The 48,478-nt window shown below is 65.8% G+C and carries 51 protein-coding genes and 1 tRNA gene; 44 read left to right on the top strand and 8 right to left on the bottom strand.

What is annotated here, in order from left to right:
- Positions 1–209: 209 nt before the first annotated feature.
- The 6 genes from P1IM2_RS05350 to fghA are packed head-to-tail and all read left to right on the top strand — an operon-like array spanning position 210 to position 4,400.
- Positions 210–1,322, top strand: coding sequence for an S-(hydroxymethyl)glutathione dehydrogenase/class III alcohol dehydrogenase (locus P1IM2_RS05350; RefSeq protein WP_186401713.1), 1,113 nt, complete (start codon positions 210–212; stop codon positions 1,320–1,322).
- A gap of 18 nt (positions 1,323–1,340) precedes the next feature.
- Positions 1,341–1,727: a VOC family protein gene (locus tag P1IM2_RS05345; RefSeq protein ID WP_003052594.1), complete on the top strand. Its 387-nt coding sequence runs from the start codon at positions 1,341–1,343 to the stop codon at positions 1,725–1,727.
- 1 nt (position 1,728) lies between these two features.
- Entirely contained in the window at positions 1,729–2,601 is an 873-nt protein-coding gene (gene purU / locus P1IM2_RS05340; RefSeq protein ID WP_186401712.1) for a formyltetrahydrofolate deformylase, read from the top strand.
- A gap of 55 nt (positions 2,602–2,656) precedes the next feature.
- Positions 2,657–3,037 carry a VOC family protein gene (locus P1IM2_RS05335; protein ID WP_003052600.1) on the top strand — a complete coding sequence of 127 codons (381 nt, stop codon included), beginning with the start codon at positions 2,657–2,659 and terminating at the stop codon, positions 3,035–3,037.
- A gap of 14 nt (positions 3,038–3,051) precedes the next feature.
- Positions 3,052–3,555, top strand: a complete 504-nt coding sequence (locus tag P1IM2_RS05330; protein WP_062900860.1) for a prolyl-tRNA synthetase associated domain-containing protein — start codon at positions 3,052–3,054, stop codon at positions 3,553–3,555.
- Entirely contained in the window at positions 3,552–4,400 is an 849-nt protein-coding gene (gene fghA / locus P1IM2_RS05325) for an S-formylglutathione hydrolase (RefSeq protein WP_186401711.1), read from the top strand. The genes P1IM2_RS05330 and fghA overlap by 4 nt, the downstream gene beginning before the upstream one ends.
- 31 nt (positions 4,401–4,431) lie before the next feature.
- On the opposite strand, the gene P1IM2_RS05320 is transcribed toward fghA, so the two are convergent.
- The 5 genes from P1IM2_RS05320 to P1IM2_RS05300 all read right to left on the bottom strand — a co-directional run bounded on the left by P1IM2_RS05320 (position 4,432) and on the right by P1IM2_RS05300 (position 9,286).
- Positions 4,432–5,409, bottom strand: coding sequence for a quinone oxidoreductase family protein (locus P1IM2_RS05320; RefSeq protein ID WP_186401710.1), 978 nt, complete (start codon positions 5,407–5,409; stop codon positions 4,432–4,434).
- Between the two features lie 64 nt (positions 5,410–5,473).
- A complete protein-coding gene (locus tag P1IM2_RS05315; protein ID WP_186401709.1) occupies positions 5,474–7,303 on the bottom strand; it encodes a DEAD/DEAH box helicase in 1,830 nt (609 codons plus the stop codon).
- A 148-nt stretch (positions 7,304–7,451) separates the two neighbouring features.
- On the bottom strand, positions 7,452–8,624 hold the full coding sequence (locus P1IM2_RS05310; protein ID WP_186401708.1) for an NAD(P)/FAD-dependent oxidoreductase: 1,173 nt from the start codon (positions 8,622–8,624) through the stop codon (positions 7,452–7,454).
- A 9-nt stretch (positions 8,625–8,633) separates the two neighbouring features.
- The gene (locus P1IM2_RS05305; protein ID WP_003052619.1) at positions 8,634–8,813 is read right to left on the bottom strand and encodes a hypothetical protein; all 180 of its coding nucleotides are present in this window, start codon (positions 8,811–8,813) and stop codon (positions 8,634–8,636) included.
- Entirely contained in the window at positions 8,810–9,286 is a 477-nt protein-coding gene (locus P1IM2_RS05300; protein WP_186401707.1) for a GreA/GreB family elongation factor, read from the bottom strand. Before P1IM2_RS05300 ends, P1IM2_RS05305 begins: the two co-directional genes overlap by 4 nt.
- A gap of 150 nt (positions 9,287–9,436) precedes the next feature.
- Between P1IM2_RS05300 and P1IM2_RS05295 the strand changes: the two genes are divergently transcribed.
- Genes P1IM2_RS05295 through P1IM2_RS05255 form a run of 9 tightly spaced genes read left to right on the top strand, consistent with a single transcriptional unit; the run spans position 9,437 to position 14,872 of the window.
- Positions 9,437–9,733 (top strand): DUF2282 domain-containing protein, encoded by a 297-nt coding sequence (locus tag P1IM2_RS05295; protein ID WP_186401706.1) that lies wholly within the window; start codon positions 9,437–9,439, stop codon positions 9,731–9,733.
- Between the two features lie 9 nt (positions 9,734–9,742).
- Positions 9,743–10,618, top strand: coding sequence for a DUF692 domain-containing protein (locus P1IM2_RS05290; protein ID WP_260833921.1), 876 nt, complete (start codon positions 9,743–9,745; stop codon positions 10,616–10,618).
- Positions 10,611–11,327, top strand: coding sequence for a DNA-binding domain-containing protein (locus tag P1IM2_RS05285; RefSeq protein WP_003052640.1), 717 nt, complete (start codon positions 10,611–10,613; stop codon positions 11,325–11,327). The genes P1IM2_RS05290 and P1IM2_RS05285 overlap by 8 nt, the downstream gene beginning before the upstream one ends.
- 1 nt (position 11,328) lies before the next feature.
- A complete protein-coding gene (locus P1IM2_RS05280; protein WP_186401705.1) occupies positions 11,329–11,787 on the top strand; it encodes a DoxX family protein in 459 nt (152 codons plus the stop codon).
- Entirely contained in the window at positions 11,784–12,305 is a 522-nt protein-coding gene (locus P1IM2_RS05275) for a sigma-70 family RNA polymerase sigma factor (protein ID WP_003052645.1), read from the top strand. The genes P1IM2_RS05280 and P1IM2_RS05275 overlap by 4 nt, the downstream gene beginning before the upstream one ends.
- Position 12,306: 1 nt before the next feature.
- The gene (locus P1IM2_RS05270) at positions 12,307–12,957 is read left to right on the top strand and encodes an NrsF family protein (RefSeq protein ID WP_058812418.1); all 651 of its coding nucleotides are present in this window, start codon (positions 12,307–12,309) and stop codon (positions 12,955–12,957) included.
- Positions 12,958–13,012: 55 nt separating this feature from the next.
- Entirely contained in the window at positions 13,013–13,774 is a 762-nt protein-coding gene (locus P1IM2_RS05265) for a head GIN domain-containing protein (protein ID WP_186401704.1), read from the top strand.
- 43 nt (positions 13,775–13,817) lie between these two features.
- Complete coding sequence (locus P1IM2_RS05260; protein WP_062767092.1) at positions 13,818–14,528, top strand: head GIN domain-containing protein; 711 nt, start codon at positions 13,818–13,820, stop codon at positions 14,526–14,528.
- A gap of 32 nt (positions 14,529–14,560) precedes the next feature.
- Entirely contained in the window at positions 14,561–14,872 is a 312-nt protein-coding gene (locus P1IM2_RS05255; protein WP_058812415.1) for a YdeI/OmpD-associated family protein, read from the top strand.
- Positions 14,873–14,924: 52 nt separating this feature from the next.
- On the opposite strand, the gene P1IM2_RS05250 is transcribed toward P1IM2_RS05255, so the two are convergent.
- Together P1IM2_RS05250 and P1IM2_RS05245 are read right to left on the bottom strand one after the other, a co-directional pair.
- A complete protein-coding gene (locus P1IM2_RS05250) occupies positions 14,925–15,362 on the bottom strand; it encodes a VOC family protein (protein ID WP_186401703.1) in 438 nt (145 codons plus the stop codon).
- A 13-nt stretch (positions 15,363–15,375) separates the two neighbouring features.
- Positions 15,376–16,179 carry an aspartate dehydrogenase gene (locus P1IM2_RS05245; protein WP_186401702.1) on the bottom strand — a complete coding sequence of 268 codons (804 nt, stop codon included), beginning with the start codon at positions 16,177–16,179 and terminating at the stop codon, positions 15,376–15,378.
- 184 nt (positions 16,180–16,363) lie between these two features.
- Here P1IM2_RS05245 and P1IM2_RS05240 point away from each other — a divergent pair, with 184 nt between their 5' ends.
- From P1IM2_RS05240 to dmpG, 14 genes are all read left to right on the top strand, one after another.
- Positions 16,364–17,191, top strand: a complete 828-nt coding sequence (locus P1IM2_RS05240) for a sulfite exporter TauE/SafE family protein (RefSeq protein WP_186401701.1) — start codon at positions 16,364–16,366, stop codon at positions 17,189–17,191.
- A gap of 116 nt (positions 17,192–17,307) precedes the next feature.
- Entirely contained in the window at positions 17,308–18,222 is a 915-nt protein-coding gene (locus tag P1IM2_RS05235) for a fumarylacetoacetate hydrolase family protein (protein ID WP_254535823.1), read from the top strand.
- A complete protein-coding gene (locus P1IM2_RS05230) occupies positions 18,219–19,271 on the top strand; it encodes an ABC transporter substrate-binding protein (RefSeq protein WP_186401699.1) in 1,053 nt (350 codons plus the stop codon). Before P1IM2_RS05235 ends, P1IM2_RS05230 begins: the two co-directional genes overlap by 4 nt.
- Entirely contained in the window at positions 19,268–19,825 is a 558-nt protein-coding gene (locus P1IM2_RS05225; RefSeq protein ID WP_186401698.1) for a VOC family protein, read from the top strand. The genes P1IM2_RS05230 and P1IM2_RS05225 overlap by 4 nt, the downstream gene beginning before the upstream one ends.
- A complete protein-coding gene (locus P1IM2_RS05220) occupies positions 19,822–20,574 on the top strand; it encodes an ABC transporter permease (RefSeq protein ID WP_186401697.1) in 753 nt (250 codons plus the stop codon). The genes P1IM2_RS05225 and P1IM2_RS05220 overlap by 4 nt, the downstream gene beginning before the upstream one ends.
- The gene (locus P1IM2_RS05215) at positions 20,571–21,320 is read left to right on the top strand and encodes an ABC transporter ATP-binding protein (protein WP_254535824.1); all 750 of its coding nucleotides are present in this window, start codon (positions 20,571–20,573) and stop codon (positions 21,318–21,320) included. Before P1IM2_RS05220 ends, P1IM2_RS05215 begins: the two co-directional genes overlap by 4 nt.
- Complete coding sequence (locus tag P1IM2_RS05210; protein WP_186401696.1) at positions 21,320–22,147, top strand: alpha/beta fold hydrolase; 828 nt, start codon at positions 21,320–21,322, stop codon at positions 22,145–22,147. The genes P1IM2_RS05215 and P1IM2_RS05210 overlap by 1 nt, the downstream gene beginning before the upstream one ends.
- Positions 22,144–23,616 carry a 2-hydroxymuconic semialdehyde dehydrogenase gene (locus P1IM2_RS05205; RefSeq protein ID WP_186401695.1) on the top strand — a complete coding sequence of 491 codons (1,473 nt, stop codon included), beginning with the start codon at positions 22,144–22,146 and terminating at the stop codon, positions 23,614–23,616. The genes P1IM2_RS05210 and P1IM2_RS05205 overlap by 4 nt, the downstream gene beginning before the upstream one ends.
- A gap of 9 nt (positions 23,617–23,625) precedes the next feature.
- A complete protein-coding gene (locus P1IM2_RS05200) occupies positions 23,626–24,405 on the top strand; it encodes a 2-keto-4-pentenoate hydratase (RefSeq protein WP_186401694.1) in 780 nt (259 codons plus the stop codon).
- The gene (locus tag P1IM2_RS05195) at positions 24,402–24,848 is read left to right on the top strand and encodes a RidA family protein (protein ID WP_186401693.1); all 447 of its coding nucleotides are present in this window, start codon (positions 24,402–24,404) and stop codon (positions 24,846–24,848) included. The genes P1IM2_RS05200 and P1IM2_RS05195 overlap by 4 nt, the downstream gene beginning before the upstream one ends.
- 4 nt (positions 24,849–24,852) lie before the next feature.
- Complete coding sequence (locus P1IM2_RS05190) at positions 24,853–25,377, top strand: 3-hydroxyanthranilate 3,4-dioxygenase (protein WP_186401692.1); 525 nt, start codon at positions 24,853–24,855, stop codon at positions 25,375–25,377.
- A complete protein-coding gene (locus P1IM2_RS05185) occupies positions 25,374–26,159 on the top strand; it encodes a 2-keto-4-pentenoate hydratase (RefSeq protein WP_186401691.1) in 786 nt (261 codons plus the stop codon). Before P1IM2_RS05190 ends, P1IM2_RS05185 begins: the two co-directional genes overlap by 4 nt.
- Complete coding sequence (locus P1IM2_RS05180; RefSeq protein WP_186401690.1) at positions 26,156–27,097, top strand: acetaldehyde dehydrogenase (acetylating); 942 nt, start codon at positions 26,156–26,158, stop codon at positions 27,095–27,097. The genes P1IM2_RS05185 and P1IM2_RS05180 overlap by 4 nt, the downstream gene beginning before the upstream one ends.
- Complete coding sequence (gene dmpG, locus P1IM2_RS05175) at positions 27,094–28,116, top strand: 4-hydroxy-2-oxovalerate aldolase (RefSeq protein ID WP_186401689.1); 1,023 nt, start codon at positions 27,094–27,096, stop codon at positions 28,114–28,116. The genes P1IM2_RS05180 and dmpG overlap by 4 nt, the downstream gene beginning before the upstream one ends.
- Positions 28,117–28,144: 28 nt before the next feature.
- On the opposite strand, the gene P1IM2_RS05170 is transcribed toward dmpG, so the two are convergent.
- Entirely contained in the window at positions 28,145–28,993 is an 849-nt protein-coding gene (locus tag P1IM2_RS05170) for a methyltransferase domain-containing protein (RefSeq protein WP_186401688.1), read from the bottom strand.
- A 43-nt stretch (positions 28,994–29,036) separates the two neighbouring features.
- Between P1IM2_RS05170 and P1IM2_RS05165 the strand changes: the two genes are divergently transcribed.
- The 15 genes from P1IM2_RS05165 (at position 29,037) to P1IM2_RS05095 (ending at position 48,158) form a co-directional block, all read left to right on the top strand.
- Positions 29,037–29,891 carry a ComF family protein gene (locus P1IM2_RS05165; protein WP_254535826.1) on the top strand — a complete coding sequence of 285 codons (855 nt, stop codon included), beginning with the start codon at positions 29,037–29,039 and terminating at the stop codon, positions 29,889–29,891.
- Positions 29,892–29,909: 18 nt separating this feature from the next.
- Positions 29,910–30,170, top strand: a complete 261-nt coding sequence (grxC, locus tag P1IM2_RS05160) for a glutaredoxin 3 (protein ID WP_062767121.1) — start codon at positions 29,910–29,912, stop codon at positions 30,168–30,170.
- 3 nt (positions 30,171–30,173) lie between these two features.
- Positions 30,174–30,641, top strand: a complete 468-nt coding sequence (locus tag P1IM2_RS05155; RefSeq protein WP_186401687.1) for a DUF1178 family protein — start codon at positions 30,174–30,176, stop codon at positions 30,639–30,641.
- A 48-nt stretch (positions 30,642–30,689) separates the two neighbouring features.
- A tRNA-Arg gene (locus P1IM2_RS05150) sits at positions 30,690–30,766 on the top strand.
- Between the two features lie 477 nt (positions 30,767–31,243).
- Positions 31,244–34,282: a TonB-dependent receptor gene (locus P1IM2_RS05145; RefSeq protein ID WP_217373223.1), complete on the top strand. Its 3,039-nt coding sequence runs from the start codon at positions 31,244–31,246 to the stop codon at positions 34,280–34,282.
- A 44-nt stretch (positions 34,283–34,326) separates the two neighbouring features.
- Positions 34,327–36,540: a polysaccharide lyase 6 family protein gene (locus P1IM2_RS05140; protein ID WP_186401686.1), complete on the top strand. Its 2,214-nt coding sequence runs from the start codon at positions 34,327–34,329 to the stop codon at positions 36,538–36,540.
- Positions 36,537–38,711, top strand: coding sequence for a heparinase II/III family protein (locus P1IM2_RS05135; RefSeq protein WP_186401685.1), 2,175 nt, complete (start codon positions 36,537–36,539; stop codon positions 38,709–38,711). The genes P1IM2_RS05140 and P1IM2_RS05135 overlap by 4 nt, the downstream gene beginning before the upstream one ends.
- Positions 38,708–39,982 carry an MFS transporter gene (locus P1IM2_RS05130; RefSeq protein WP_186401684.1) on the top strand — a complete coding sequence of 425 codons (1,275 nt, stop codon included), beginning with the start codon at positions 38,708–38,710 and terminating at the stop codon, positions 39,980–39,982. The genes P1IM2_RS05135 and P1IM2_RS05130 overlap by 4 nt, the downstream gene beginning before the upstream one ends.
- Before the next feature lie 13 nt (positions 39,983–39,995).
- Entirely contained in the window at positions 39,996–40,748 is a 753-nt protein-coding gene (locus P1IM2_RS05125) for an SDR family NAD(P)-dependent oxidoreductase (protein ID WP_062901874.1), read from the top strand.
- 31 nt (positions 40,749–40,779) lie between these two features.
- Positions 40,780–41,619: a rhamnogalacturonan acetylesterase gene (locus P1IM2_RS05120; protein ID WP_186401683.1), complete on the top strand. Its 840-nt coding sequence runs from the start codon at positions 40,780–40,782 to the stop codon at positions 41,617–41,619.
- 126 nt (positions 41,620–41,745) lie between these two features.
- Entirely contained in the window at positions 41,746–44,604 is a 2,859-nt protein-coding gene (locus tag P1IM2_RS05115; protein WP_186401682.1) for a TonB-dependent receptor, read from the top strand.
- A 37-nt stretch (positions 44,605–44,641) separates the two neighbouring features.
- The gene (locus tag P1IM2_RS05110; RefSeq protein WP_186401681.1) at positions 44,642–45,508 is read left to right on the top strand and encodes an alpha/beta hydrolase; all 867 of its coding nucleotides are present in this window, start codon (positions 44,642–44,644) and stop codon (positions 45,506–45,508) included.
- 82 nt (positions 45,509–45,590) lie between these two features.
- A complete protein-coding gene (locus P1IM2_RS05105; RefSeq protein ID WP_062767146.1) occupies positions 45,591–46,337 on the top strand; it encodes a FadR/GntR family transcriptional regulator in 747 nt (248 codons plus the stop codon).
- 157 nt (positions 46,338–46,494) lie between these two features.
- Positions 46,495–47,139, top strand: coding sequence for a 2-keto-4-pentenoate hydratase (locus P1IM2_RS05100; RefSeq protein WP_186401680.1), 645 nt, complete (start codon positions 46,495–46,497; stop codon positions 47,137–47,139).
- Positions 47,139–48,158 carry a sugar kinase gene (locus P1IM2_RS05095; RefSeq protein WP_186401679.1) on the top strand — a complete coding sequence of 340 codons (1,020 nt, stop codon included), beginning with the start codon at positions 47,139–47,141 and terminating at the stop codon, positions 48,156–48,158. The genes P1IM2_RS05100 and P1IM2_RS05095 overlap by 1 nt, the downstream gene beginning before the upstream one ends.
- Positions 48,159–48,478: the final 320 nt, after the last annotated feature.

The raw sequence follows: 48,478 nt of genomic DNA, 5'->3' as shown, positions 1-48,478 counted from the left end.
CGCCTCGTCGACGCAGGAAAACCCCCAAAGCTCATCATCGTCGCCATCATCCGAAAACTCGTCGTCGCGCTCAACGCCATCATCCGAGATGAGCAGCCTTGGAAAGCTTGAAGACGGTTGCTCCCCACGGCTTCGCAGCAGGGAGGATCTGCAGTATCTTGCATTGCCGGGCGCTTTGCCTGATTGGAGCGGCGAGAAGGAGACCTGCCATGAAGACCCGCGCCGCCGTCGCATTCGAAGCGAAGAAGCCGCTCGAAATCGTCGAACTCGATTTGGAAGGCCCGAAGGCGGGCGAGGTGCTGGTCGAGATCATGGCGACGGGCATCTGCCACACCGATGCCTATACGCTCGACGGCTTCGACAGCGAGGGCATCTTCCCGAGCGTACTGGGACATGAGGGTGCGGGCGTGGTGCGTGAGGTCGGCGCGGGCGTGACGAGCGTGAAGCCCGGCGACCATGTCATCCCGCTCTACACCCCCGAATGCCGTCAGTGCAAAAGCTGCCTTTCGGGCAAGACCAACCTCTGCACCGCGATCCGCGCCACGCAGGGCAAGGGGCTGATGCCCGACGGCACGACGCGGTTCTCGTACAAGGGCCAGCCGATCTTCCATTATATGGGCTGCTCGACCTTCTCGAACTTCACCGTGCTGCCCGAGATCGCGGTTGCGAAGATCCGCGAGGACGCGCCGTTCCAGTCGAGCTGCTACATCGGCTGCGGCGTGACCACCGGCGTCGGCGCGGTGATCAACACCGCGAAGGTGCAGGTCGGCGACAATGTCGTCGTCTTCGGGCTCGGCGGCATCGGCCTCAACGTCATCCAGGGCGCGCGGCTGGCCGGTGCGAACAAGATCATCGGTGTCGACATCAACCTCGATCGCGAAGAATGGGGCCGCAAGTTCGGCATGACCGATTTCCTCAATTCGAAGGGCATGAGCCGCGAGGATGTCGTCGCGGCGATCGTCGCGATGACCGACGGCGGCGCCGATTACACCTTCGATGCCACCGGCAATACCGAGGTGATGCGCATCGCCTTGGAAGCCTGCCACCGCGGCTGGGGTACCTCGATCATCATCGGCGTCGCCGAGGCGGGCAAGGAGATTTCCACGCGGCCGTTCCAGCTCGTCACCGGCCGCAACTGGCGCGGCACGGCCTTCGGCGGCGCCAAGGGCCGCACCGACGTGCCCAAGATCGTCGACATGTATATGCAGGGCAAGATCGAGATCGACCCGATGATCACCCACGTCATGGGGCTGGAAGAGATCAACAAGGGCTTCGACCTGATGCATGCGGGGGAGAGCATCCGCAGCGTTGTCGTGTATTGACGCGGAAGGACGCGCAGCATGTTCAGCCATGTCACGCTCGGCGCCAACGATATTGCGGCGACCAAGCGCTTTTACGATGCGGCGCTTGGTGCGCTCGGCATCCCCGTCGGCCGCGTCGATGAGCGTGGCCGGTTGATCTACGCGCATGACGGCGGACGGCTCGTCATCACCAAGCCGGTGAATGGCGAAGCGGCGGCGTGCGGAAACGGCCATACGCTCGGCCTGCTCGCGGCCTCGCCCGAGGCGGTCGATGCGTGGCACGCCGCGGGCCTTGCCAATGGCGGGACGAGCGCCGAGGACCCGCCGGGCATTCGCAACGCGACCGAAGGCCGGGTGCTGTATCTGGCCTATCTGCGCGATCCGGCGGGCAACAAGCTGTGCGCATTCCACAAGATTTCGGGCTGACATGACGACCGAACGTCCGGCCGCTTTCGTCCTGACCTTCAGCTGCGTCGATGCGGTGGGCATCGTCGCGGCGGTGACGGGGCTGCTTGCCGAAACCGACGGCTTCATCCTCGACAGCCAGCAATATGCCGACCTCGATTCGGGGCGCTTCTTCATGCGCGTCGAATTTCGCGGCGCAGGTCCGCGCTTTCCGCAGACGCTGGACGCGGTGCGCGCGGCCTTCGCGCCGATCGTCGAGCGGTTCGCTATGGAAGCGCGGATCAGCGACGCGGGGGCCAAGCCGCGCTTCGTGATTGCCGTGTCGCAGGGCAGCCATTGCCTCAACGACCTGTTGCACCGCTGGTCGACGGGCAATCTGGCGATCGACATCGTCGGCGTGGTGTCGAACCACGACCATTTGCGCCGCCTGACCGAATGGCACGGGGTGCCGTTCCACTACCTGCCCGTCAGCGCCGCGAACCGCGCCGAACAGGAAGCCGCGATGCTGGACGTCATGGCACGCGGCGGCGCCGATTATCTGGTGCTCGCACGCTATATGCAGGTGCTTTCGGCCGATCTGTCGGCGAAGCTCGTGGGGCGCTGCATCAACATCCATCACAGTTTCCTGCCCGGCTTCAAGGGCGCCAAGCCCTATCATCGCGCGCACGAACGCGGGGTGAAGCTGATCGGCGCGACGGCGCATTTCGTGACGAGCGACCTCGACGAAGGCCCGATCATCGAGCAGGCGGTCGAGCGTGTCGACCACCGTGACGGGATCGACGACCTGATCCGTATCGGCCGCGATGTCGAGGCGCAGGTGCTCGCGCGCGCGGTGCGCTGGGTCGCCGAACAGCGGGTGCTGATCGACGGACGCAAGACGGTGGTCTTCCGTTAGTCACGCGAACAGGATAAGTCCGGATTCGCAACCAAATCAGGAGGAGCCAAGGGCGATGTACAGTCACAATATGGTCGGATCGAACGACCTCGACGCATCGAAGAAATTCTACGACGCGACCTTTCAGGCGATCGGCGGCAAGCCGGGCATCGTCGATGACAAGGGGCGCCTTATCTACATGCACAATGGCGGACTGTTCCTGGTGACGGCACCGATCGACGGCCAGCCAGCGACTGCGGGCAATGGCTGCACCATCGGTTTCGCGATGGAAGGGCCCGAGCAGGCGAAGGCGTGGCATGACGCCGGCGTCGCCGCGGGCGGCACTTCGATCGAAGACCCGCCGGGCGTGCGCGAAGGCGGCTTCGGCAGCCTGTACCTCGCCTATCTGCGCGATCCGTCGGGCAACAAGCTGTGCGCGCTGCACCGCGTCGTCTGACTTTCTGAGGGCTTATGCGCGGTGAGGCGGGATTGCTGGCGGATCTGGATGCGCTCGCCATCCCCTTCACCGCGCACGAGCATGTCGCGGTGTTCACTGTCGCCGAAAGCGACACGGTGAATGCCGCGATTCCCGGCGCGCACACCAAAAATCTGTTTCTGAAGGACACGGGCGGGGCCTTCTGGCTCGTCACCGTGCCGGGCGAAGCGCGCGTCGACCTGAAAGCGCTGCCCGCCGCGATCGGATGCAAGCGCGTGAGCTTCGGCAAGGCCGACGACATGCAGCGGCTGCTCGGCATCGCCCCGGGATCGGTGACGCCGCTTGCCGCGATCAACGCCGCACCGGGAACCATCACGGTTGTGCTCGATGCCGGGCTTGCGGCTGCGGAGCGCGTCAACGTCCATCCCCTGCGCAACACCGGAACCATCGGCCTTGCGGGCGCAACGATCCTCGACCTCTTGCGTCATTGGGGGCATGAGCCGTTGATCGCTTCCATACCCGTGCAGGACAATCCATGACCCTCGAAACGTTATCGACCAACCGCAGCCATGGCGGCACGCAGGGCGTCTATCGCCATGCCAGCGACACCACCGGCACCGACATGACCTTTGCGGTGTTCGTTCCCGATCATGCGCCGGGCGCGAAGCTGCCGGTGCTGTGGTATCTGTCGGGGCTGACCTGCACCCATGCCAATGTGATGGAAAAGGGCGAATATCGCGCCGCCTGCGCGCAGCATGGCATCATCTTCATCGCTCCCGACACGAGTCCGCGCGGTGAGGGCGTGCCCGACGATCCGGAGGGCGCATGGGATTTCGGACTCGGCGCCGGCTTCTATGTGGATGCGACCGAGGCGCCATGGGCAAAGAATTACCGCATGCGCTCCTATATCGAGGATGAGCTCCCGTCGGTGGTGCTGCGCAATTTCCCGATGGCCGACATGACGCGGCAGGGGATCAGCGGTCATTCGATGGGTGGCCATGGCGCGCTGACGGTGGCGCTGCGCACGCCCGACCGCTTCCGCTCGGTCTCGGCCTTTTCGCCGATCGTCGCGCCGCTGCAATGCCCGTGGGGCGAAAAGGCGCTGTCGAACTATCTCGGTGCCGACCGCGAGCCGTGGAGTCACTATGACGCCTGCGCGCTGATCGAAGGCGGCGCGCGCGTTGCCGACTTGCTCGTCGATCAGGGAGAGGCGGACAGCTTCCTGGAAGATCAGCTCAAGACGCATCTGCTGGTCGAGGCGTGCGAGAAGGCGGGGCAGAAAGCCGAAATCCGCATGCAGCCGGGCTATGACCACAGCTATTATTTCATCTCGACCTTCATGGCCGAGCATATCGGCTGGCACGCCGAACGGTTGAAGGTTTAGTCGCTCCCCTCCCGCCCGCAAGCGGCAAAGATCAGGGCATCAACAGCGTCGACCCCGTGGTCCGGCCCGCTTCCAGATCTTCGTGTGCGCGAGCCGCGTCGCGGAGCGGGTAGCGCTGACCGATGGTGACCGCGACCGCGCCGCTTTCGAGCATCTCGAACACGCGCGCGGCGCCGGCGGCGCGTTCGCCGGGATCGAGATAATAGTCGAACAAGGTCGGGCGCGTGACGAACTGCGATCCGTGCTGCGCCAGGATGCCGAGATTGACGCCGGTCACCGGCCCGCCGGCATTGCCGTAGCTGACGATCAGCCCGCGCCGCGCGGTGGCCTTGAGCGAGGTCGCCCAGGTCGCCATGCCGATGCCGTCGAAAGTGACGGGAACGCCTTGGCCGTCGGTGATTTCGCGGACGTGCGCGGCGACATCTTCGTCCCGGTAGCGGATAACATGGTCGGCGCCGGCGTGGCGCGCGGCCTGTTCCTTGGCTGCGGTGCTGACGGTGCCGATCACGGTGGCGCCGACGGCTTTCAGCCATTGGACGAGGATCAGACCGACACCGCCGGCGGCGGCGTGGACGAGCACCGGCCAGCCTGCCTCGACCCTGGCGCAGCGTTCGACGAGCGCCTCGACCGTGCAGGCCTTGAGCAGCGCGGCGGCGGCGGTCTCGTCGTCGACCGCCGCGGGCAGCTTGAACAGCGCGGCTGCGGGGACGAGCCGCGCGGTCGCATAGGCCGTGCGGCGGGGGCCGAAGGTCGCGACGCGGTCGCCGGGCTTCAGCCCGTGGACGTCGGCACCGATCGCCACGATCTCGCCCGCCGCCTCGAGCCCCAGACCGCCAGGAAGGTCGACCGGGTAGGTGCCGTCGCGATGATAGGCGTCGATATAATTGAGCCCGACCGCGGTCTGGCGGACCAGCACCTCGCCCGGGCCGGGCGCGCCGAGCGTGACGCTGCGCCACTGGATGACGTCGGGACCGCCCTGCTTCTCGATAAAGGCTTCAACCGCTTCCATGCGTCCTCTCCTGCTGCTCGCCCGATTTGGGGCGGCGGCGGAGAGGGCGCAAGGGCTCTACGCCTTAATATTTCCCGGTCTTGCGCGGGTTGCGCTGGCCGTAGGGTTTGGGCTTGTAACGGTCGGTGCCGCCGCCGGGGGCGCCGGGGCCGCGCGGTTTGCGCGGACCGTCGCCGCGGGGGCCGTCGTGGCGCGGGCCAGCGTCGCGGCGCCCACCCTTATGGGGGCGCGTGTCGCGGCGCGGCGGATAGGTGCTGCCTTCGGGCGCCGGGGTGATGGCGACGCCGCTATCGTCTTCGCCATCCTTGTTCGCGGTGCGCGAAACGGCTTCGGCGAAGCGATCGGCGATCGCGAGCGGGATGTTGAACAGCGTTTCGCTGGGGCCGATGCGGATCGCGCCGATTTCGTGCTTGGTCACATGGCCGCGGCGACAGAGCAGCGGCAGGATCCAGCGCGGATCGGCGTTCTGGCGGCGGCCGATGTTGAGCCGGAACCAGACGCTGTCGTCGAACTGTTCGCGGTCCGCCCCACGATCGGCGCGCTCGAGACGCTCACCGCGCTCGGGGCGCTCGCCGCGCGGGCGCGGGCCGTTATCGATCAGATCCTCGGGCGGCGGCATCGTCGCACGGTGCGCGCGGACGAGCGCGGCGGCGATGTCTTCGGCGCTGCGCTCGGCGAGCAGGCGCTGGCCGAGTTCGATGTCATCAGCCTCATGTTCGACCGGCGCGAGCAGCGCCTCGATCAGCCGTTCCTTGTCGCGCGCGCGCACGTCGGTCGCCGTCGGCGCGTTCATCCACTGCGCGTCGATCTTCGCACCGCGCAGCATACCGTCGACGCGGCGGCGGCGCGGATAGGGGACGATGAGCACGGCGGTGCCCTTTTTCCCCGCGCGACCGGTGCGGCCCGAGCGGTGCTGAAGCGTTTCGGCATCGCGCGGGATTTCAACGTGAATGACGAGGCTGAGGCTCGGCAGGTCGATACCGCGCGCGGCGACGTCGGTCGCGACGCAGACGCGTGCGCGGCGGTCGCGCAGCGCCTGCAGCGCGTGGTTGCGTTCGGACTGGCTGTGCTCGCCCGACAGCGCCACCGCCGCGAAGCCGCGTTCGAGGAGGCTGGCGTGGAGGCGGCGGACATTGTCGCGCGTGGCGCAGAACAGCATTGCCGTGTCGGCCTCGTGCAACCGCAGCAAATTGACGACCGCGCCCTCGATATCGGCGGGGGCGACGGTGACGACCTGATAGGCGATGTCGCCGTGGCCGCGATCTTCGCCGACGGTCGAGATGCGCAGCGCGTCGCGTTGATAATGTTTGGCAAGCTGGGCGATCGGCTTGGGGATCGTCGCCGAAAAGAGCAAAGTGCGGCGCGTTTCGGGGGTCGCGTCGAGGATTTCCTCAAGGTCTTCGCGAAAGCCCATGTCGAGCATTTCGTCGGCCTCGTCAAGCACGGCGACGCGCAGCGATTCGAGGTCGAGCGCGCCGCGTTCGAGATGGTCGCGCAGGCGGCCGGGGGTACCGACGACGATGTGCACGCCCTGGCTGAGCATCCGGCGCTCGCGGCTTGCATCCATGCCGCCGACACAGGTCGCGATGCGCGCGCCGGCCTTCGCGTAGAGCCAGCTCAGTTCGCGGCTGACCTGCAGCGCGAGTTCGCGTGTCGGGGCGATGATCAGCGCCAGCGGCGCGGCCGCGAACGGCAGGCGCCCATCCTCCAGCAATTCGCCCGCCATGGCGAGGCCGAAGGCGACGGTCTTGCCCGATCCGGTCTGCGCCGAGACGAGCAGGTCGCGGCCGACAGCTTCGGCTTCGACGACGTGGGTCTGGACGGGGGTTAGTCCTTCATAGCCGCGCGCGGCAAGGGCGTCCGCAAGGACGGGCGAGAGATTTTCAAAAGGCATTTTATTCTTCTTATCCTGTGCAGCAAAGGCGCCGCTGTTTGGTCCTCGCTGCCCAGTCTGCGTCCCGGGGTCTGTCGCCCGCGATCGAAACACTGGTCATGGATGCCGAAACCCGTTCGGCATGACGAAGAAATATCTGGGTTTTTTCCTAAAGAGCCTGACCCGCCGCGTATCCGCTGGCCCAGGCCCATTGAAAATTATAGCCGCCCAGCCACCCGGTGACGTCCACGGCTTCGCCGACCGCATACAGTCCCGGCACGCTTTTGGCCATCATTGTTTGCGATGAGAGATTTGCGGTCGAAATGCCGCCCACCGTCACTTCGGCCTTGGCGAAGCCTTCGGTGCCGTTCGGACGGAAGGTCCAGCGCGCCAGCCGCGCCTCGGCATCGGCGAGCTTGCGGTCGGTCTGCGCGCCGAGCTCGCCGGGCAGCCCCAGCCGCTCGGCGAGTGTCTGCGCCAGCCGATCGGGCAAGGGCAGCGTTGCGGCGAGCGTGGCGCGTGGACGCGCGCGCTTTGCGTCGATCAGCCAGCCGGGTGCGGCGGCGGGCAGGAAATCGATCGTTACCGGATCGCCGGGACGCCAATAGCTGCTGATCTGGAGGATCGCCGGACCCGATAGACCCTTGTGGGTGAACAGCGCCGCTTCGCGGAACGCCGCCTTGCCGGCGTGTGCTTCGACCGGGGTTGCAACCCCCGACAGGTCGCGGAACAGCACATCGTCACCGCCGAGCGTCAGCGGGACAAGCGCGGGGCGCGGCTCGACGATTTTCAGGCCGAACTGGCGCGCCAGATCGTAAGCAAAGCCGGTCGCACCCATCTTCGGGATCGATGGGCCGCCGGTAGCGATGACGAGGTTGGACGCGCGGACAGGCCGGTCGCCGAATGCGACGGAGAAGATGCCATCCGCATGCGTGACCGCGCGCACCGGCTGGCCGCAGCGGATATCGACGTCGCCCTTTGCACATTCCTCGAGCATCATCGCCACGATCTGTTTCGCCGACCCATCGCAGAACAGCTGGCCGAGCGTCTTTTCGTGATGTGCAATGCCATAGGCATCGACCAGCGCGATAAAATCGGCGGGCGTGTAGCGCGCGAGCGCCGATTTGGCGAAATGCGGATTCGCCGAAATATAGCGGTCGGGCGCGGTGTGGATATTGGTGAAATTGCAGCGGCCGCCGCCCGAGATCAGGATTTTCTTGCCCACCTGCTCGGCATGGTCGAGCAAGAGGACGCGGCGACCCCTTTGCCCCGCGACCGCGGCGCACATCAGCCCGGCCGCGCCGGCACCCAGCACGATGGCATCATAATCGGTGGCGGTCATGCGGGGTGGTCAGCGCAGCTTTGCGATCGACAGGCCGTCGGCCTTGGCGCGGATTTTTACCGACTCTTCGCTCCGCGTCAGGGCCTTGGCGATGGCTTTGAGCGCCATGCCCTTTTTCGCCAGCGTGTGGAGCTTGTCGATTTCGGCGGCGGTCCACGGCTGCTTGTGGCGTTCGAACTTGTCCTTCATGCCATTTCCTCCGCATCGGGCGCGGCGGCAAGGACGGTGATGGCATCCTCGCGGCCCTGGAATTCGACGTTCTCGCCGACCTCGGCGCCCATCAGGGCGCGGCCGAGCGGCGCGGTGAAGGCGATCCGCCCTGCCGCCGGATCGGCTTCGTCATGCCCGACGATCGTCACGGCGCGCTCGGTACCCGCGAGCCGATAGCGTACCGCGCTGCCGACCCCGACGATCCCGTCCGCGGGCGCGACCTGCACCTCCGCGGTCGCGTGGCGCGTGGCGACATAGCGCTGGCGGCGTTGCAATTTCTTGCGCGCATCGTCGGTTTCCGCCGCCGCGATGGCGGCTTCGATCTGCGCGAGTTCTTCGCCGAGCAGACGATGTCCGCGCGGGGTCACCAGATTGGCGCCCGGCGGGATCGGCCATTCGAAGACCGGTTCCATATGTTCGTCATCGCTTTCGCGGCGGAACGCTACGCTCACGTTTCTCTCTCGGTATCGGGGAGGGGAAAGGCTCCTTTGCCGCGCGAAGGTGGCGACAAGATGGCGCGCTGTAACCTTGCCGGGCGGCGCGGCGAATTTCCCTTCGATGCCATCCCCCCGCATCCCCCTTTGTTGTGAATGGAGTGAAGAATGAGCAATGCCTTGAAACTGTCGCTGGCCGCCTCGGCCGTTCTAGCCATGGCCGCCGGCGCGATGGCGCCGGGAACCGCCGCCGCGGCCGGAGCGACCGAAAAATGCTTCGGCGTCGCGCTGAAGGGCAAGAATGATTGCGCCGCCGGCCCGGGCACGAGCTGCGCCGGTACCTCGACCGTCAATTATCAGGGCAATGCCTGGAAGTCGGTTCCGGCGGGCACCTGCGTCAAGATGGGCGGCACGCTGACCGCGCATGAGGGCGATGCCAAGCCGGTGCCGCAAAAGAAGAGCTGAGCCCCCGCCGTGTCCGCCTCCACTACCCCCCGGCTACCCCGACGCGCCGGCATAGGACTGAAATCTCAGCATTATGCCGCGCTTCTGGCCGCGGTGGAGGCGGGCACGGCACCCGCCTGGGCCGAAATCCACCCCCAGAATTATTTCGGCCCGGGCGGGCCCCCGCATCGCTGGCTGACCGCGGTCGCCGAGCATATGCCGCTCAGCTTTCATTCGGTCGGCCTGTCGCTGGGGTCGTCGGGGGGCGTCGATCGCGGCGAGATCGATGCGTTGGCGGCGCTGTGCGCGCGCTATGTGCCTGCCATGGTGTCGGACCATCTGAGCTGGAGCAACGGCCCCGGTGACAAATTTCCCGACCTGTTGCCGATGCCCTATACCAGCGCCGCGCTCGCGCATTTAGCGGGCGAAGTGGCGCGCGTGCAGGACCGGCTCGGCCGCACGATCCTGATCGAAAATCCGTCGTGCTATCTTGCCTTTGCGGCAAGCAATTGGTGCGAGGTCGATTTCCTGCACGAATTGTGTCGCCGGACCGGCTGCGGCCTGTTGCTCGACATCAATAACATTCTCGTTTCCGCCCATAATCTGGATCGCGACCCCGAAGCCTGGCTTGACGCCTTCGACCCGCGGCTGGTCGGCGAAATTCATGTGGCGGGCCATGCGGTAAAGCCCGATGGCGACGGCGGCACGATCGCCATCGACGATCATGGATCGCCGGTCGGCGCGGCCTGCTGGACTTTGCTCGACCGCTTTCTGCACCGGGCAGGGCCGACGCCGGTGCTCGTCGAATGGGACAGCGACGTTCCGGATTATGCGGTGCTACACGCCGAAGCCGTGCGCGCCGACACGCTCATCGCGGCCTGTTCACCCGTCACCGCCGATGCTTGAGCGCGATCAGGCCGCCATCACCGCGGCGATCAACGGCGGGCCCGACCATTTGCCCGACTGGCTGTTCGCGGGCGATCCGGCGCAGATCCTGCGCGGGCTGCGCGTCCATGCCAATACGATCTCGCACGCGCGGCTCGTCGCGCTGGAGGAGACGTTTCCGCTATGCCGCGATCTGCTGGGCGCCGAAACATTCAACCGGCTGTCGCGGCATTATGTCGAAACAAACGGCGCGCGGCGTCGGGCGTTGGCCGATATCGGCGCCGGCTTTGCCGACTGGCTGCGCGTAAAAGCACCGCCGCCCGCGCAGGACCTCGCCCGGATCGAATGGGCGTGGCTCGAATGTTATCACGCCGCGGACGCGCCCGCGCTGACCTTGGCCGAACTGGCGGGGCAGAGCGAGGCGGCGCTGCTGTCGCTGGCGGTCCGGCGGCATCCCGCCGCGCGGATCGTCCGCCTGTCGAGCGATGCAGCGGCGGCGCTCGACCCCGCGCTCGCGGCGGCACGGCTCGTGCTCCTCGCCCGGCCCGATGCGGAGGTGCGCGTTCACGCGCTTGCCCCTGCCGAAGCCGCGGCGCTGGCGCTGGCCGATGATTTCGGCCCGCTGCGTAACCTGATCGCGCTTCTTGCCGAAAAGCATCCGGGCGGCGGCGCGGCGATCGCGTCGCTGATCGCCACCGGGGCGCTCGAAACGGCGCAGGAAGAAGGATAGCATGAAGCAGATTGTCGCATTTTACGATCGCGGCGTGGCGATCGTTTCGGGCCGGCTCGCCGAAAGTGTCGCCCTGCTGTTGCTGCGCGTCGCGCTGGGCGGCGTCTTCTGGCGATCGGGGCAGACGAAGGTGATCGAAGGGAGCTTCCTTACCATCGATCCCAACACTTATGATCTGTTCCGCAACGAATTTTCCGGCCTGCCGCTCGACGCATCGATCGGGGTGCCGCTGACGACCTGGGCCGAGCATATCTTCCCTGCGCTGTTGATCATCGGCCTTGCCACCCGCTTTTCGGCGGGCGCGCTGCTGGTGATGACGCTCGTCATCCAGATATTCGTCTTTCCAGACGCGTGGTGGCCGGTCCATTCGCTGTGGACCGCGATGGCCGCGATCCTGATCGTGCGCGGCGGCGGCCTGTTTTCCCTCGACGCCTTGCTTGTTAGGATGCGCGGGAAATGAGCCTCGACGAACCTTCGCTCGCGCGCCTGATGGCCGCTTCGCAGCGGGGGGATCGTGCGGCCTATCGCGCGCTGCTCGGCGATTGCCGGACATGGCTCGCGCGCTATTTCGCGCGGCGGATCGCGCCGCATCAGGTCGACGATCTGATTCAGGAAACTTTGGTGTCGATGCATCGCAAGCTGGCGACCTGGGACAGCGATCGCGCCTTTCTGCCGTGGCTCGCCGCCATCGCGCGCTATCGCTGGATCGACATGCTGCGCCGCCAGCGTGACGAGGCCGAGCTCGGCGACAATGACGCCGCCGTGGGCGCCGAGGACGAAGCGGTGCATGCGCGGCTCAGCCTCGATCATCTGCTCGCGCTGTTGCCGCCGAAACAGGCGCAGGCGATCACGCTGGTCAAGATCGAGGGCGCGTCGATCGCCGAGGCATCGCGGATTTGCGGGCAGAGCGAATCGCTGGTGAAGGTGAATATTCATCGCGGCTTGAAAAAGCTCAGCCAATATATTGAAAGCGAATGACATGACGGACGTATCGATCGACGATCTGATCGACGGCCTGGCCGATGATCTGAAGCCGATCCGGCCGCGCCGGCTGCTGCGCGGCGGGGCCTGGACCGCGGCGGCGTGGCTGATCGGCGGCGGCACCCTGCTGTGGCTGCTGGGGATGCGGCACGATCTGGCTCATGGTGCCTCTATGGCGCCGATGCCGATGTTCGCCTTCTGGCTGATCGTCGCGCTGGGACTGGCCGCAACCTGGAGCGCCTTGCGCATGGGGCTGCCCGGAGTCGGGCGCGACTATAGCGGGTGGCGCTGGGCCGGGCTCGCGGCGCTCGCGCTGCCGCTGACGGCGCTCGTCGTCGGGCTGGGCGATACCCATGCGGCGATGCACGGGATGGACCCGCACGGCGGGATGCGCTGCACGCTCGACGGACTGGTTGCCGGGCTCGGGGTCGGAGCCGCGCTGTTCGCGTGGTTGAAGGGCGGTGCCCCGACCTCGCTCGAACGCGCCGGCTGGGTTGTCGGGGTCGCGGCAGGTGCGGCGGGTGCGGCGGTGCTCGCGCTTCATTGTTCGTCGGACAATATGGTCCATATCGCGCTGTGGCACGGGCTTGTCGTCATCCTGTCGGCGATTGCCGGGCGCCTGATCCTGCCGCCGCTGCTGCGCTGGTAGGACGGACTGGACAGTGTGTCCCCTCTGTGTTAGGCGACTAATACAGAGGAGATTGATGATGCGAAACCGGTTGATTGGCGTTTTGCCGCTGGCGCTTGTGATGGCGACCGCGGCCTGTGGCGGATCTTTCACGATCGACAGCGACAAGGACAGCAAGTCGGGTGCCCGCGATGCGGGACCGGTTACCACCCGCGGCTTCGCGCTGAACGGCTTCACCGGCGTCAAGGTCACCGGCCCCGACGATGTCACGATTCGCCAGGGCGACGCCTTCGCCATCACGGCCAAGGGGCCGCAAGGCGAGCTCGACCAGCTCGAGATCGTGACCGACGGCTCGACATTGTCGATCGGCCGCAAGCGCGACGGCTTCAGCTTCGGCGGGCGCGACCATGAGGGTGTCGAGATCAGCATCACCATGCCGAGACTGTCGATGCTGCGCCTGACCGGATCGGGTTCGATCGACGCCGACAGGGTCGATGGCGACGCGCTGGAGGCGACGGTGACCGGATCGGGCGACCTCAAGGTCGCGAAGATGACCGGACAGAGCGCTAAAATCGCGATCTCGGGGTCTGGCGACGTCGATATCGGCGGCGGTACGGTCAATTCGGGCGCGATCAGCGTGACCGGATCGGGCGACGTCGATGCCAAGGGGCTTGCGGCGCAGACGCTCGACGTGTCGGTCGCGGGATCGGGCAATGTCGAAGGACAGGCGAGCGGCACCGCGTCGATCAATATCCTGGGGTCGGGCGATGTGACGCTGACCGGTGGCGCGACCTGCACCTCGCGCGAAATGGGATCGGGAACCGCAACCTGCAAATGATCGCGCGCTGGTGCCGCCGCCGCGAACCGGTTAAGGCAGCGGCATGACCAGCATCATGCGATGGGCCGCGATCGCGGCGACCGCCCTCTTGTCCGCTGCGTCGGCGCACGCCGCCGAAAAGCGCTTCGGCCTCACCAGTTTCGCGGCGATCGAAGTCGGCGCCGATGTCGATGTCGAGGTGGTGACACGCGCGCCGGTGAGCGCCGTGGCAACGGGATCGCAGGATGCGCTCGACCGGCTGACCGTCGAAAATCGCGACGGACGGCTGGTGATCGGGATGCGCCAGTTCGCGGGTGACGACCGCCGCGGCAGTTCGCCGGGCGCGGTGCTGCTCCGCATCAACGCCGCGACGCTGCAATCGGCAACGCTGGTCGGTGCGGGGTCGCTTCACATCGACGGGATGAAGGGCCAGCGCGTCGCACTCGGACTGCGCGGTCCGGGCAAGCTGAGCGTCGACGCGGTCGATACCGACCGGTTGGCGGTCGCGATGATCGGCAACGGCACGCTGACGCTCGCCGGCAAGGCGAAGCAGGCGCAGATGACGCTATCGGGTTCGGGAGTCGTCGATGCCGGCAAGCTGGCGGTCGACGGACTGATTTCGGACAGCGAAGGGACGGGCGACCATATCTTCAACGCGGTCAAATCGGCCGCGATCACCACGCGCGGCAGCGGCAAGACCGTGGTGCTGGGGCGCCCCGTCTGCACCGTGCGCAACGTCGGCACCGGCACGGTGGCGTGCGGCAGGGCGCGCTAGGGCGCGCGGCGGGACACGGAAGGGACGCTGGCGTGAGCGATGATTTTCTTCAGGGCACCGTGCATCAGGCGGCCGACGATATGCAGGCCGCGATATGCGCCGATCCGGCGGTCTTCGCGCTGTGGCAAGGGCTGACGCCGCTCGGGCGCAATGAATTCATCTGCTGGGTGGAAGATGCGAAACAGGCGGCGACGCGCGCCCGGCGCATCGGCCGCACCGTCGAGGAGTTGCAGGAAGGCAAGAAGCGCCCCTGCTGCTGGGCGGGCTGCATCCACCGCACCGACAAGGCGCCAAGCCGGTGGCAACAGGCGGTGCTGATCGACGGCAAGGCGAAGGCGCGCTAGGCGGAGCCGGGACGACGCACATTGCGCCGCCACTAGCCCGCGGCCGCGCTCCCTAGCTGGCGCGTTTGAAGCTTTCGGTGCCGGCCCAGCCGCGTTCGGACACGTCCACCATCACATTCTCCGGCCCCGTCATCTTATATTCGGCATTGTCCTTGGCGGGGTTTTTGCCGAGGCCTTGCGCCAGATTGACGTCGTGGCGCGGCGCGTAGCCCGAATTTTCGAAGCGTTCGACCACTTCGGCGATATCGTCGCACTGGAAACCGATGTGGTGCAGCCCGGTATAGCCTTCGGGAAATTCCATTCCCGCGGCGGGGCGGTTCTTGAAACACAGCAGCGCGATGTTGATGTGGCCGTCGGTGACATAATAGCCGCGCGCGTTGCGGCTATCGATCTTGCCCGCGACGGTCCAGCCGAGGACTTCGGTGAAGAAGCCGACCGAATTGTCGGGGTCGGCCGAGGCGATTGCCACATGGCGGAGGCGGGTGGTCATCGGGGAAACCTTTCTATGTTCCGATACGAATGGGGCTGACGAGATCGTGCAACGCCGCGACGATGCTCTGTGCGGTGATGCGGCCGGTGCCGGGATTTTCGTCGGTGGGGATATTCTCGATCGCGAGTTCGAAGCGCGCGCTATCCGAATCGACGACGATGCGGTGCGTGTTACGCGTAAGGGCCGGGTCGGCCCAGATTTCGAGACGCGTCTGGTCGGGGCCTGTCCCGGCTAGGCCCAATGCAGCGGCGACATTGACGTTGGCGGGAAAGGCGATGGCGCCCTCGCGCGCGCTGCCTTCGAATATCTTCAGCGGTTCGTCGATTTCAGTGAGATCGATGCCGTTGCGCACGACATGGTCGGCCTTGATGAGCGATTTGACCGGCTTGCGCGTCACCATCGTCACCGAATTGATATGGCCGATCGCCGCCGCGCGCACCGCATCAAGGCCCAGCAGTGCGCCGGTGGCCAGGATGATGCGGCCGCCATGGTCGCGCGCGAACTCGGCCGCCCCGGGCCATTGCATCAACGCCGCGCCGCTGACCGTAACCAGCGTCTTGCCTGCGCATAACGTCGCTTCGGCGATGTCGCGGAACGCCGCGGTCGGCGCGCTGTCGACGATGACATCGGACAAGGCGACGAGTTCGTCGGTGTCGACGATCGGCACCGGCCGTGCGAGCTGTGCCATGGCGACTTCGGCGCGAGCGCGATCGCCTGCCGATACCGCGGCAAGCGCCAGCGGCAGATCGCTATTCTCGATATGGCGCGCGACGACGCGCCCGATTGTGCCGAACCCGGCGATGCCAATGCGTTTCATGACCCTGCGCTAAGGGGGCATTGCTATATGCGGTAATATCGATTGCCCGTTTCGCTATCTGCGAACGGCTATAAAGGCGCTTGGGCCACCGCTATCTATTTTTGATTATAGATAGGCGCATTTTCTATCTTTGACTGCATATCGTCTGCCCCGCACAAGCGGGATCGAACTGTTGGGGGAGGCCATGCAGGCGCTTTTGAATCCGGATATGGCGATGCTTGCGGCGATGATGCTGTTGACCGGCGCGGTCGGCGGCGTGATCGCGGGGATGCTGGGCGTCGGCGGCGGGATCGTGATCGTCCCGGTACTCGACCTCGTGCTCGCGGCGCTGGGCATCGATTCCTCCGTGCGCATGCATGTCGCCGTCGCGACCTCGCTTGCGACGATCATCCCCACCGCTATCTCCTCATCGCGCGCGCACGAAGCGAAGGGCGCGGTCGATCATGACCAGCTCAGGCGCTGGGGCGTCGCGATCTTCCTCGGAGCGATCGCGGGCGTGCTGCTCGCAAGCCGCGTCAGTGGCGACGTGCTGTCGGCGGTGTTCGGCATCGTCGCTTTGCTCGTCGCGGTGAAGATGCTGCTCCCGCTGGAGCGCAAGCATATTGCCGAGACGATGCCGGGCGGCGTGGTCGGGCAGGCTATTCCCTTCGCGATCGGCGGCATTTCCAGTATGATGGGTATCGGCGGCGGCACGCTCAGCGTGCCTGTGATGACCTTGTTCAACGTGCCCATTCACCGTGCGGTGGGCACCGCGGCGCTGTTCGGGTTACTGATCAGCGCGCCCGCCGCGGTCGCCTTCGTCGTCACCGGCTGGCACGTCGAAGGCCTGCCGCCGGGCAGTCTCGGCTATGTCAATCTGATCGGCCTCGCCGTCATCGGCCCCGCCACCTTCCTTACCGCGCCGTGGGGCGCCCGCATCGCGCATGCGCTCTCCAAACGCCAGCTCAGCATCCTGTTCGGCCTCTTCCTCACCGTCGTCGCGGTGCGGATGCTGATCCGGGCGTTCGGGTGAGGGCGGCATGGCCTGCGCTCGAACGCCGCACCGTGCTGGCTGCAATCGGCTCCGTCCTGGCCCTTGGTCGCACCGCCCCCGGTTTTGCCCGCAATTTTACAAAGGATGACCGACGCATGACCCGCTTTGCCCTTGCCACCCGCGCCACACCGGACGGTGACCGCCCGACGATCCGGGTCGGCGACGCTTTTCATGATCTGCACGATGCGGCGTCGACGCACGGCTTTGCCGCGGTGGCGGGCGATATGACCACGATCATCCGCGACTGGGATGCCCGCCGCGAAGGGCTGTTCGCGCTCGCCCGCGCTTTGGAAGGTGCAGCGGCTTCCGTAGAAACGCCCGCGCTTGCAGCACCGTTCGAACCGCGGCGCATCTTCGCCGCCGCGTCGAACTTCATCGAACATGCCGAAGAAATGCAGACCAAGCTCGCCGCCAAGGCCGAGAGCGAACCCTATATCTTCCTGAAGACCGTCGAAAGCGTCGTCGGCCCGAACGAAACGGTCGTCGTCCCGCCGCAGGTTTCGCGCCCCGACTGGGAGGTCGAACTCGGCGTCGTACTCGGCCGCGCAGGCAAGAATGTCGCCGCCGCCGATGCGCATGACCTGATCGCGGGCTATACGATCGTCAACGACGTTTCGGCGCGCGACCGCACCCGGCGCAGCGACTTTCCTTTCTCGCACGACTGGTTCCGCGGCAAGAGCTTCGACAGCTTCACGCCGCTCGGCCCGGTCTTCGTGCCGCGCGACTGCCTCGGTGATCCGCACGACATCCGCTTGGGCCTCAAGATCAATGGCGAGGCGATGCAGGATGGCAACACGTCGGAGATGATCTTCAACATCTACGAACAGATCGCCTATCTCTCGACGATCCTTGAACTCAAGGCCGGCGACCTGATCGCCTCGGGAACCCCCGCCGGGGTCGGCATGGGGCGCGGCGTGTTCCTGAAGGACGGTGATGTCATGGACGCTTGGGTCGAAGGGATCGGCGATCTCTGTAATCCCGTCTCGGCACCGCATTTGCCGCGCGCATGACGCAAAGCACCGCCTTTTCGCGCCGCGCGCTGATTGCGCCGCTGCTCGTCGTCGCAGCGATCGCCGCGTTGACCTTGTGGAGCGCGTTCGGCGGCAACGCGCCGCAGGCCGCGAAGCAGGCCGAGGGCGCGCGAACCGTGCGCTTCAACATGGCGTGGCTGCCGCAGGGCAGCATGGCGGGCATTTTCGTCGCAATCGACAAGGGCTATTTCGCCGATGCCGGACTCAACGTCGAAGCGGTGCGCGGCTTCGGCGGCATGCGAACCGCGAACGAGCTCGACCAGGGCATGTTCGAATTCGCCTATATCGACCCGCTTTCGGTCGCGCTCAGCCGCGCCAAGGGCGGCAAGGTCCGGATGATCGGCGGCGTTAACATGCGGCTTCCTGCCGGCGCCTGTTTCGTCAAGGAACGCCATCGCATCTCTGCCCCCGCCGACCTTGCCGGACTGCGCTTCGGCGCCGGGCAAAGCTCGATGATCCAGGCGCTGCTCCCGGCGTGGCTCAAGGACAATCGCGTCGATCCGGCGGGTGTCGAGCAGATCCAGCTCGACCCCGCGATCGTCGTCTCCTCGCTCGTCGAGGGGCGGATCGACGCCGCCGAATGCTGGCTCGGCAATTCGATGGCCTTGTTCGACAAGGCGGCAAAGGCGAAGGCGGTGACGATCGGGCGCATCGCCTATGCCGACTTCGGGCTCGACGTTTACGGCAGCGGTTTCGCGACGCAGGACGCGCTGATCGAAAAGCAGCCCGATCTCGTGCGCGCCTTCCTGAAGGCCGCCTATCGCGGCTATGCCGACGCCGCGCGCGATCCGAAGGGCGCGCTCGCGATCATCCGCAAATCCTATCCCTTGCTCGACGAGGCGGTGACCAAACGCCAGATCCGCGAGACTGCCGACCTGATGGCGGCCGAGGGCGGTTCGCATCGCCTGACGCCCGAAAAGGTCGCGCGCGCAGTCACCTATCTACAGGCGAGCGGCCAGCTTCGGGCCTTTGACCAGACGCCGCAGCTCTTCACCAACGCCTTCGTTCCGATGGGGAATCAGCCATGACCGATCCCGCTTCCTACCGACCGCGCCCGACGCGGCTCGGCCACCTCGTGCTCAAGGTGCGCGACATCGACCGGAGCCTCGCTTTCTATACCGAGGTCGTCGGGTTGACCGTGTCCGACTGGATCGACCATCATATGGTCTTCCTGCGCGCGGGCGAGGATCATCACGACCTCGCGCTGCTCCAGCTGCCGCCGGGGCACAGCGCGATCCCCGAAGGCCATTATCCCGCGGTCGAGCATTTTTCCTACCGCCTCGAAACGATCGAGGAGATGGAGAAGGTCGCCGAGATGCTCGTCGCGCGCGCCATCCCGATCGACCGCGGCATCGGCAAGCATGGCCCGGGGGCGAACAGCTTCCTCGTCTTCCGCGACCCCGACGGCAACAATGTCGAATTCTACACCGACATGACGCAGATCACCGCCGACAGCCCCTATGAACCCTCGGTTTGGGACGGGAAGGACCTCGAAACCTTCGACCGCTGGCACCTTGATCGCTTCCTCGTACCGCCACCGGCGCGCATCGTCGCCTTGCTGGGCAAGGACGGCGACGCGTGAGCAGGTGGTTCAATCGCGACGCCGCGATCAGCATCGCCTTCTTTGCGGCGCTCGGCCTCGCATGGGAATATGGCGTCCGCTGGTCGGGGGTACAGTCCTACCTGCTGCCGCCGCCGAGCGCGATTCTGGGCGAGCTTTGGCAGTCGCGCGGGCCGATCCTGTCGCAGAGCCTCGTCACGCTGACCGAGGTGTTCTGGGGCTTCATCATCGCGGTCGCGCTCGGCGTCGCAATCGCGGCACTAATCTATTTCTCGCGCACCGCGAAAAGCACGGTCTATCCGCTGTTCGTCGCGTTGCAGAGCGTCCCCAAGATCGGACTCGCGCCGCTGATCGTCGTCTGGTTCGGCTACGGCCTCGCGTCGAAGCTGATCATGGCGTTCCTCTTCGCCTTCTTCCCGATCATCATCGCGACGCTCGGCGGACTGGCGAGCACGCCCGCGCATCTCGAAGAGCATTTCCGCGCACTCCGTGCCTCGCCGATCCAAAGCTTCTGGCGGCTGCGCGTGCCCGCCGCATTGCCGAGCTTCCTCGACGGTTGCAAGGTCGCGATGCCGCTTGCGGTGATCGGCGCGGTGGTGGGCGAGTTCGTCGGATCGAACGACGGCCTCGGCAACCTCATCCTCACTGCCTCGGGTTCGGGGCATACGACATTGACCTTCGCGGCGCTGATCGCGGTGACGATCCTGTCGCTCCTCCTCTTCTACGGCGTCGCCTATTGGGAACGCTTCATCTGGTGGCGCGCGGCATGAGCGCGGTGATCTCCATGGCCGGCGCCGGCAAGGCGTTCGATGGCCGCAAGGTGCTGACCAACGTCAGCGCCGAAATCGGCGCCGCCGAATTCGTTTCGGTGCTCGGCCCGTCGGGCTGCGGGAAGAGCACGCTGCTCCGCCTGATCGCCGGGCTCGAGCCCTTCGACGACGGCGGCATCCTGTTCAACGGCGCGGTGGTGAGTTCGCCGTCTCCCGACATGGGCTTCGTCTTCCAGACCTCGAACCTGCTGCCCTGGCTCAATGTCCGCGACAATCTGCTGCTCGGGGTCGATCTCGACCCGGCGGCGAAACGTCCCGACGCGGCGGCGCTGGCCGAGCTGGTGGAGACGCTGGGCCTGACCGGGTTCGAGGACAGCCATCCGCACCAGCTTTCGGGCGGGATGCGCCACCGCGTCGCGATCGGTCAGGCGCTCGCTCGCGGACCGCAGGTGCTGCTGATGGACGAACCCTTCGGCGCGCTCGACGCGTTGACCCGCGACCGGCTCAATATGGAGCTGCTGCGCATCTGGCAGCGCGACCGCAAGACGGTGCTGCTCGTCACTCACAGCATTTCGGAAGCCGTACTGCTCTCCGACCGCGTGCTGGTGATGTCGGAGCGGCCGGGGACGATTATCGAGGATGTCCGCATCGACCTGCCGCGTCCGCGCGATCCGAGCATGACGCGCGAGGATCCGGCGTTCGGCGATTATGTCGTGCGGCTCAGCAAATTGATGGGAGTATCGTGATGGACAGCGGTATGCTGGCGACGGCGGGTGCCGAAATATACTGGCAGGCGCTTGGGGAGGGCCCCGCGGTCGTACTTGCGCACGGCATCGGCGGCAATCATGCGATCTGGTATCGCCAGATCGATGCGCTCTCGCGCTCGAACCGCGTTATCACCTTCGATCACCGCGGTTTCGGCCTGTCGCGCGACCTCGACGGGCGCGGACGCGATGCTTTCGTCGAAGACCTGACCGCGCTGCTCGACCATTTGGGGGAAACGAAGGTGGCGCTCGTCGGCCAGTCGATGGGCGCGGGCACCTGCATCGGTTTCGCGCACTGCGCGCCCGAGCGTGTTGCCGCGCTTGCCATCTGCGACAGCCTGCACGGGATCGCCGAAAGCGCCGAGATCAGGACGATCATGGACGCCGCGCGCGCGAACACCGCCGACCTCGCGCAGATCGAGCGCGTGCTTGGCGCCAATGCACCGCGCGAGCTGGCGGCGCTCTATCGCCAGATCGCAAGCTTCAACATCGCCGATCGCCACAATCTGGCGGGCCGCTTCGACGCGTGCCCCGCGGTCGATCTCGGCGGTAAGGGGTTCCCGATTCTCTTCCTTTGCGGGGTCGAGGATCGGCTTTTCCCGATCGAGGCGGTGCGAGTCGCGCAGGCCGATGTTGCGGGTTCCTTCCTCGTCGAGATCAACGACGCGGGCCATTCGGCCTTTCTCGAAGCACCCACACAGTTCAACGACACGATCCTGTCGCTGCTCCAGATGGCAGGCCATGTCGGCAAGGCCGGTGCGGCGCACAGCAATGCGGCGGGCTATACGCCCGTCGGGGGTGCGGCGTGACCGGCTATCCTTTCGCTGACCGGCCCGTTCTCAATTATGTCGACGGCGCCTTCGTCGAGGGCGAGCGCTGGTTCGACAATGTGAACCCGGTCGACGGCAGTGTCGCTGGCCGGGTATCGCTCGCGAGCCGCGACCTCGTCGATCGCGCGGTCGCGGCCGGCCGCGCCGCGCTCAAGGGGCCGTGGGGCAGGATGTCGCAGGTCGAGCGCTGCAAATTGCTCGTCCGCATCGCCGAGGGGATCGAGGCGCGCTTCGATGAGTTTGCTGCGGCCGAAATCGCCGACACCGGCAAGTCGCTGCATCAGGCGCGGACGATCGACATTCCGCGCGGCGCCGCCAATTTCCGTGCCTTCGCCGCGCTCGCCGAGGCGCGCGCGATGCCGAGTTTCCGCACCGACCTGCCCGATGGGCGAAGCGCGATCAACTATGCGATCGCGCGGCCCTTGGGCGTCGTCGCGATCGTCTCGCCATGGAACCTGCCGCTGCTGCTGATGACGTGGAAGGTCGCGCCCGCGCTCGCCTGCGGCAATGTCGTCGTCGTGAAGCCGAGCGAGGAAACCCCCTCGACCGCGACCCTGCTCGCCGAGGTGATGGACGCGGCGAGGGTGCCGCCGGGCGTCTTCAACCTCGTCCACGGCTACGGCGCCGCCTCCACCGGCGAATGGCTCACCGCCAACCCCGATATCGACGCGATCACCTTCACCGGCGAATCGGCGACCGGCGGCGCGATCATGCGCGTCGCCGCGGCCGGGGTGAAACCCGTGTCGTTCGAGCTCGGCGGCAAGAATGCCGCGATCGTCTTCGCCGACTGCGATTTCGACGAGGCGGTCGCGGGGACGGTGCGCTCGGTCTTCTCGAACTGCGGACAGGTGTGCCTGTGCACCGAGCGCATCTATGTCGAGCGGCCGATCTTCGACCGCTTCGTCGCCGCGCTCGCCGAACGCGCGAAGGCGCTGACCGTCGGCGATCCGTGGTCGGGTGCCGACATGGGACCGCTGATCTCGCATGGCCACCGCGAGAAGGTGCTGTCCTATTATGCGCTCGCGCGCGAAGAAGGCGCGACGGTCGTGACAGGCGGCGGCGTTCCCGAACTCGATGGTGCACTCGCGGGCGGCGCCTTCGTACAGCCGACGATCCTGACCGGGCTCGCCGACGATGCGCGCTGCGTGCGCGAGGAGATTTTCGGCCCCGTCTGCCACATCGCGCCCTTCGACAGCGAGGAAGAGGCGATCGAACGCGCCAACGATACCGATTATGGCCTTGCCGCGGCGATCTGGACGCGCGACGTCGGTCGTGCGCACCGCGTTGCGGCACAGATGGAAACGGGCATCGTCTGGGTCAACGAATGGTTCCTGCGCGACCTTCGTACGCCCTTCGGCGGTATGAAGCTGTCGGGCATCGGCCGCGAAGGTGGCGAACATTCGCTGAATTTCTATTCCGAACCGACCAATATCTGCGTGAAGCTGTAAGAGGATCTCATGGCCGACATTGCCGCCATCGCCGCAAGGCTCGACACCGCCGCCCGCGAGGCCAGGGCGATCCCGCAGATCACGGGGGAGGCGGGCGATCTGCCGCTCGCCGACGCCTATGCCATCCAGCGCGCCGCGATCGATCATCGCCTCGCGCGCGGCGCGACGCTGGTTGGCGTCAAGATGGGCTTCACCAGCGAAGCCAAGATGGCGCAGATGGGGCTCAAGGATCAGATCTGGGGCCGGCTGACCTCCGACATGGTCGTCGTCAACGGCTCCACGATCGAGCGCGCACGCTTCATCCACCCGCGCGTCGAGCCCGAGGTCGCTGTGCGACTGAAGGCGCCGCTCGCGGGCGAGGTCACGCGTGCGGAAGCGCTCGCGGCAGTCGATGCGGTCGCCGCAGCGCTCGAGATCATCGACAGCCGCTACGAGAATTTCCGCTTCGCGCTCGGCGATGTCGTCGCCGACAATGCGTCGTCGTCGGCCTTCGTCACCGGGCCGTGGCTTGCCGCCCATACCGACGTGTCGGACGTCGCGATGACGATGCGCGTCGATGGCGAGGTCGTGGAGACGGGGACGAGCGCGGCGATCCTCGGCGATCCGATCCGCTCGCTCGTCGCCGCGGCGCGGCTTGCGGGGGCGGCGGGGCTGGTGCTTCAGCCGGGCTGGACCATAATGCTCGGCGGCGCGACCGCCGCGGCCGCGATTGGCGTTGCGCGCAGCGTGTCGCTCGACGCCGGTCATCTCGGCCGCGTTGGCTTCACGATCAAGGGAGGGGCGGCATGAGCGAGAACGCTGAAAATAGAGGGGGCAGGGTGATCCCTGGCAAGGCGCGCCCGCGCGGCCGCTTTCCGCATTATCGCCGCGCCGGCGATTTCGTCTTCGTCTCGGGGACCAGTTCGCGCCGCGCCGACAACAGCTTTGCAGGCGCTTCGGCCGACGAATATGGCACGGTCACCCTCGACATCGCCCAGCAGACGCGCGCGGTGATCGAGAATATCGGCGCGATCCTTGCCGACGCGGGCGGCTCGCTCGCCGACGTCGTCGACGTAACGAGTTTCCTCGTCAGCATGAACGATTTCGGCGGCTATAACACTGTCTATGCCGAATATTTCGACGAAGCCGGTCCCGCGCGGACGACCGTCGCGGTCCACCAGCTTCCCCACCCGCATCTGCTGATCGAGATCAAGGCGACTGCCTTCATCCCGCGCGCGCCGACGAAAGGATAGCGCCATGCTGACCTATGGATTGCCCTTCAACTTCCGCGAATGGATCGAGGCGCACCGCGAAGTGCTGAAACCCCCTGTCGGCAATGCGCAGATCTGGGAGGACGCCGATTTCATCGTCACCGTGGTGGGCGGCCCCAACCAGCGCACCGACTATCATGTCGATCCGCTCGAGGAGTTTTTCTACCAGATCGAGGGCGACATGAACCTGCGCCTGTGGACCGATGACGGGCCGAAGGACATGCCGATCCGCGAAGGCGACATTTTCCTGTTGCCGCCGAACGTCCCGCACTCGCCGCAGCGCCCCGTCGCGGGCAGCGTCGGCCTCGTTATCGAACGCAAGCGCCCCGATGGGTTGATCGACGCCTTCCAATGGTATTGCGACGATTGCGGCCATATCGTCCATCGCGTCGAGGTGCAGCTCCAGAGCATCGTCCGCGATCTGCCGCCCTTGTTCGAAGCCTTCTACGCCAGCGAGGAACTGCGCACCTGCGGCCACTGCGGCGCCGTCCATCCGGGCAAGGCGCGATGACGGCAACCCGCGAAGCCGTCGCCCGTCGCCTGCGCGATGCCTATGCGGGCGGGGTTGTCCCGCCGCTGCGCGATGCGCTGGAGCCGACCGATGTCCAGGGCGCCTATGCGGTGCAGACGATCAACACGCGCTTCTGGGAAGCGCAGGGCCGGCGGATTGTGGGGCGTAAGGCGGGTCTGACCGCGAAGGCGGTGCAGGCGCAACTCGGCGTCGACCAGCCCGACTTCGGCGTCCTGTTCGACGACATGCGCGTCGCCGATGGCGGACGCCTCGATCCGGCACGGACGATCCAGCCGAAGGCCGAGGCCGAGATCGCCTTCATCCTTGGCGGCGATCTGTCCGACCCCGACACGACTGCGCAGCAGGTTGCCGCGGCGGTCGCGAGCGTTCACGCCGCGATCGAGATCGTCGACAGTCGCATCGCCGACTGGAAGATCAGCTTCGCCGACACCGTTGCCGACAATGGCTCCTCGGCCTTCTTCGTGCTGGCCGACAAGGGATCGCCGCTCGCCGGACTCAACCTCGAAGGCGCCGCAATGGAGATGACCGTCAATGGCGCGGTCGCATCGACCGGCGTCGGCGCGGCCGCGCTCGGCAACCCGCTCAACGCCGCCGCCTGGCTCGCGCAGACGCTCGCGAGTCACGGCGAGCCGCTGAAGGCGGGCGATATCCTGCTCGCGGGTGCGCTCGGGCCGATGGTCGCGCTGACCTCCGGCGATCAGGTCGAGGCGCGCATCGCCGGCATCGGCACTTGCAGCTTCACCTATGGAGCCGGACAATGACGAAGACCAAAGTCGCGATCATCGGGTCGGGCAATATCGGCACGGACCTGATGATCAAGATCATGCGCCTGTCCAAGGTGCTGGAAATGGGCGCCTTCGTCGGCATCGATCCCGAGAGCGACGGGCTGAAGCGCGCCGCGCGGCTCGGTGTTCCGGTCACGGCCGAAGGGCTCGACGGGCTGACCGCCATGCCGGACTTTGCCGACATCGGCATCGTCTTCGACGCGACCTCGGCGGGGGCCCACCAGCGGCACAGCGACGTGCTGATCGCCCACGGCAAGCGCGTCGTCGACCTGACCCCGGCGGCGATCGGTCCCTACACGATCCCGCCGGTCAACGGCGACGCGCACCTCGATGCCGATAACGTCAACATGGTGACCTGCGGCGGACAGGCGACGATCCCGATCGTCGCGGCCGTGAACCGCGTTGCCAAGGTGCATTATGGCGAGATCGTCGCGTCGATCGCCTCGAAGAGTGCCGGGCCGGGCACCCGCGTGAACATCGACGAGTTCACCGAGACGACGAGCGAGGCGATCGTGAAGGTCGGCGGTGCGACGCGCGGCAAGGCGATCATCGTCCTCAACCCCGCCGAACCGCCGCTGATCATGCGCGATACCGTCTATTGCCTGTGCGACGACGGCGACCGTGCGGCGATCCGCCAGTCGGTCGAGGACATGGTCGCCGAAGTACAGGCCTATGTCCCCGGCTATCGCCTCAAGCAGGCGGTCCAGTTCGAAAGCATCGGCGGCAATGCGCCCTTACGCATTCCCGAAATGGGCGGCAGCTTCACGGGCCTGAAGGTCAGCGTCTTCCTCGAGGTCGAAGGCGCTGCGCATTATCTGCCGGCCTATGCGGGCAATCTCGACATCATGACCTCGGCGGCGCTCAAGACGGCCGAGAAGATCGCGCTCCGCATGAACGAAGGAGTGGCCGCATGAGCTTCGACCCGACCACGACCAAACTCTATATCCAGGACGTCACCCTCCGCGACGGGATGCACGCGATCCGCCACCAATATGGCCTCGATCATGTCCGCGCGATCGCCAAGGCGCTCGATGTCGCAAAGGTCGATGCGATCGAGGTGTCGCACGGCGACGGGCTGCAGGGATCGAGCTTCAACTACGGCTTCGGCGCGCACACCGACTGGGACTGGATCGGCGCGGTTGCCGAGGTGCTCGAGCATAGCGTGCTGACGACGCTGCTGCTGCCGGGCATCGGTACGGTTCACGACCTCAAGTGTGCATACGACCTTGGCGTTCGCTCGGTGCGGATCGCGACCCACTGCACTGAGGCGGACGTCGCGAAACAGCATATCGAGGCGGCGCGGGGGCTGGGTATGGACGTATCCGGCTTCCTGATGATGAGCCACATGTCGGAGCCCGACGCGCTCGCGAACCAGGCGAAGCTGATGGAGGATTATGGCGCACATTGCGTCTATGTCACCGACAGCGGCGGCGCGCTGACGATGGATGGTTATGCGGCGCGCCTCGCCGCCTATGACCGCGTCCTCAAGCCCGAGACGCAGCGCGGGGTCCACGCGCACCACAATCTCAGCCTCGGCGTCGCGAACAGCATCGTCGCGGTGCAGAATGGTGCGATCCGCGTCGACGCCAGCCTCGCCGGCATGGGGGCGGGAGCGGGCAATGCGCCGCTCGAAGTCTTCATCGCCGCCGCCGATGTATATGGCTGGAACCATGGCTGCGACCTGTTCGCACTGATGGATGCGGCCGAGGAACTGGTGCGCCCGCTGCAGGACCGCCCGGTGCGCGTCGATCGCGAGACACTGACGCTCGGCTATGCGGGGGTTTACTCCAGCTTCCTCCGACATGCCGAAAAAGCGGCGGCCGAGCACGGTCTCGATACGCGCGCGATCCTCGTCGAACTCGGCCGCCGCAAGATGGTCGGCGGACAGGAAGACATGATCGTCGATGTCGCGCTCGACATGGCGAAGCAATAGGCGCCGGTCGCCGGACTGTGCAGCCGACCTAGGGCCTGGGAGACAGCGCGTCGATCAGCGACGCCGTGCCGCTGCCGCGGCGGGCGGGACGGGGCTGGTCGGGGTGCGGCGCCCAGCCGCTGAAATGGATGATACGGAATTGCTCGGCAATGCGCCCGTCGGGGTCGGCGCCTTCGGCAAAGGCGGCCGCGATGCGCGCGGCTTCGGCGCGCGTCAGCGGCAGCGGCGTCGGCGTGAGGCGGCTCGCGAGGCCCGCCGCGCGCAAATCGCGCACGAGCCCCGGCAGCGCCGCATAGCGCACGGTCAGCGCCTCGACATCGACGACGGGCAATGCAAAGCCGGTGCGCTGGAGCAGATTGCCCATCGCGGCGAGGTCGATCTGCGGATGCATCCGCGCGATGGTGCGCACCCCCTCTGCCATCGTCGCACGGCGCAGGCGCGGCAGGCTGCCGTCGCCGACAAAGGCGCCGAGCAGCAGGCCATCGGGCGCCAGCAGCGCGCGCAGCCGTACAAGCGCACCGGGAACGTCGTTCACGGCGTCGAGACCGCCGGGCCAGACGATCAGATCATATTGGCCGAGCGGCAGGTCGATCGCATCGACCTCACCCACCATCGCGCCGGTCGCCGCGGCGAGCCGCGGTCCGGCCTCGAAGAGGTCGAGCGCCCGCCCGCGTGCGCGCAACGCGTCGGCGAGTGCGGCATCATGGGCGCCGATCAGCAAGATGCGGTCGAAGTCGCGCGTGACCATTTCCAGCCGGTCGAGCAGCGTTTCGGCCAGGATCGGCGCAAGGAAATTGGCATCAGCGGGCAGGCGCGCCAGCCGGTCGCGCTGGGCGCGGTGGCGGGCGGCGGAAAAGAGCGGCGGCGGCTGCGACATGGGCGCGCTTGTGCCGCCGGGCGCGATGTTTCACAAGAGGCCGATGGCGACGATGGCCGAAGACAGCGAGGATGATGCGTCGGCGCCGGCGACACCTGCTCTGTCGCGCGGCATTCGCCGACTGGGCACGGCGCTGCTCGATTATGCGCTGCCGCCGCGTTGTCCGGGGTGCGGCCTGGTGGTGGGCGAGGTCGGGCAGTTCTGCCTCGATTGCTGGAATTCGCTCCATTTTCTGGATGGCCCTGCATGCGCCCGCTGTTCGGTGCCGCTGCCGACGGCGCTCCCCGGCGTCGCGAGCGAATGCGGCGCGTGCCTGGCAGACCCGCCACCGTTCGACGGCGCGCCCGCAGCTTTGGCCTATGGCCCCGTCGCGCGGACGGTGGCGCTACGGCTCAAATATGGACGGCGCCTTGGCCATGCCCGGCTGATGGCGCGCCTGATGGCGCGGCCTTTCGAGGCGCTGGCGGGCGAAGCCGAACCGCTGCTCGTGCCCGTTCCATTGCACCGCTGGCGGCTCTGGTCGCGCGGCTTCAATCAGGCGGCGCTGATCGCCGACGAGCTGGCGCGGCTGACCGGCGCGGCGCATGATCCGAATCTGCTCGTTCGGCACAAGGCGACCGCGACGCTGCGCGGCAAGGGGCGCCGCGAGCGTGAGAAGATCGTCGCGGGGGCCTTCGCGCTGGCGCCGGATGCCAAGGTGCGCGCCGCGGGTCGGCACCTCATCCTCATCGATGATGTGCATGCCAGCGGGGCGACGCTGCGCGCTGCGGCGCGGGCGCTGCGCCGCAGCGGTGCCGCGCGCGTGTCTGCGCTGTGCTGGGCGCGCGTCGTCCACGATGTGCCGGGAAATGCCGCGCCATTTGACTTTGCGGCGCTCGATTCCGATATGCAGCGGTGAAAGGATGAAATCAGTCCCATGGCCAGGATCGAAGTCTATACCAAATTCCTCTGCCCCTATTGCACGCGGGCGAAGGCGCTGCTCGAGAACAAGGGCGCCGCGTTCGAGGAGATCGACGTGACGATGGACCGCGCCGGTTTCGACGCGATGGTCGCACGGGCTGGCGGTCGCCGCACCGTGCCGCAGGTGTTCATCGATGGCCAGCATATCGGCGGCAGCGACGATCTGGCGGCGCTCGATGCACGGGGCGGGCTCGACCCGCTGCTCGGCGCGGGCTGACCCTTGATCGTCTTCGATCTCTGCTGCGACGCCGGGGATCACCGGTTCGAGGCCTGGTTTGCGAGCAGCGACAGCTTCGCCGACCAGCAGGCACGCGGCCTGATCGCCTGTCCGGTGTGCGGCGACAGCCGGGTGAAGAAGGCGGTGATGGCGCCGCGCATCGGCACCAAGTCGAATCAGCGGGCGGTCGCCGCGCCGGTAGCCGCACCGGCACCCGATGCGACGCCGTCCGCCGAAATGGTCCGCACCGTCCTGGCGGCGATTGCCGCGAAGCAGGCCGAGATGTTGCCGCAGTCGCGCTGGGTCGGACGCGATTTTGCCGATGCCGCGCGCGCGATGCACGAAGGCCGCGCGCCCGAAGACCTGATCCACGGGCAGACCTCGCCCGAAGAGACGCAGGCGCTACATGACGACGGGATCGCCGCCATGCCGCTGCTCGTCCCAATCGCGTCGCCCGACGCAATCAACTGACCGCGCCGATTGACGCTGCGCGCCTTGCCCCGCTAAACGAGCGCCGACGCGCCCGTAGCTCAGCAGGATAGAGCATCAGATTCCTAATCTGGGGGCCACAGGTTCGAATCCTGTCGGGCGCACCACTTCGGAACAAGGCTGGGCACCGTGCGCGCCTTTATTTCGGCGGCTCCCGCGACCAGCGCTTGGAGCAGATTGCTTTTCAATCCGAAATCCGAACCTCGCCGACATTGAACCACACGCGCTGCGCAAGCGCGCATGTTTATCGCTTTCTGATCGAGAACATGCGTTAATCCGTGCCAGCGGTCATCGTGGACGAAGTAAGAACCCGGGGCTGTTTTCGGCGAGCCGATCTGGGCCACCGAACGCGCGCCGCGTCGGCGATGGCTGACCTGCCAAAAATCGAGAGAAGGCCTGCGCCATATCGCCGCGCTGGGAAGGGCGATGCAAATCGGGCGCAGCATGACGCGGCGGCGGGATGGATGGCTTCATAACTCGTCAACAAAGTGGTATGACAAAAAACGGATATTTTCGCTGCCTTGTTGACAATACAGGTATGAAGATTATGCCTAGCCGAAATACCAAGCCAATTGGGGAGAGGCATGATGCGGGATTATGTTGGGCTGCGCCGCAAGGCGCGGGCGTCGCGGCTGGTGACGGCATGGGTTTCCGGGGTCGCGCTCTGCGCGCTGCTCGCGCCCGTCAGCGCCCTGGCTCAGGAGCAGGTGCAGTCGGACGATGCTGCGGACGACAATGCGATCGTCGTGACCGGCATCCGTAGTTCGCTGCAGAGTGCGCTCACGGAAAAACGTAACGCCGACAATCTGATCGAAGTCATCCAGGCCGAAGACATCGGGAAATTGCCTGACCAGAATCTCGCCGAGGTGCTCGAGAACATCACCGGGGTGCAAATCACGCGCGAAGCCGGGGTCGGTACTGGCGTGCAGATTCGCGGCACCAACGACAATCGCGTCGAGATCAACGGCGTTTCGACCGTCGGCTCCGGGTCGGGTCGGGGCGGCATCAGCTTCGAGGATGTCAGCGCGTCGATCATCGCGTCGGTCGAAGTGACCAAGGCGCCCGAGGCAAAGACGATCGAGGGATCGGTGGGCGGCACCATCAACCTGCGCACCATTCGCCCGCTCGACCTGAAGGAAATGCTGCTCGCGGCACGCGTTCAGGGCGAGCATAGCGAGCTGTCGAAGAGCGTCCGGCCGCGTATCTCGGCAACGTTCGGCGACAAATGGTCGACGGGTATCGGCGAGATCGGGCTGGTGGTAAGCGGCAGCTACACCCAGCAGGAGGCAACATCCTTCCGTCCGCGCGTCGATCGCGACGGCGGGCTTGTCGAAAATGTCAACGCGACCGTGGTCCGCAGCGGCGTAACCGAAAATCAGCCGACGCGCCGCCCGGCCGCCCAGGACTTCGACTTCGTCGGCATCCAGTTCCTCAACCAGGAGCTCGAAAATTTCGAATATGAGACGAAGAATTTCGCCGGAACGCTCGAATGGGCGCCGAGCGATCATGTGAAATTCTATTTCGATACCATCTATAACGACCAGCAGCGGCGGCAGGACAGCTCGCGCGTTCAGGGGTCGGGGGTCAATGCGCTGCTCGACTACAGCGTTCCGACATCCTTCCAGACCGTGGATTTCGGTTCGCTCGACGGTGTGAAGCTCGGCAGTATCCGGGTCGCCGAGACGGGCACGATCGAGCCCAATATCGCGGTCGATCGCGACGACCCCAATCTGCGCTTCTCGAGCGACGTCGGGGCCCGCCTGACCAAGAGCGAAATCTACCGGCTCGGCACCGAGTTCGACGCCGGACGGCTGACCGGACGCGTCGAGGCATCGCGTTCGATTTCGAACACGCGCAATCCCGATCTCAGCACGACGTTGAATTTCCTCAACCCCAATGCTCCGGTCTTCACCGGGAACGACAATGCGGTTCCCTTCATCTACGACCTGTCGGGCGGATCGCTTGCCTTCGGGATCAATTTTGACTCGCCCTTTGCGCCGACGGTCGAACAATTGCTCGACCCCGCCAATGTCGTGTTGCAGCAGGTGTCGATCGGCAATGACAGCACGCGCAACAAGGAAGACGCGGCGCGCATCGATCTGTCGCTCGATGTCGCGGACCTGACGCCCTTCTTCACCTCATTCGACGTCGGCTATCGCTTCAACCGGTCGTCCAGCACCTTCAACGATGTCGGCTCAACGCTTACGCTCAGCAGCCTCAACGACAGTCCGCGCGGCACCTTGTTTGCCGATCTGCTGGTTCGCGGTCCGAACAATTTCGGCGACGCCGACGGCCGGACGCTTTTCTTCAAGGACTTTCTGCTCGTCGACCCCAACCGCGCGTTCAGCGATCGCGAGGGTACACTCGACATCCTGCGCGCCGCCTTGCTGGCGGCGCCCGGCCAGCGCGCCCTCAACGACGCATCGGCCAATTCGGCGGGCTATTTCTCGATCAACGAGACGACCAACGCGGTCTATGGTCAGGCCAATTTCGAGATCGGCCCGGTACGCGGCAATTTCGGTCTTCGCTGGCTCGACACCAGCCTCGATTCGATCGGCAATTCGATCACCGGCGCCAATGTGACGCAGGTCGTCACCCGGGGCGGCTACAGCAAGCTGTTGCCGCGGCTCAATCTCGTCGCCGATGTCGCGGACAATATCCTGCTGCGCGCCAGCTGGGGCCGCGACATCAACCGTCCCGATTTCGACCTGCTATCGACTTCGGTATCGTTCGTGACGAGCGAAAACGCGGCGGTCTCGATCGGCAATCCGAATCTGCGCCCCGAAACCGTCACCTCCTATGACGCCTCGATCGACTGGTACTTCGCGCCTTCGTCGGTGCTCAGCGTCGGGGTGTTTCACAAGAAGCGTACTGACCTTTTCGTCACCCAGCTCGAAGATGCGCCGCTTGACGCCAATGGCTATCGCGACATCACCGCGCCGTGCGAGGGCGGGGGCATCTATAATCCGATCGCGTTTCGCAACCAGCTATCGCCGATCGGCGGATCGGGCATGTGCGTCCCGATCCTGACGACGATCAACGACAGCGGCAGTACGACGCAGACCGGCGTCGAAGTCGCGCTGCAATATGACCTGTCGCAGTTCGAGGATGCCTTGGGCTTCGCATCGGGCTTCGGGATCGTCGCCAACTACACCTATCAGAAATTCGGCGGCGGCCAGGCTGTCAACAGCTCGGCGACGCGCGGCACCGATATCTTCAACGCGATCAACGGCATCTACGATGATGCCGATTTCGTGCCGGTAACCGCGAAGCAGGGGCTGCTCGACTTTTCCAAGCACGCCTATAATCTGACACTCTATTACGAAAAATACGGGCTCTCGGCCCGCGCGCGCTACACATGGCGGAGCGCGTTCCGGACGCTGGACACGGTCGGCGGCGCGACGCTTGCGAGCACCTTCGGCTTTCCGGTCGTGACAGCGGCGCGGGGACAGCTCAATGCGAGCATTTCTTACGATATCAACAGCTTCCTCAGTGTCGGGGTCGAGGGGGTCAACCTCTCCAAGTCGAAAATCTCGCAATATTGCGTCAATGACGGGGCACTGCTGTGCTTCGAGGGACTGCCCGATCGCCGGATCACCTTCGGCGCGTCGGTGCGTTTCTAGGGCGCTCGGGGTGACGGCGCAGGGCAAGATAAAAGGATGAGGCATTGAAAATCGGTTCGGTTCTGATCCTCGCGCTTCTCGCGTCCGCCGCGGCGCCGGCGAACGCGCGCGACCTGCTCGTGTCCGATCCCGCGCAGTTCCGCGCGGCGGTCAAGGCGGCGAAACCCGGCGACGCCATCCTGCTTGCCGACGGCGAATGGCGCGATTTTCAGGCGCTGTTCGTCGGCACCGGTACCGCGACGAAGCCGATCACCCTCGCGGCGCAAACCAAGGGCAAGGTCGTTCTCACCGGTCAGTCGAACCTGCGACTGGCGGGGCGCCACCTCGTCGTGTCGGGCCTCGTCTTCAAGGATGGCGCCAGCCCGACCGCCGAGGTCATCTCCTTCCGGCGCAATTCGTCCGACCTGGCGCGCGATTCGCGTGTCACCGAGGTGGTGATCGACGGCTTCAGCAAGGCCGACCGCCGCGCAGAAGATATTTGGGTCGCGCTCTACGGGACCGGGAACCGCGTCGATCATTCGCATTTCGAGGGCAAGACAAACAGCGGCGTTACCCTGGCGGTCATCCGCAAGGCGGGCGATCCGCTCGATAACCGGCACCGCATCGATCATAATTATTTCGGACCGCGCCCGCCGCTCGGATCGAATGGAGGCGAGACGATCCGCATCGGGACGAGCGAAGAATCGCTGTCGGACAGTCACACGCTCGTCGAGCGCAACATCTTCGATCGCTGCAGCGGCGAAGTCGAGATCGTCTCGGTCAAATCGGGCGGCAATATCATTCGCGAGAATCTTGTGCTCGCCTCGCAGGGCGCTTTCGTGCTGCGGCACGGCAACGGCAATATTGTCGAACGCAATATCTTCTTCGGCCAGGGGGTTCCCGACACCGGGGGCGTGCGCGTGATCAATCGCGATCAGATCGTGCGCGACAATTATCTGGAGGGGCTTGCAGGCACCTCGTTCAAGAGCGCGATCAGTGTGATGAACGGCGTCCCCAATTCGGTGATCAATCGCTATCATCAGGTCGCCAATGCGCGGATCGAGGGCAACAGCATCATCGACGCCGCGCGCATCACCTTCGCCGCCGGTGCCGATGCCGAACGCTCGGCCCCGCCCGTCGACAGCCGGTTCGATCGCAACCTGATCGTCGGGGCAAAGGGGCAGGATCCCTTCCGGGCGCAAGGCGCAATCGACGGCATTGCGTTCGCCGACAATGTCGAGGCGCGCGTGGCGACGCCGCTGCTTGGCGCAGGGGTCGAGCAGCGCGAGGTCGCGCTCGAACGCGGCGCGAACGGCCTGCTGTATCCGACCGACCCGGCGCTCGCCGCGATTGGCGCCCCGCGCGATCTTCGCCCGGTGACGCGCGACGAAGTGGGTGCCAGCTGGTATCGAAGCGCAGCGCCTGAAGCGGCGTTCGGCGCTGGCGTCACGCGCCGCGTTGCCGCGGGCGCGTCGCTCGCCGCGGCGGTCGCGGGCGCGCAGCCCGGCGACACGCTGACGCTTGCGAGCGGCACCTATGATATTCCAGCGCCGCTTACGGTGCGCCACCGGCTGACCATCGCCGGCGCCAAAGACGCAAAGCCCGTGCTCCACATCGTCTCGCAGCTTGCGCGGATCGTCGGCGGCGGTGGTTTGCGGGTAGAAAATCTGGCGATCGACGCGCATGCGGTGGAAGGCGCCGGGCCATTGATCGCGATCGAAGCGGGCGCTGCCCCCAATTATGCGATCGCCCTCGACGGCGTGTCAGTGCGGGGGCCGGCCAAGGGACGCCTCACCGGGGTCGCGATGGCGCCGGGAACCTTCGCCGACGACATCATCATTGCGAACAGCAGCTTCGCCGACATGGGTCTCGTTATCGACGGGACCGGTGAGCAGGAGCCGAAAGGCTGGTATCCGATGGAACGGCTGACGATCGCGGACAGCAGTTTTGCCGCCGTCGGCATGATTGCCGATCTGCTGCGCAAGGGGACGGACGAGAGCACCTTCGGTCCGTGGTTTGCGATGACCGGGTCGAATGTGGTCGACAGCGGCACTGACGGCGTGGCGCTGCGCATTTCGGGTGCGCAGCATGTCCGCATTACGGCCAATGCGTTCGCGAAATCGGGCGCGATTGCGATCATTCATTCGGTCGGCGCGCCCGACACACGGATCAGCGGCAACAGCTTTGCCGCCACCCCGGCGCCGCGGGTGGAAGAACTGGTCTATAAAGGCCCGCTGCGCGCAGATCTGTCGAACAATGCCATGGAGGCGCGGCCATGATGCGATCCCTTGCGCTTCTGCTCGCCGCTGCCATGCCTGCCACGGCTGCCGTCGCCGCGCCGCCGCCTACCGCAGAGCACACCCGATCCTATGCGCCCTTGTTCGCGGCTGAAGTCGAAGCGGCGAAACGCGATGTCGAGGCCTCGATCCGGGCAGGGATCAATGTGCCCGTGCCGAAGGATCCGGGCGGCGGCTTCACCCACGAACAGCATAAGCGCAATTACCGGATCATCTTCGAGGGCGGTCAGCTCTACCGGCTTACGGGCGACGTCCGTTACCGCGACCATGTCCGCGACCTGCTACTCGCCTATGCCAAGCTTTACCCGACGCTCGGGCCGCACCCGGCGGCTGCGAACCAGGCGACCGGCCGGCTGTTCTGGCAGAGCCTCAACGACAGCGTCTTCCTCGTCAATGCGGTGCAGGGCTATGCGCAGATCCGCGATGCGCTGACCCCAGCCGAGCGCGCGCGCATCGACGATGGCGCGATCCGTCCGATGGCGAAATTCCTGTCCGACGGGTCGCCTGAGGTGATCGGCCGGATCCATAATCATGCGACCTGGGCCTGCGCCGGCGTCGGGCTCGCGGGCTATTTGCTGGGCGACCGCGATCTGGTCGACAAGGCTTTGCTGGGGCTCGACAAGAGCGGCAAGACGGGCTTCCTGCGCCAGCTCGACCTGCTCTTCTCGCCGGACGGCTATTACGCCGAAGGCCCCTATTATCAGCGCTATGCCTTGATGCCCTTCGTGGTCTTCGCTGCCGCGATCGACGCCAACGAACCCCAGCGCAAGATCTTCGACTATCGCGGCGGCATCGTCCTGAAAGCCGTGCGAACCGCCATCGACGTCACCCACGACGGCTATTTCCTTCCGATCAACGATGCGATGCCCGACAAGAGCTTGCGCACCGATGAGCTCTATCAGGCGGTTGCAATAGCCTATGCCGCGACGCGCGATCCCGTCTTTCTGTCGATCGCCGAGCGGCAGGGGCATACGGTGCTGACACCCGCGGGCGAAGCGCTGGCGGCGGACGTTGCGGCAGGCAAGGCCAAGCCGTGGCCCTTTGCCTCGCGGCTGCTGTCGGACGGGCCCGACGGCAAGGGCGGGGCGCTTGTCCTGCTGCGCGATCGACCGACGGCGACCGGTCCGCTGCTCGTCGTCAAAAATACCGTGCAGGGCATGGGGCACGGACATTTCGACCGCCTGAACTGGCTCTATTATGACGAGACCGGCGCGGTCGTCACCGATTATGGCGCGGCGCGCTTCCTGAATGTCGAGGCGAAGCGCGGCGGACGTTACCTCCCCGAAAACGACAGCTGGGCGAGTGCGACGGTGGCGCACAATACGCTCGTCGTCGACGAACAAAGCCATTTTGCGGGCGACTGGAAGGTGGGAGAGAAAATTCCCACCCAGCAGCTCGCGAGCCGCCTCGATGGCCCCACGCGCTATTCGATCGCGGCGATCGACGGCGCATACAAGGGTGTCGGGATCCGCCGCGCGCTGTTGCTGCTCGACATCGACGGGCTCGGCAATCCACTTATTCTCGATATCCTCCGTGGAACTGGCGGCGGCAGGCATCGCTTTGACCTGCCGCTGCACTTTTCCGGACAGATTATCGACAGCGATATCGTTTTCGATCGCAAGCTGGCCGAGCGGCCGGTGCTGGGCACCGCAAACGGCTACCAGCATCTGTGGGTCGATGGCGTGGGCAGCGCGGCGGACAAGGCGGCGGGCAAGGCAGCGCGGCTCACCTTCATGCAGGGCAACCGCTTCTACAGCTACCATATGGCGCCGCCCGCGGGCGCCCGCTTCATCCTCGCGGAAAGCGGCGCAAACGACCCCGAGTTCAACCTGCTCCGGCAGCCTGTGCTGATCCAGCGTATCGACGGCGCCGACAGCGCGACCTTCGTCAGCCTGCTCGAACCGCATGGGTCCTATGACGCATCGGCCGAGACAGTCGTCGGCAGCCGCGCGCGGGTCGTGGGACTCGACCACCGCCGTCTCGGCGATGTCGACCTCGTGGTCATCACGCTGGCCGGCGGCCGCCGTATGGCGGTCGCGGTGTCCGATAATGTCGCGGCGGACGCATTGCACAGCGTCACGATCGACGGTGCCGCGCATTCATGGACCGGCCCCGTCGGCCGCTTCGATCTTGCCAAGGGAGGCGCAAAATGAAGGGCGGCCTGCGCTGGTGCGTGATCGGCCTCATCGGCCTCGCCACCGTCATCAACTATATCGACCGCAACGCGCTCGCGGTGATGTGGCCCGAAGTGTCGAAAGACATCGGCGCCACCAAGGAAGATTATGCGCTGCTCGTGACGATCTTCATGATCGCCTATGCCGTCGGTCAGTCGCTGTTCGGGCGCGTGTTCGACGCGATCGGGACACGGATGGGCTTCACCATCTCGATCCTCTTCTGGTCGCTGTCGATCGCGGCGCACGCGCTTGTCCGATCGATGCCGCTGCTCGGCGTGCTGCGCGCGACTTTGGGGCTCAGCGAAGCGGGGAACTGGCCGGGCGCGGCCAAGGCCAATGCGCTCTGGTTTCCCTCGCGCGAACGCGCGCTCGCGCAGGGCATATTCAATGCCGGGGCGTCGCTGGGCGGAATCGTCTCGGCCCCTCTCGTCGCATTGCTTTTCGTCCAGTTCGGCTGGCACGGCACCTTCCTCATCGTCGGTATCTTGGGCTTCGTCTGGCTGGTTCCGTGGCTATGGTTCTACAAGGGCGATCCTGAAAATCATCCCTGGCTCAGCGAAGCGGAGCGTCAGCATATTCTGACCGGCCGTGCCGAGGCCGGGCCGGGCGATGATCGCCGCGTGCCGCTCGGCGAACTTCTCCGCCATCGGCAGAGCTGGGGCGTCATCCTGTCACGCTTCTTCCTCGATCCGGTGTGGTGGTTGTTCGTATCGTGGCTGCCGATCTACCTTGCGGAGACCTTCGGCTTCGACGTGAAGCAGATCGGGCTGTTCGCCTGGGTTCCCTTCGTCGGCGCCATGCTGGGCAGCCTGTTCGGCGGTTGGCTGGCGGGGCGGATCATCGCTTCCGGCGGGAGCGTCCACAAGGCGCGCACGCTGACGATCGGCATTGGCTGCGCGATCATGCTCCCCACGCTGCTTGCGACGATCGGTGCGGACGATCCGCTCAGCGCCGTCCTGCTGATCGCGGGGATATTGTTCGGTTTCCAGATGGCGATCGGCAATATCCAGACGCTGCCGAGCGATTACTTCGGCGGCGGGGCGGTCGGCAGCCTTGCCGGGATCAGCGGCACCGCCGCGGTCGCCGGGACGCTGATCACCACCTGGCTCGTGCCGGTCCTCACAAAGAATGGCTATGCGCCGATCTTCGCGCTGTCGGCGGCGATCGTTCCGCTCTCCTTCCTCGCATTTCGACTGATCGGCGGCCGCGTCGAACCCGTCGCGACTGCGCCCCGCAACACCCAAGAATAAGGAAAAGAATTCGATGAATCTCCAAGGAAAAACTGCGCTCGTCACCGGCGGCGGCCGCGATATCGGCCGGTCGGTATCGATCGCGCTCGCGCGCGCCGGAGCGCGCGTTGCGATCAATTACAACAGCGGTCGGGAAGCCGCGGAAGCAACGCTGCAGGCGATCCGTGACGCGGGCGGCGACGCCTTTCTGGTCCAGGCCGACGTGACCGACAGCGCCGCGGTGCGCGCAATGCTCGACGAGGTCGGCGTCGCGTTCAGCGGCCGGCTCGACATCCTCGTCAACCTTGCCGGCGGCATGGTCGCGCGCAAGACGCTGAGCGAGATGGACGAGGCCTTCTTCGACCATGTCATGACGCTCAACCTCAAATCGGTCTTCCTCGTCCTCCAGGCTGCCCTGCCTTTCCTCGGCGAGGGATCGGCGGTGGTCAATGTCTCGAGCCAGGCGGGACGCGACGGCGGCGGCCCCGGCGCATCGGTTTATGCCACCGCGAAGGGCGCCTTGATGACCTACACGCGGTCGATGGCAAAGGAATTGGGGCCGCAGGGTATCCGCGTCAATGCGGTTTGCCCCGGACTGATCGGTACAAGCTTTCACGACATTTTCTCGAAGCCGGAGGGCCGCGCGGCGACCGCCGGAAACACACCGCTGCGCCGGGAAGGCCATCCCGACGAGGTCGCGGATACCATCGCCTATCTTGCATCGCCTGCGGCGAGCTTTCTTGCCGGCGTCTGCCTCGACGTCAACGGCGGGCTCTATTTTTCGTGACGATGTAATCCGCAGAAGAAGGGGACAGGATATGCGCTGGTTAGCCATTCCGCTGTTCGCCGCCGCGCTTGCCGGCGGCGTGCAGGCCAAGGAGCGCGAGCGGACCGATGCCGAGCCGCTTTCGCCCTACAAGATCATCCTCGTCGGCGATTCGACGATGGCGCCGCACAGCGGCTGGGGCGGCGCCTTCTGTGCCGGCCATGTCAAATCGTCGGTGGCGTGCGTCAACGCCGGGCGCGGCGGTCGCAGCACGCGCAGCTACCGCCAGGAAGGAAGCTGGGACATCGCGCTCGGCGAAGCGAAGGTGCCGGGCTATCGCACAACCTATGTGCTCATCCAGTTCGCGCACAATGATCAGTCGAGCAAGGCCGAACGCTGGACCGACGAGACGACCGAATTCCCTGCAAATTTACGGCGCTTCGTCGAGGAGGTGCGCGCGGCGGGGGCGGTCCCGGTGCTCGTGACGCCGCTGACGCGCCGCGAGTTTCGCGATGGCGAGCTTCGCAACACGCTTGCAAGCTGGTCGGATCAGGTCCGCAACGTCGCCAAGGCGATGGACGTGCCGCTGGTCGATCTCAATGCGTTGAGCGCGGCGCAGGTGCAGAAGATGGGCGCCGAGACGGCGACGCAGCTGGCGCAGGAGCCGCCGAGCGACGAGGAGCTTGCCGCAGCCAGAGCCGGGACCACGCTCGCGGCGCGTCCCGCGCCGCCACCGCCGCCGCCGATTACCCACAAGGGCGCGCGGGGGCAGGTGACACGCAAGTTCGATTATACGCATCTGGGCGCCGTTGGCGCTGAAGTCACGGCGCGCCTTGTGACGCAGGCCCTCGCTGTCGCGGTGCCGGGGCTGGCGAGCCAGCTCGTCCCCTGACAGGGGTTCGATTGCGGGGCGTAAAATTGGTCATACCAATTCAGCTTACACAATGGTTGACAAAATATATGCAATGTTCGACCATATTGGTCAGAACAGAATCAAGATATTCGAGGGAGAGACGGCGTGAAGGTTCAGCAGCAGGTCGATAATCGTGCGCTTCGCGCGGCTTTGCTGGCGGGGGTCGGGCCGCTGCTGCTGCTTGCGGCCCCGGCGGCGGCGCAGGATGCGACCGGTTCTGCTGAAGGCGCGGCGACTGATGATGATGCGATCGTCGTCACCGGCATCCGCGAGACGATCCAGAATTCGATCAGTGTAAAGCGCCGCGAGACGGCGATCGTCGACGCGCTGTCGGCGGACGATATCGGCGACTTGCCGGCGCTGTCGGTGGGGCAGGCGATCCAGACGATCACCGGCGCCACGACGCACCGCGAAAAGGGCGATGCGTCCGAAATCGCGCTTCGCGGCCTTGGCCCTTTCCTGTCCAACGCAACCTTCAACGGCCGCGATGCGACCAATGGCAGCGGTGACCGTTCGGTGAACTTCAATCAGTTTCCGTCGGAACTCGTCAACAATATCAAGATCTACAAGACCCAGCAGGCCAATCTGGTCGAAGGCGGCGTTGCGGGCACGATCGAGATCGGCACGCTGCGTCCGCTCGATTTCGGCAAGCGTCGCATCCAAGGGGAAATCAAGGGGCAATATAATCCCTATGGCAACCGGATCGTCGGATCGGGTGGGACCGGCTGGCGCGGCACGCTGAGCTATGTCGATCAGTTCGCGAACGATACGATCGGCATCTCGATCGGCTTTCAGCGCAACGACACGAACAACCCCGAAGAAACCTATGCTGCGAGCACCACGTGGAGCGCATGCCGCGCCGACATCGTGGTGACGAACAACAACTGCACCGAACTCGCTCGCGAGGATTATGGCAGCGACGTCCCCTATTATCTGGTCCCGAACAGCTATATTTTCCGCCAGATCAGCGAGACCGACCAGCGCGACGCCGCTTTCGGTGCGATCCAGTGGCGCCCGTCGGAACGGATCAACGTCAATCTCGACGTCCAATATTCGGACCGCACCTATGTCGAGAGCCGGCGCGATCTGACGCTGTCCGAAGCGCGGCGCAGTCTCGTCAACGTCGAATATGACGCCAACGGTATCGTTCGCCATCTGGAGGGCCAGAGTTCGCTCGAATCCAATGGGTCCGAACTTTCGCGGTCGGAAGAATATCTGGGCGGCGGCCTGTCGGTCGAGTGGAAGCCGAACGACCGGCTGACGCTGACGGCCGACGGCAGCTATTCGCGAACGATCCGCAAGGAAATCGAGCGCAACTTCCGCCTCCGCACCGATCCGACCGACGTCAACGGCGTGCGCACCGTCTTCAACAATATGCGCATTCCCTACACTTATGATCTTGCGCCGGGCAGCTTCGTCCCGACGATCACGATCGATCCGCGCTTCGATCTCGACAACCACGACCTCTTCTGGGACGATGCCCGCTTCCGCCGCGACGAGGCCAGGCGCCGCAACGAGATTGTCGCAGGGCGCGTCGACGCGATTTATGAAATGGACGGCTTTTTGCGGAGCATTTCGGCGGGTGCGCGCTGGGCGCGGCTGACCTACCGCGACTATGATGTCCGCAACGGCGACTTCAACCAGAATCCGGCCCGGACCGAGGATCAGCGGATCAACAATCTCTGCCGTCAGGCCTTTCCGCAGCGCGATTATCTCACCGCCGCCGACGGCAATGACATTCATAGCTGGGCGACCTTCGATGTCGACTGCTTGTTCCGCGAATATCTCGGCACCGAAGATCCCGGGCTTCCCGACGATATCCGTTCGGTCGCGAACCGCGACGTCACCGAACGCACGCTCGCGGGCTATGTGATGGCCGAATATGAAGGCGACCTCGGCAATCTTCCGGTTCGGGGCAATTTCGGCGTTCGCGTGGTCAAAACCGATGTGACCTCGAACGGGCTGCGCAGCGACCTGGTGATCGTCGACAATGGCGACGGCACGATTCGCCTCGACGACAGCGGCGAGTTCGACACGGTCACGATCAAGAGCGGGACGACGCGCATCCTGCCCAGCGTCAACGCGATTTTCGAGGTCGCGCCAAACATGCTGCTGCGTCTCGCCGGCTACCGCGCGATGTCGCGCCCCGCACCCAGTGCGCTTGGCGCCGGGCGGACCTTCACGCTCGAGGATGGCGGTAGCTTTACCTCGGTCCAGGACGCGATCGAAAATGCGCGCGCAAACGGTAGCCCGCGCCTCAAGCCGCTGATGTCCTGGAATGCCGATGCGGCGATCGAATGGTATCCGAACAAGGATAGCCTGTTATCGGCGACCGTCTACTACAAGCAGTTCACCGGCGGCTTTCAGCCGGTGGTCTATGACGAAAGCTTCACCGTCGACGGGCAGGACGTGACCGTTCCGGTGATCCAGACGCGCAACAGCCCCGACAAGTCGCGCATCTACGGCATCGAACTGACCGCTGCGACGCGCTTCAGCTTCCTGCCCAAACCGCTCGACGGTCTGGGGGCAAAGGTCAGCTATAATTATGCCGACGCCAATTTCGAAAATCAGGATGTTCGCCTCGGCGACGTCTATGATCCCGAATCCGAAACGGTATCGCCGGGGTTGATCGCGCCGGCCGGTCTGTCAGGCTATTCGAAGCACGTCCTTTCGGCGCAGGCCTATTATGAAATCGGCCCCGTATCGCTTCAGGCAATCTATAATTACCGGTCGAAATATTATCAGGACTTCGTCGGCGGCAACAGCCAGCTGCGCTACGTCGGGCCCAGCGAAACCTTCGATTTCCGCGCCTCGCTAGCGCTGATGCGGGGTGTTTCGCTGCGCTTCGAGGCGATCAATATCTTCAACGAACCGAAGGCGACCTACATGCCCGTCTACGGCAGCAGCCGCCAATATCATTATTACGGGTCGAAATATTTCATCGGCATCCGGGCGCGGATCTAGCTTGTCCCGCCGGCTTGTCCTCTCCGGCATCGCCGCGATGGCGGCGCTCCTGGCACCAGGAGCGTCGGCCACGGATGAAATCGCGCCCGGTCGCGTCGTCAAGGACGCCGTTTACCGCACGGTGGGTGGCAGGCCGCTGCGTCTCGACCTCTATGTTCATCCAGCCGTCCGCAAGAAGCCGGGCCCTGTCCTCATCCATTTCCACGGCGGCGGCTGGGCCCGCGGCGCGCGCCCTGAAAGCTGGACCGGCTTCCGCCCCTATGTCGCCGCCGGCTTTTCGGTGGTTACGGTCGAATATCGCCTCGCCGGCGCGGCGCGGGCACCGGCGGCGGTCGAGGACGCGCGCTGCGCGCTCCACTGGGTCGACGCCAACGCCGAGCGCTATGGCTTCGACCGCGCCCGGATCGTCGTCTCGGGCACGTCGGCGGGTGCGCATCTGGCTTTGATGGTCGGGCTGCTGCCTGACGAAAATGCCATCGATCCTGCCGAATGTCGCGGCGCGGGCCGCGCTGCGGCGGTCGTTGATCTTTATGGTCCGACCGATCTGACAGCGACGAAGGACGCTTCAGGCGCGCGCCACGCCACGGTTGCAAACTGGATCGGGGAGGGGGATGGGGCCGACACGATGGCGCGTCGCATGTCGCCGATTGCCTGGCTTCGCAGCGATGTTCCGCCGGTCTTTATCGGCCATGGCGATGCCGACCCAGTCGTGCCGGTTGCACAGTCGATCGACCTCAAGCGGCGGCTCGATGAACTCGCGGTTCCGGTCGACCTCTTCATCGTACCTGGCGGCGGGCACGGGAAATTCGATGCGGACAGCCAGCGGATGATGACGGCGCGCGCTTTGGCCTTCCTCTGCGGCCGCCGGATTCCCGACCCGCGCGCGTGCGCCGAGAAAAACTGAAACGGCGGACGGTGATGGGCTTCAAACTTGTCCTACCTGATTGTATAGACTTCCTGACATTGGAGCGGGGAGTATATTGACGATGGCCGAACGCCGCCTTTTCGAAGAGATTGCCGATACGATCCGCCGCCTCATTCACGACGGAACCTATCCGCCCGGAACCCGCCTCCCCGGCGAACGCGAATTGTCCGAACAGTTCGAGGTCAGCCGCGTGACGATCCGCGAAGCCGAGATTGCGCTGCAGGCAACCGGGTGGATTCACATCCGGACGGGCGCGGGTGCCTATGTCGCAACGCCGCTTCCCGACGACAATTCGATCCTGCCCAAGGTTAGCGCGTTCGAACTGACCGAAGCACGCTCGCTGTTCGAAGCGGAGGCGGCGGCGCTGGCCGCCCCGACGATCTCGGCCGAAACGCTGGCGAAGCTCGACGAACTGCTCGCGGCAATGGCCGATGATGGCAAGAGCGAAGAGGAAGTGAGCGCGATCGACCGCGAATTTCACATGACGATTGCCGCGGCGTCGAACAACAAGGCAATCATCCACGTCATCGAACGACTGTGGCGGATGCGTCTGGAACTGCCCGAGGTCAAACAGAGTCACTCGCTCGTCTGCCGCAAGGATGGCAGCGCGCGGCAGGCCGAACATGCCGATGTGGTCGAGGCCTTGCGCCGCCGTGACGCCGCGGGCGCGCGGCTCGCGATGCGCCGGCACTTCAATCGCCTGCTCGAATCGATGCTCGACGAAACCGAAGAGCGCGCGCTCGACGAACTGCGCCGCCGGGCAGCCGAAAGCCGCGAGCGTTATCTGCTGAGCGCGAAGCTCGCCTGACGATGGGACGCCCGCCCGGATGACCTTTCAACTTCGCGCCGACGATGGGACGGCCTCCCTTGCAAATGCCCGTCGGCGCGGGACGGCGCTGCCGACTTTTCCGCAGCCGCTCCCCGCGTCACTCGACGAAGCCTATGCCATGCAGAACCGGATACTGATGTCCTTGGACATGCCGGTGCTGGGCTGGAAAGTCGGCCGTATCCCTGCGCCTATGGTAGCCACGCTGGGCGCCGAGCGTCTCGCTGGGCCGGTTCTGCGCTGCACTACGCTCACGGTATCGCCGGGGGAGGCCCGGGTCTTTCGCGGCGGTGCGGGGGCGATCGAAGCCGAGGTGATGTTGCGGCTCCACGCGGTGCCCGGCCATATACCGCCCGCCGATCGCGTGCTCGACTATATCGGCGAGATTCGCGCAGGGTTCGAAGTGGCCAGTTCGCCCGCGCCCGACGTGCATGATCATGCGCCCTGGTCGATCATCGCCGACCTCGGCATCAACAATGGACTGTTGCTGGGGCCATTGCTCGACCGGGGCATATTCGACCAGCTCGACGTCGAAACGATGGTCGCAGGAACGGTGGTCGGCCGCGGGCGCGCGCGCGATGTCCTCGACGGGCCGCTGGGATCGGTGCGCTTCCTGATCGAGCAGCATCTGAAGGGGCGTATCGCACTCGAGCCGGGGCAATGGCTGTCGGCGGGCGCGATAACGGGCGTACACCCGATCCGCGTCGGCGAAACCGCACATGCGACCTTCGGCTCGGCGATTGCCATTGGCTGCACCGCGATAGCCGAAACCGGACTGGAATAATGACAGCAAAACCCTTTACCGTCGCCTGCTTCGGCGAAATCGTGATGCGCGTGTCGGTGCCGGATGGTGAAATGCCGCTGCAATCCCCGCGCTTCGATGCCTTTGTCGGCGGGGCCGAGGCCAATGTTGCCGTGGCGCTTGCATCGCACGGCTTGGCAGTCCGCATGATCAGCGCTTTGCCCCGGGGCCCCATCGGCGACGCGGCAATCCACGCGGTTCGCGCGCACGGGGTCGACACGACCCGCGTCGAACGGCGCGAGGGACGGATGGGCCTTTATTATCATATCCCCGGCGGACCCGTACGGCCGGCAGAGGTGCTGTATGACCGCGCAGATTCCGCCTTCGCGGCGATGGCGGCAAGCGACTGGAATTGGGCCGAACTGCTCGCCGGCGCCGACTGGCTGCACCTTTCGGGCGTGACCCCCGCGCTGGGCCCGCAATCGGCGGAGGCCGCCCTGGCGGCGGTGGAGGCGGCCAGTGCCGCGGGCATCGGCGTCTCTTTCGACGGCAATTGGCGCGGCCGCCTGTGGGAGAAATGGAACGACGATCCGGGCGCGATCCTCCGCCGGATTGTGGGCAGGGCGAGTATCCTGTTCGGCAACCATCGCGACGCATCCCTGCTTCTGGGCCGCGCGTTTTCGGGCGACGGCGAAAGCCGGCGCCGAGCCGCCGCGCTGGCGCTTCTCGAAGAATATCCGTCGCTTCAATATGTCGCCTCGACGGCGCGGCGTATCGTCGGCGCGACCGATCACCGCATCGCGGCCCGGGTGGACGCGCGCGACTGTTTCGCAGCAACCCCTGAAATCCGGATCGAACCCATCCGGGACCGCGTCGGCACGGGCGATGCGTTTGCCGCAGGTGTTCTCGATGCGATCTGGCAAGGCAGCGGGCCAGAAGGCGCGGCGCGGTCGGGCCTCATTCTGTCGGCGCTGAAACATGGCGTGCGGGGCGATTTTGCGCCTTTCCCCCGCGCCGTGACGGTGGCAACGCTTTTCGAAGCATCCGATGTGGTGCGCTAAAATCGCTAGGTGCCCGCTTTACCGCCTGCTTCGGGCATCTAAAATGCGGATCGAGGCAGTAGCCAACTGACATCCGCTTCCGGATCACCCTCGATCTAGATGCGACGGCAGGGAACGACCGATTGCGGTCGTCCGCCGACCTTTCTTCCATCGTCATCCCGGCCTTCGCCGGGATGACGAAAATGGAGGGTGGCCGCTTCCCATCTGTGGACGCCCCAAAAGACGCAAGCGATTTTTGGAGGTAGTGCACGTAGTCGGATGCGGCCATCTGTCCGGCCTTGCAATGCAGCATCGGAGGCTGCGGGCCCGTATGGGAGTTC

The organism is Sphingopyxis sp. P1IMeth2 (genome assembly GCF_900185685.1).
Taxonomy (GTDB): domain Bacteria; phylum Pseudomonadota; class Alphaproteobacteria; order Sphingomonadales; family Sphingomonadaceae; genus Sphingopyxis; species Sphingopyxis terrae_A.
This window is presented reverse-complemented; position numbering and strand designations above follow the sequence as displayed.

What these genes read in the sequence shown, in the direction of transcription:
- P1IM2_RS05350 (WP_186401713.1), top strand. Translation starts at nt 210, where the DNA reads ATGAAGACCCGCGCCGCCGTCGCATTCGAAGCGAAGAAGCCGCTCGAA.
- P1IM2_RS05345 (WP_003052594.1), top strand. Translation starts at nt 1,341, where the DNA reads ATGTTCAGCCATGTCACGCTCGGCGCCAACGATATTGCGGCGACCAAG.
- purU (WP_186401712.1), top strand. Translation starts at nt 1,729, where the DNA reads ATGACGACCGAACGTCCGGCCGCTTTCGTCCTGACCTTCAGCTGCGTC.
- P1IM2_RS05335 (WP_003052600.1), top strand. Translation starts at nt 2,657, where the DNA reads ATGTACAGTCACAATATGGTCGGATCGAACGACCTCGACGCATCGAAG.
- P1IM2_RS05330 (WP_062900860.1), top strand. Translation starts at nt 3,052, where the DNA reads ATGCGCGGTGAGGCGGGATTGCTGGCGGATCTGGATGCGCTCGCCATC.
- fghA (WP_186401711.1), top strand. Translation starts at nt 3,552, where the DNA reads ATGACCCTCGAAACGTTATCGACCAACCGCAGCCATGGCGGCACGCAG.
- P1IM2_RS05320 (WP_186401710.1), bottom strand. Translation starts at nt 5,409, where the DNA reads ATGGAAGCGGTTGAAGCCTTTATCGAGAAGCAGGGCGGTCCCGACGTC.
- P1IM2_RS05315 (WP_186401709.1), bottom strand. Translation starts at nt 7,303, where the DNA reads ATGCCTTTTGAAAATCTCTCGCCCGTCCTTGCGGACGCCCTTGCCGCG.
- P1IM2_RS05310 (WP_186401708.1), bottom strand. Translation starts at nt 8,624, where the DNA reads ATGACCGCCACCGATTATGATGCCATCGTGCTGGGTGCCGGCGCGGCC.
- P1IM2_RS05305 (WP_003052619.1), bottom strand. Translation starts at nt 8,813, where the DNA reads ATGAAGGACAAGTTCGAACGCCACAAGCAGCCGTGGACCGCCGCCGAA.
- P1IM2_RS05295 (WP_186401706.1), top strand. Translation starts at nt 9,437, where the DNA reads ATGAGCAATGCCTTGAAACTGTCGCTGGCCGCCTCGGCCGTTCTAGCC.
- P1IM2_RS05285 (WP_003052640.1), top strand. Translation starts at nt 10,611, where the DNA reads ATGCTTGAGCGCGATCAGGCCGCCATCACCGCGGCGATCAACGGCGGG.
- P1IM2_RS05280 (WP_186401705.1), top strand. Translation starts at nt 11,329, where the DNA reads ATGAAGCAGATTGTCGCATTTTACGATCGCGGCGTGGCGATCGTTTCG.
- P1IM2_RS05275 (WP_003052645.1), top strand. Translation starts at nt 11,784, where the DNA reads ATGAGCCTCGACGAACCTTCGCTCGCGCGCCTGATGGCCGCTTCGCAG.
- P1IM2_RS05270 (WP_058812418.1), top strand. Translation starts at nt 12,307, where the DNA reads ATGACGGACGTATCGATCGACGATCTGATCGACGGCCTGGCCGATGAT.
- P1IM2_RS05265 (WP_186401704.1), top strand. Translation starts at nt 13,013, where the DNA reads ATGATGCGAAACCGGTTGATTGGCGTTTTGCCGCTGGCGCTTGTGATG.
- P1IM2_RS05260 (WP_062767092.1), top strand. Translation starts at nt 13,818, where the DNA reads ATGACCAGCATCATGCGATGGGCCGCGATCGCGGCGACCGCCCTCTTG.
- P1IM2_RS05250 (WP_186401703.1), bottom strand. Translation starts at nt 15,362, where the DNA reads ATGACCACCCGCCTCCGCCATGTGGCAATCGCCTCGGCCGACCCCGAC.
- P1IM2_RS05245 (WP_186401702.1), bottom strand. Translation starts at nt 16,179, where the DNA reads ATGAAACGCATTGGCATCGCCGGGTTCGGCACAATCGGGCGCGTCGTC.
- P1IM2_RS05240 (WP_186401701.1), top strand. Translation starts at nt 16,364, where the DNA reads ATGCAGGCGCTTTTGAATCCGGATATGGCGATGCTTGCGGCGATGATG.
- P1IM2_RS05235 (WP_254535823.1), top strand. Translation starts at nt 17,308, where the DNA reads ATGACCCGCTTTGCCCTTGCCACCCGCGCCACACCGGACGGTGACCGC.
- P1IM2_RS05230 (WP_186401699.1), top strand. Translation starts at nt 18,219, where the DNA reads ATGACGCAAAGCACCGCCTTTTCGCGCCGCGCGCTGATTGCGCCGCTG.
- P1IM2_RS05225 (WP_186401698.1), top strand. Translation starts at nt 19,268, where the DNA reads ATGACCGATCCCGCTTCCTACCGACCGCGCCCGACGCGGCTCGGCCAC.
- P1IM2_RS05215 (WP_254535824.1), top strand. Translation starts at nt 20,571, where the DNA reads ATGAGCGCGGTGATCTCCATGGCCGGCGCCGGCAAGGCGTTCGATGGC.
- P1IM2_RS05210 (WP_186401696.1), top strand. Translation starts at nt 21,320, where the DNA reads ATGGACAGCGGTATGCTGGCGACGGCGGGTGCCGAAATATACTGGCAG.
- P1IM2_RS05200 (WP_186401694.1), top strand. Translation starts at nt 23,626, where the DNA reads ATGGCCGACATTGCCGCCATCGCCGCAAGGCTCGACACCGCCGCCCGC.
- P1IM2_RS05195 (WP_186401693.1), top strand. Translation starts at nt 24,402, where the DNA reads ATGAGCGAGAACGCTGAAAATAGAGGGGGCAGGGTGATCCCTGGCAAG.
- P1IM2_RS05190 (WP_186401692.1), top strand. Translation starts at nt 24,853, where the DNA reads ATGCTGACCTATGGATTGCCCTTCAACTTCCGCGAATGGATCGAGGCG.
- P1IM2_RS05185 (WP_186401691.1), top strand. Translation starts at nt 25,374, where the DNA reads ATGACGGCAACCCGCGAAGCCGTCGCCCGTCGCCTGCGCGATGCCTAT.
- P1IM2_RS05180 (WP_186401690.1), top strand. Translation starts at nt 26,156, where the DNA reads ATGACGAAGACCAAAGTCGCGATCATCGGGTCGGGCAATATCGGCACG.
- dmpG (WP_186401689.1), top strand. Translation starts at nt 27,094, where the DNA reads ATGAGCTTCGACCCGACCACGACCAAACTCTATATCCAGGACGTCACC.
- P1IM2_RS05170 (WP_186401688.1), bottom strand. Translation starts at nt 28,993, where the DNA reads ATGTCGCAGCCGCCGCCGCTCTTTTCCGCCGCCCGCCACCGCGCCCAG.
- P1IM2_RS05165 (WP_254535826.1), top strand. Translation starts at nt 29,037, where the DNA reads ATGGCGACGATGGCCGAAGACAGCGAGGATGATGCGTCGGCGCCGGCG.
- grxC (WP_062767121.1), top strand. Translation starts at nt 29,910, where the DNA reads ATGGCCAGGATCGAAGTCTATACCAAATTCCTCTGCCCCTATTGCACG.
- P1IM2_RS05145 (WP_217373223.1), top strand. Translation starts at nt 31,244, where the DNA reads ATGATGCGGGATTATGTTGGGCTGCGCCGCAAGGCGCGGGCGTCGCGG.
- P1IM2_RS05135 (WP_186401685.1), top strand. Translation starts at nt 36,537, where the DNA reads ATGATGCGATCCCTTGCGCTTCTGCTCGCCGCTGCCATGCCTGCCACG.
- P1IM2_RS05130 (WP_186401684.1), top strand. Translation starts at nt 38,708, where the DNA reads ATGAAGGGCGGCCTGCGCTGGTGCGTGATCGGCCTCATCGGCCTCGCC.
- P1IM2_RS05125 (WP_062901874.1), top strand. Translation starts at nt 39,996, where the DNA reads ATGAATCTCCAAGGAAAAACTGCGCTCGTCACCGGCGGCGGCCGCGAT.
- P1IM2_RS05120 (WP_186401683.1), top strand. Translation starts at nt 40,780, where the DNA reads ATGCGCTGGTTAGCCATTCCGCTGTTCGCCGCCGCGCTTGCCGGCGGC.
- P1IM2_RS05110 (WP_186401681.1), top strand. Translation starts at nt 44,642, where the DNA reads ATGGCGGCGCTCCTGGCACCAGGAGCGTCGGCCACGGATGAAATCGCG.
- P1IM2_RS05105 (WP_062767146.1), top strand. Translation starts at nt 45,591, where the DNA reads ATGGCCGAACGCCGCCTTTTCGAAGAGATTGCCGATACGATCCGCCGC.
- P1IM2_RS05100 (WP_186401680.1), top strand. Translation starts at nt 46,495, where the DNA reads ATGTCCTTGGACATGCCGGTGCTGGGCTGGAAAGTCGGCCGTATCCCT.
- P1IM2_RS05095 (WP_186401679.1), top strand. Translation starts at nt 47,139, where the DNA reads ATGACAGCAAAACCCTTTACCGTCGCCTGCTTCGGCGAAATCGTGATG.